The sequence below is a fragment of the Actinomyces timonensis DSM 23838 genome (assembly GCF_000295095.1).
GTDB lineage: Bacteria > Actinomycetota > Actinomycetes > Actinomycetales > Actinomycetaceae > Actinomyces > Actinomyces timonensis.
In genome coordinates this window covers 743,625-801,295 of sequence record NZ_JH806633.1, presented here as the reverse complement: position 1 = coordinate 801,295, position 57,671 = coordinate 743,625, and the positions used below count along the sequence as shown (strand labels likewise).

At 72.7% G+C, this 57,671-nt stretch carries 43 protein-coding genes, 2 tRNA genes and 1 pseudogene (1 of these 46 only partly in view); 36 read left to right on the top strand and 10 right to left on the bottom strand.

The genetic code is table 11. The features are described from left to right. Positions 1 to 279 carry the start of an alpha/beta hydrolase family protein gene (locus A1QA_RS0109770; RefSeq protein WP_017178726.1) on the bottom strand. It extends 1,734 nt beyond the left edge of the window, so the window shows 279 of its 2,013 coding nt (coding positions 1-279); the start codon lies at positions 277 to 279; its stop codon lies beyond the left edge, outside the window. Between the two features lie 274 nt (positions 280 to 553). Between A1QA_RS0109770 and dxs the strand changes: the two genes are divergently transcribed. The 5 genes from dxs (at position 554) to A1QA_RS14270 (ending at position 7,776) form a co-directional block, all read left to right on the top strand. Next, entirely contained in the window at positions 554 to 2,626 is a 2,073-nt protein-coding gene (gene dxs, locus A1QA_RS0109765; protein WP_017178725.1) for a 1-deoxy-D-xylulose-5-phosphate synthase, read from the top strand. Between the two features lie 392 nt (positions 2,627 to 3,018). Then, complete coding sequence (locus A1QA_RS0109760; RefSeq protein ID WP_017178724.1) at positions 3,019 to 5,136, top strand: pyruvate formate lyase family protein; 2,118 nt, start codon at positions 3,019 to 3,021, stop codon at positions 5,134 to 5,136. Positions 5,137 to 5,204: 68 nt separating this feature from the next. Further along, on the top strand, positions 5,205 to 5,450 hold the full coding sequence (grcA2, locus tag A1QA_RS0109755; protein WP_017178723.1) for an autonomous glycyl radical cofactor GrcA2: 246 nt from the start codon (positions 5,205 to 5,207) through the stop codon (positions 5,448 to 5,450). 22 nt (positions 5,451 to 5,472) lie between these two features. After that, the gene (gene pflA / locus A1QA_RS0109750) at positions 5,473 to 6,351 is read left to right on the top strand and encodes a pyruvate formate-lyase-activating protein (protein WP_026048844.1); all 879 of its coding nucleotides are present in this window, start codon (positions 5,473 to 5,475) and stop codon (positions 6,349 to 6,351) included. Positions 6,352 to 6,588: 237 nt separating this feature from the next. Next, a complete protein-coding gene (locus A1QA_RS14270) occupies positions 6,589 to 7,776 on the top strand; it encodes a lipid II:glycine glycyltransferase FemX (RefSeq protein WP_017178721.1) in 1,188 nt (395 codons plus the stop codon). A gap of 67 nt (positions 7,777 to 7,843) precedes the next feature. On the opposite strand, the gene A1QA_RS0109740 is transcribed toward A1QA_RS14270, so the two are convergent. From A1QA_RS0109740 to glgX, 5 genes are all read right to left on the bottom strand, one after another. Continuing rightward, positions 7,844 to 9,142: an HRDC domain-containing protein gene (locus A1QA_RS0109740; RefSeq protein WP_026048843.1), complete on the bottom strand. Its 1,299-nt coding sequence runs from the start codon at positions 9,140 to 9,142 to the stop codon at positions 7,844 to 7,846. Continuing rightward, entirely contained in the window at positions 9,130 to 9,726 is a 597-nt protein-coding gene (locus tag A1QA_RS0109735) for a DUF3000 domain-containing protein (RefSeq protein ID WP_017178719.1), read from the bottom strand. Before A1QA_RS0109735 ends, A1QA_RS0109740 begins: the two co-directional genes overlap by 13 nt. 77 nt (positions 9,727 to 9,803) lie before the next feature. Then, positions 9,804 to 11,597: a malto-oligosyltrehalose trehalohydrolase gene (treZ, locus tag A1QA_RS0109730; protein WP_017178718.1), complete on the bottom strand. Its 1,794-nt coding sequence runs from the start codon at positions 11,595 to 11,597 to the stop codon at positions 9,804 to 9,806. Then, positions 11,594 to 14,338 carry a malto-oligosyltrehalose synthase gene (treY, locus tag A1QA_RS0109725; protein ID WP_017178717.1) on the bottom strand — a complete coding sequence of 915 codons (2,745 nt, stop codon included), beginning with the start codon at positions 14,336 to 14,338 and terminating at the stop codon, positions 11,594 to 11,596. The genes treZ and treY overlap by 4 nt, the downstream gene beginning before the upstream one ends. 74 nt (positions 14,339 to 14,412) lie before the next feature. After that, positions 14,413 to 16,830 (bottom strand): glycogen debranching protein GlgX, encoded by a 2,418-nt coding sequence (gene glgX, locus A1QA_RS14265; RefSeq protein ID WP_154652347.1) that lies wholly within the window; start codon positions 16,828 to 16,830, stop codon positions 14,413 to 14,415. A gap of 165 nt (positions 16,831 to 16,995) precedes the next feature. Between glgX and A1QA_RS0109715 the strand changes: the two genes are divergently transcribed. From A1QA_RS0109715 to A1QA_RS0109610, 22 genes are all read left to right on the top strand, one after another. Next, positions 16,996 to 17,068: transfer RNA gene (locus tag A1QA_RS0109715), tRNA-Gly, on the top strand. A 1-nt stretch (position 17,069) separates the two neighbouring features. Next, positions 17,070 to 17,141: transfer RNA gene (locus tag A1QA_RS0109710), tRNA-Val, on the top strand. Positions 17,142 to 18,206: 1,065 nt separating this feature from the next. After that, on the top strand, positions 18,207 to 18,452 hold the full coding sequence (locus A1QA_RS0109705; protein ID WP_244266124.1) for a hypothetical protein: 246 nt from the start codon (positions 18,207 to 18,209) through the stop codon (positions 18,450 to 18,452). 324 nt (positions 18,453 to 18,776) lie between these two features. Further along, a complete protein-coding gene (locus A1QA_RS0109700) occupies positions 18,777 to 20,015 on the top strand; it encodes a carboxylate--amine ligase (RefSeq protein WP_017178714.1) in 1,239 nt (412 codons plus the stop codon). 103 nt (positions 20,016 to 20,118) lie between these two features. Beyond that, the gene (locus tag A1QA_RS0109695) at positions 20,119 to 21,183 is read left to right on the top strand and encodes a lipid II:glycine glycyltransferase FemX (protein ID WP_017178713.1); all 1,065 of its coding nucleotides are present in this window, start codon (positions 20,119 to 20,121) and stop codon (positions 21,181 to 21,183) included. Positions 21,184 to 21,363: 180 nt separating this feature from the next. After that, positions 21,364 to 23,421, top strand: coding sequence for a threonine--tRNA ligase (thrS, locus tag A1QA_RS0109690; protein WP_017178712.1), 2,058 nt, complete (start codon positions 21,364 to 21,366; stop codon positions 23,419 to 23,421). Further along, positions 23,414 to 24,067: an HIT family protein gene (locus A1QA_RS0109685; protein WP_017178711.1), complete on the top strand. Its 654-nt coding sequence runs from the start codon at positions 23,414 to 23,416 to the stop codon at positions 24,065 to 24,067. The genes thrS and A1QA_RS0109685 overlap by 8 nt, the downstream gene beginning before the upstream one ends. Before the next feature lie 52 nt (positions 24,068 to 24,119). Further along, on the top strand, positions 24,120 to 24,770 hold the full coding sequence (gene pgsA, locus A1QA_RS0109680) for a phosphatidylinositol phosphate synthase (RefSeq protein WP_017178710.1): 651 nt from the start codon (positions 24,120 to 24,122) through the stop codon (positions 24,768 to 24,770). After that, a complete protein-coding gene (locus tag A1QA_RS0109675; protein WP_017178709.1) occupies positions 24,767 to 25,825 on the top strand; it encodes a phosphatidylinositol mannoside acyltransferase in 1,059 nt (352 codons plus the stop codon). The genes pgsA and A1QA_RS0109675 overlap by 4 nt, the downstream gene beginning before the upstream one ends. Next, positions 25,822 to 27,003 (top strand): glycosyltransferase family 4 protein, encoded by a 1,182-nt coding sequence (locus A1QA_RS0109670; protein ID WP_017178708.1) that lies wholly within the window; start codon positions 25,822 to 25,824, stop codon positions 27,001 to 27,003. The genes A1QA_RS0109675 and A1QA_RS0109670 overlap by 4 nt, the downstream gene beginning before the upstream one ends. A 19-nt stretch (positions 27,004 to 27,022) precedes the next feature. Beyond that, positions 27,023 to 27,664: a hypothetical protein gene (locus A1QA_RS0109665; RefSeq protein ID WP_017178707.1), complete on the top strand. Its 642-nt coding sequence runs from the start codon at positions 27,023 to 27,025 to the stop codon at positions 27,662 to 27,664. After that, a complete protein-coding gene (locus tag A1QA_RS0109660; RefSeq protein WP_017178706.1) occupies positions 27,661 to 28,857 on the top strand; it encodes a PrsW family intramembrane metalloprotease in 1,197 nt (398 codons plus the stop codon). The genes A1QA_RS0109665 and A1QA_RS0109660 overlap by 4 nt, the downstream gene beginning before the upstream one ends. A gap of 19 nt (positions 28,858 to 28,876) precedes the next feature. Further along, positions 28,877 to 29,536, top strand: a complete 660-nt coding sequence (locus A1QA_RS0109655) for an NUDIX hydrolase (protein WP_026048841.1) — start codon at positions 28,877 to 28,879, stop codon at positions 29,534 to 29,536. Positions 29,537 to 29,725: 189 nt separating this feature from the next. Further along, a complete protein-coding gene (locus tag A1QA_RS0109650) occupies positions 29,726 to 30,490 on the top strand; it encodes a YebC/PmpR family DNA-binding transcriptional regulator (protein WP_017178704.1) in 765 nt (254 codons plus the stop codon). A gap of 80 nt (positions 30,491 to 30,570) precedes the next feature. Further along, positions 30,571 to 31,173 carry a crossover junction endodeoxyribonuclease RuvC gene (locus tag A1QA_RS0109645; protein WP_082181220.1) on the top strand — a complete coding sequence of 201 codons (603 nt, stop codon included), beginning with the start codon at positions 30,571 to 30,573 and terminating at the stop codon, positions 31,171 to 31,173. 67 nt (positions 31,174 to 31,240) lie between these two features. Then, the gene (ruvA, locus tag A1QA_RS0109640) at positions 31,241 to 31,876 is read left to right on the top strand and encodes a Holliday junction branch migration protein RuvA (RefSeq protein WP_017178702.1); all 636 of its coding nucleotides are present in this window, start codon (positions 31,241 to 31,243) and stop codon (positions 31,874 to 31,876) included. A gap of 19 nt (positions 31,877 to 31,895) precedes the next feature. Further along, entirely contained in the window at positions 31,896 to 32,900 is a 1,005-nt protein-coding gene (gene ruvB / locus A1QA_RS0109635; RefSeq protein WP_051000629.1) for a Holliday junction branch migration DNA helicase RuvB, read from the top strand. Between the two features lie 275 nt (positions 32,901 to 33,175). Then, positions 33,176 to 33,541: a preprotein translocase subunit YajC gene (locus tag A1QA_RS0109630; RefSeq protein ID WP_017178700.1), complete on the top strand. Its 366-nt coding sequence runs from the start codon at positions 33,176 to 33,178 to the stop codon at positions 33,539 to 33,541. A 106-nt stretch (positions 33,542 to 33,647) separates the two neighbouring features. Continuing rightward, positions 33,648 to 35,639 (top strand): protein translocase subunit SecD, encoded by a 1,992-nt coding sequence (gene secD, locus A1QA_RS0109625; protein ID WP_017178699.1) that lies wholly within the window; start codon positions 33,648 to 33,650, stop codon positions 35,637 to 35,639. Beyond that, entirely contained in the window at positions 35,636 to 36,739 is a 1,104-nt protein-coding gene (gene secF / locus A1QA_RS0109620; protein WP_017178698.1) for a protein translocase subunit SecF, read from the top strand. Before secD ends, secF begins: the two co-directional genes overlap by 4 nt. Next, positions 36,736 to 37,281 carry an adenine phosphoribosyltransferase gene (locus tag A1QA_RS0109615; RefSeq protein WP_017178697.1) on the top strand — a complete coding sequence of 182 codons (546 nt, stop codon included), beginning with the start codon at positions 36,736 to 36,738 and terminating at the stop codon, positions 37,279 to 37,281. Before secF ends, A1QA_RS0109615 begins: the two co-directional genes overlap by 4 nt. Positions 37,282 to 37,339: 58 nt before the next feature. Then, on the top strand, positions 37,340 to 39,667 hold the full coding sequence (locus tag A1QA_RS0109610; RefSeq protein ID WP_017178696.1) for a RelA/SpoT family protein: 2,328 nt from the start codon (positions 37,340 to 37,342) through the stop codon (positions 39,665 to 39,667). Here the strand turns inward: A1QA_RS0109610 and A1QA_RS14255 are convergent. Next, complete coding sequence (locus tag A1QA_RS14255; RefSeq protein ID WP_017178695.1) at positions 39,641 to 40,315, bottom strand: hypothetical protein; 675 nt, start codon at positions 40,313 to 40,315, stop codon at positions 39,641 to 39,643. The two genes, A1QA_RS0109610 and A1QA_RS14255, sit on opposite strands and share 27 nt — an antisense overlap. Before the next feature lie 181 nt (positions 40,316 to 40,496). After that, on the bottom strand, positions 40,497 to 42,125 hold the full coding sequence (locus A1QA_RS0109600; RefSeq protein WP_017178694.1) for a DUF349 domain-containing protein: 1,629 nt from the start codon (positions 42,123 to 42,125) through the stop codon (positions 40,497 to 40,499). Positions 42,126 to 42,380: 255 nt separating this feature from the next. Here A1QA_RS0109600 and A1QA_RS14250 point away from each other — a divergent pair, with 255 nt between their 5' ends. The 3 genes from A1QA_RS14250 (at position 42,381) to A1QA_RS14245 (ending at position 44,725) form a co-directional block, all read left to right on the top strand. Next, positions 42,381 to 43,322 carry a helix-turn-helix domain-containing protein gene (locus A1QA_RS14250; protein WP_017178693.1) on the top strand — a complete coding sequence of 314 codons (942 nt, stop codon included), beginning with the start codon at positions 42,381 to 42,383 and terminating at the stop codon, positions 43,320 to 43,322. A gap of 136 nt (positions 43,323 to 43,458) precedes the next feature. After that, complete coding sequence (locus tag A1QA_RS0109590; RefSeq protein ID WP_017178692.1) at positions 43,459 to 44,037, top strand: hypothetical protein; 579 nt, start codon at positions 43,459 to 43,461, stop codon at positions 44,035 to 44,037. Between the two features lie 22 nt (positions 44,038 to 44,059). Beyond that, positions 44,060 to 44,725, top strand: coding sequence for an RES family NAD+ phosphorylase (locus A1QA_RS14245; protein ID WP_043508537.1), 666 nt, complete (start codon positions 44,060 to 44,062; stop codon positions 44,723 to 44,725). A gap of 44 nt (positions 44,726 to 44,769) precedes the next feature. Here A1QA_RS14245 and A1QA_RS0109580 read toward each other — a convergent pair whose 3' ends face one another. Further along, positions 44,770 to 45,405, bottom strand: coding sequence for a class I SAM-dependent methyltransferase (locus A1QA_RS0109580; RefSeq protein WP_051000627.1), 636 nt, complete (start codon positions 45,403 to 45,405; stop codon positions 44,770 to 44,772). A gap of 149 nt (positions 45,406 to 45,554) precedes the next feature. On the opposite strand from A1QA_RS0109580, the gene A1QA_RS0109575 reads away from it, so the two are divergent. The 5 genes from A1QA_RS0109575 (at position 45,555) to A1QA_RS14240 (ending at position 52,629) form a co-directional block, all read left to right on the top strand. Beyond that, entirely contained in the window at positions 45,555 to 46,643 is a 1,089-nt protein-coding gene (locus tag A1QA_RS0109575) for an SLAC1 family transporter (protein WP_017178689.1), read from the top strand. Positions 46,644 to 46,846: 203 nt separating this feature from the next. After that, positions 46,847 to 47,674, top strand: coding sequence for an MBL fold metallo-hydrolase (locus A1QA_RS0109570; RefSeq protein ID WP_017178688.1), 828 nt, complete (start codon positions 46,847 to 46,849; stop codon positions 47,672 to 47,674). Between the two features lie 34 nt (positions 47,675 to 47,708). Continuing rightward, a complete protein-coding gene (gene hisS / locus A1QA_RS0109565; RefSeq protein WP_017178687.1) occupies positions 47,709 to 49,112 on the top strand; it encodes a histidine--tRNA ligase in 1,404 nt (467 codons plus the stop codon). 8 nt (positions 49,113 to 49,120) lie between these two features. Next, positions 49,121 to 50,950: a dynamin family protein gene (locus tag A1QA_RS0109560; protein ID WP_017178686.1), complete on the top strand. Its 1,830-nt coding sequence runs from the start codon at positions 49,121 to 49,123 to the stop codon at positions 50,948 to 50,950. Next, a complete protein-coding gene (locus A1QA_RS14240) occupies positions 50,947 to 52,629 on the top strand; it encodes a GTPase (protein WP_082181197.1) in 1,683 nt (560 codons plus the stop codon). Before A1QA_RS0109560 ends, A1QA_RS14240 begins: the two co-directional genes overlap by 4 nt. 146 nt (positions 52,630 to 52,775) lie before the next feature. Here the strand turns inward: A1QA_RS14240 and A1QA_RS0109550 are convergent, their stop codons facing one another. Then, positions 52,776 to 55,343 carry a DEAD/DEAH box helicase gene (locus tag A1QA_RS0109550; protein WP_017178684.1) on the bottom strand — a complete coding sequence of 856 codons (2,568 nt, stop codon included), beginning with the start codon at positions 55,341 to 55,343 and terminating at the stop codon, positions 52,776 to 52,778. 634 nt (positions 55,344 to 55,977) lie between these two features. Between A1QA_RS0109550 and A1QA_RS16205 the strand changes: the two are divergent. Continuing rightward, a pseudogene (locus A1QA_RS16205) lies at positions 55,978 to 57,671 on the top strand (hypothetical protein); the annotation flags it as partial.

Sequence of the window (57,671 nt, the reverse complement as noted above, 5' to 3'; positions counted from 1 at the left end):
GATCCCGGAGTCGACGGCGTAGGCGCGCCCCCCGTACTCGTGGACCCGGGTGCGCGCGTCGACCAGCTCATCGCCCGGCGTCAGGGGCAGGACCTCCCCGATGCGGCCGGCGCCGTCGCGGCGCAGGAGCACCTGGCGCCCGGAGTCGGTGGCGCGCCGCTCCACCCAGTAGGTGTCGGGGCCGTCGACGCGCACCTGCGAGAGGTTGATCGTGCGGCTGGTGATCGTTCCGGGCGAGATGGGCGAGGGCCAGCTGCCGTAGGGCGCGATCGTGGTCATGCTTCCTCCTTGAGGACGGCGATGGTCGGCGTGCGGGCGCGTGCCGGCGCGTGCCGGCGCGCTCCGGGCGCAGTATGGGGAACGCTGCGGGAGCGGGGCCCTGGGGGCCTGCGCCGGTCCCGGGGCAAGACTACGTGCTCGTCAGCACTGCGCGCGATGGCGCGCAGGCGCATCGACGGCGCCTATGCTTGCCACGCCACCGCGCCGGGCCTCGCCCGCCACCGGCCACTGACCCATCATCCATCCGCCGTCGAGTTCCTGGAGGCCCGCGACAATGACACCTCCGTCGTCCCCGCGCGATCAGGCGCGCGAGGCTGGCGGCGGCGACAAGGCCCGCATCCTCGCCCCGGCCCCGCTGCTCGCCTCCATCCACGGGCCCGAGGACCTGCGCAGGCTGACCTCCGACCAGCTCATCGAGCTCGCCGCCCAGATCCGCTCCTACCTCGTCGCCAGTGTCTCGCGGACAGGCGGTCACCTCGGCCCCAACCTCGGCGTCGTCGAGCTGACGATCGCCCTGCACCGCACCTTCCGCTCCCCGAATGACTCCCTCGTCTTCGACACCGGACACCAGGCCTATGTCCACAAGCTGCTCACGGGGCGCCAGGACTTCTCGGCCCTGCGCTCGCGCCAGGGCCTGTCGGGCTACCCGGACCGGGGCGAGTCCGCCCACGACGTCGTGGAGAACTCGCACGCCTCCACCGCGCTGTCCTGGGCCGACGGCATCGCCCGCGCCAACCGGCTGCGGGGCCGCGAGGACCGGCACGTCGTCGCCGTCATCGGCGACGGCGCGATGACCGGGGGCATGGCCTGGGAGGCCCTCGACAACATCGCCGACTCGGGGGACAAGCACCTCGTCATCGTCGTCAACGACAACGGCCGCTCCTACGCGCCGACCATCGGCGGCCTCGCCCACCACCTCGACGCCCTGCGCACCAACCCCGGCTACGAGCGCATGCTCTCCGGGATCAAGCGTGGCCTGCTGGCGCAGGGCGCGCCGGGCCGCGCCGCCTTCGACGCCCTCCACGGCCTCAAGACCGGCATCAAGGACGTCCTCGTCCCCTCGGCCTTCTTCGAGGACCTGGGCATCAAGTACACCGGGCCGGTGGACGGCCATGACATCACGGCCCTGGAGTTCGCGCTGACCCGCGCCCGGGAGTACTCCGAGCCAGTCATCGTCCACGTCATCACCGAGAAGGGCCGCGGCTACACGCCCGCCGAGGAGGACGTGGCCGACCGCTTCCACGCCGTGGGGCGCATCCACCCCGAGACCGGCCTGCCCGTGGTCCCCTCCGCCTTCGGCTGGACCGCCGTCTTCGCCGAGGAGATCCTTCAGCTGGCGCGCGCCAATGAGCGGATCGTGGGGATCACCGCGGCCATGCAGCAGCCCGTCGGCCTCCAGCCGATGGCCGACGCCATGCCCGACCGCGTCATGGACGTGGGCATCGCCGAGCAGCACGCGCTCACCGCGTCCGCCGGCATGGCCTTCGCGGGGCTGCACCCCGTCGTGGCGCTCTACGCGACCTTCCTCAACCGGGCCTTCGACCAGGTCCTCATGGACGTCGGCCTGCACCGCGCCGGGGTGACGATCATGCTCGACCGCGCGGGACTGACCGGCAACGACGGCGCCAGCCACAACGGCATGTGGGACATGGCGCTGCTGGGCCACGTGCCCGGGCTGCGCCTGGCCGCCCCCCGTGACGAGGCCTCCCTGCGCTCCTGCGTGCGCGAGGCGGTCGAAGTCGACGACGCCCCGACGGTCGTGCGCTACCCCAAGGGCGCGCTGCCCGAGCCCCTGCCCGCCGTCCGCGCCCTCGGCGGGGACGACGGCGTCTTCGGCGAGGTCGACCTGCTCCTGGAGCACCGTGCCGGGCCCGACCCGGCTGGCGATGATGAGAGCGATGGGGGCGCGGCGCCCGGCGCGCCGATCCTCATCGTCGGCATCGGCTCCATGGCGCCCGCCGCGCTCGTCGCCGGGCGGGCCCTCGCCGCCGACGGGCGCGACGTCATCGTCGCCTCACCCCGGTGGGTGATCCCCGTCCCACGTGCCCTCACCGACCTCGCCCTGGCGGCGGGCCGCGTCGTCGTGGTCGAGGACGGGCTGGTCGACGGCGGCATCGGCTCGCAGCTGCGCGACGCGATGGATGACGCGCTCGATGCCCGCGACGACAAGGCCGCCGGGGAAGGGGTGGGCGCCCGCCGCCCGCGGCGCGCCGCGCCCCCGACCACGCGGATCGGGGTGCCGAGGCGCTTCGTGCGGACCTGCGACCGGGCCACCCTCCTGGAGGAGTTCTCCATGACCGCCGAGGGCATCGCCGATGCCGCCCGCGGGAGCGCCCCGGCCCGCTGAGCCGGCGGGGCCCAGGAGCTCTCGGGCGCCGCGAGGCGCTCCTGGGCGATCTGGGGCCGGACCGCCTGATGGAGACCGCTGGCGCATGGGACAGGTGTCCTATTGCGCCCATGCGTCTGTGTTATCCGCACCTGTGGGGGCACGTGAAGACCACAGGCTATCCGATGTCTGACGGCTCGGGCCGGAGAAATCCGAACGTGGGACCAAAGGCCTAAATCTTGGTGACTCGGAACACTCTGTGAGTCATCGCACCGATGAGCCTCCGATCGGCATGGTCGCACTGGGGTCGAAGGGCCTAGGCTTGGGGGGACGGCGCAACGATGTACCGCCACGCCTCACAAGGGCGACGAAACAGCCGGGCGGGACCGCCGCCCACATACAGGAGGACACGGATGACAACTGAGGTCACTTCATCCACCACCGCGGAGGGCACCCCGACCGACGCGTGGGAGGGATTCGTCACCGGCCCGTGGACCGAGGACATCGACGTCCGCGACTTCATCCAGCGCAACTACACCCCCTACGACGGCGACTCCTCGTTCCTCGCCGGCGCCACGGACAAGACCCTTCGCCTGTGGGAGACCCTGGAGGAGAAGTACCTCAAGGAGGAGCGCAAGGTCCGCATCCTCGACGTCGACACCCACACCCCCTCTGACATCGACGCCTTCGCCCCCGGCTACATCAGCGAGGACGACGACGTCATCGTCGGCCTCCAGACGGACTCCCCGCTCAAGCGCGCCATGATGCCCAACGGCGGCTGGCGCATGGTCGCCCAGGCCATCAAGGAGGCGGGCAAGGAGGTCGACCCGGAGGTCGCCAAGATCTTCACCCGCTACCGCAAGACCCACAACGACGCGGTCTTCGACATCTACACCCCGCGCATCCGCGCCGCCCGCTCCAGCCACATCATCACCGGCCTGCCCGACGCCTACGGCCGCGGCCGCATCATCGGCGACTACCGCCGCGTGGCCCTCTACGGCGTGGACCGCCTCATCGAGCTCAAGCAGATCGCCAAGGACAAGGTCGCCGACCAGCCCTTCTCCGAGCACTGGGCCCGCTACCGCGAGGAGCACTCCGAGCAGATCAAGGCCCTCAAGAAGCTCAAGAAGATGGCGGCCGACTACGGCTTCGACATCTCCGGCCCGGCCAAGAACGCCCACGAGGCAGTGCAGTGGACCTACTTCGCCTACCTCGCCTCGGTGAAGTCCCAGGACGGTGCTGCCATGAGCATCGGCCGCCTGTCCGCCTTCCTCGACTGCTTCTTCGAGCGGGACCTCAAGGCCGGCATCATCGATGAGAGCCGCGCCCAGGAGCTCATCGACAACATCGTCATGAAGCTGCGCATCACGCGCTTCCTGCGGACCACCGACTACGACCAGATCTTCTCCGGCGACCCCTACTGGGCGACCTGGTCCGACGCCGGTTTCTCCGACGACAACCGCCACATGGTCACCAAGACCTCCTTCCGCCTCCTCCAGACGCTGGTGAACCTCGGCCCCGCCCCGGAGCCCAACATCACCATCTTCTGGGACGAGAAGCTGCCCAAGGGCTACAAGGACTTCTGCGCCTTCATCTCCATCACGACCTCCTCCATCCAGTACGAGGCCGATGAACAGATCCGGGAGCACTGGGGCGACGACGCCGCCATCGCCTGCTGCGTGTCCCCGATGCGCGTGGGCAAGCAGATGCAGTTCTTCGGTGCCCGCGTCAACTCCGCGAAGGCCCTCCTGTACGCCATCAACGGCGGCCGCGACGAGATGACCGGAAAGCAGGTCGTCACCGGCCTGCCCGGCGTCGAGGGCGACGGCCCCCTGGACTTCGACGAGGTCTGGGACAAGTACGAGAAGATGCTCGACTGGGTCGTCGCCACCTACGTGGAGGCCCTCAACATCATCCACATGTGCCACGACCGCTACGCCTACGAGGCCATCGAGATGGCGCTGCACGACTCCGACATCGTGCGGACCATGGGCTGCGGCATCGCGGGCCTGTCGATCGTCGCCGACTCCCTGAGCGCCATCAAGTACGCCAAGGTCACCCCGGTGCGCGATGAGACCGGCCTCGTCGTCGACTACGTCACCGAGGGCGACTTCCCGATCTACGGCAACGACGACGACCGCGCCGATGACATCGCTGCCACCGTCGTCCACACGATCATGTCGAAGATCAAGGCGCAGCCCATGTACCGCGACGCGATCCCGACCCAGTCCGTGCTGACGATCACCTCGAACGTCGTCTACGGCAAGGCCACGGGCTCCTTCCCGTCCGGCCACCAGAAGGGCACCCCCTTCTCCCCGGGCGCGAACCCGGAGAACGGCATGGACACGCACGGCATGGTCGCCTCCATGCTCTCCGTCGGCAAGCTCGACTACAACGACGCGCTCGACGGCATCTCACTGACCAACACCATCACCCCGCAGGGCCTGGGCCGCACGCTCGATGAGCGCGTCTCCAACCTCGTGGGAATCCTCGACGCGGGCTTCGTCCCGGACGATTGCGCCGAGGTCTGATCGCCCACGGGCGATCCCCTGGACCATCACGGCTCAGAACACAACTCACCACACAGAAAGGGGCAGACATGCCCACCTACGAAGAGCGCCTCGAGTCCATGAAGGCGCAGCGCCAGGACAATGGCGGCGTCAAGGGTCTCTACCACGCCAACATCAATGTCCTGGACCGCAACACCCTTGAGGACGCGATGGAGCACCCGGAGAACTACCCGAACCTCACGGTCCGCGTCTCCGGCTACGCCGTCAACTTCGTCAAGCTGACGCGCGAGCAGCAGCTGGACGTCCTCAACCGCACCTTCCACGCCGGCGCCTGATCCGGCACGGGGCAGGGCTCAGATGACTGAGACCATGACCCCCGCGACCCAGGGCGGTCGGGACCAGGATTTTCTGGCCCCGGCCGCCCGTCTGCGCGGGGCGGGCATTGGCGGGCTCGAGGAGCTCACCGACATCCAGCGCTCAGAGCGACTGGCGCGTATGCGCGAGGGCACGATGGGGTCCATCCACTCCTGGGAGCTCGTGACCGCTGTCGATGGACCTGGCACGCGCATGACGGTCTTCCTCAACGGCTGCCCACTGCGCTGCCTCTACTGCCACAACCCGGACACCTTCCTCATGAAGGACGGCGAGCCGGTCGAGGCCGACGAGCTCCTGCGGCGCATGAAGCGCTATCGGAATGTCTTCCGCGCCTCGGGCGGCGGAATCACCCTCTCCGGCGGCGAGGTCCTCATGCAGCCCGCGTTCGCGGCGCGCCTCCTCGCGGGTGCGAAGGCGATGGGGATCCATACCTGCATCGACACTTCCGGGTACCTCGGGCGCAATGCCACCGACGAGATGCTCGACAATGTCGACCTCGTGCTCCTCGACGTCAAGAGCGGGGATGAGGAGACCTACAAGAAGGTCACCGGCCGGGAGCTCGCCCCGACGATCGCCTTCGGCGACCGCCTGGCCGCCAAGGGCATCGAGATCTGGGCCCGCTTCGTCCTTGTTCCGGGACTCACGGACAGCCCTGAGAATGTGGAGAACGTCGCACGGATCATCGAGCGCTGGGGCTCCGTGGTCAGCCGTGTCGAGGTGCTCCCCTTCCACCAAATGGGCACCGACAAATGGGACGCCCTGAAGCTGGAGTACAAGCTGCGCGACACGCGCCCCCCTGAGCCCGAGCTCGTGGAATCCACGCGCGCGATCTTCCGCTCCCACGGTTTCACAGTGCACTGAGATTCCGCGCGGAGAAGCACCACTGAGGATGAGCCTCTCAGAGGTGGGGAGGGCGCTCACAGGATCGGCCAAGGTATGGCACAGGACGTCATCATGTGGTGCTCTTACCGTTCTTCCCGGCGGCCGGAGGCCGTCCACGCGCGTATCGCGTGAGGACGGCATATCCCTTCTCGGATCATCGGCTGCCCCGACTCGTTCCGATCCCGATCCCCTGCTGGGGTGAGAAGAGGCCTCGCCATGCTCCCATCGTCCGCGAATCCGCCCGCGCTTGCCGGATCACTGGAGCGGATCGACTGGGAGGCCTTCCGCCTTGCCGCCAGCGAGGCGGGGCAGACACTCCCCATCGAGCAGACCGAGGCCTGGGACCGCTTCGACCTCGCGCAGGAGGGCAGGCAGCCCTGGGGCCGGCTCGTCTACCGCGACGCCGATGGGAGGGACCGGGCGCTCATCTCCCTGACACGAACGCAGGTGCGCGGCTTCCCCTACCTCTGGGCCCGTCACGCGCCCGTCTGGCTGGGCGCCGCCCCCACCGCGGCCGAGGAGGCCGACCTGCGCGCGCGGCTCGTGGAGCATATCCACCACGCGGATCCCACCGCCGTGTTCGTGCGACTCCACGCCCGCGTCGCGGGCGAGGACTGCCACGAGCTCCTTCAGACCATGACCTATGACCGCACCGTCGTCCTCGACCTCGATCACCCGAGCGATGAGGGTCTGTTGGCCAGCTTCAAGCCGCGTGGGCGCAGGGATGTGCGCAAGGCGCTGCGCAACGAGTCGATGCGCTTCGACGATGAGACACCCCGCGCGCAGGAGGTCTTCGCCGAGCTCTACGCGGTCCTCCTCGAGACCGGGGATCGCGACGGCTTCCGCCCGGCGACCGAGCAGACCTACCGGACGATGCTCGCCGCGCTCGGCCCCGAGCACGCCCGGCTCTATGTGGGCCGCGACGAGGAGGGGAGAGTGCTCGCATGGTCGATCGTCACGGTCTACGGCGACGCCGCCATGCGGTACTACGCCGCCTCGTCCTCGCAGGGCCGCCGCTTGAGGGCCGCGGACGCGCTTCTCTACCACGAGGCCTGCTGGTTGCGAGCCGAGGGCGTCGCCCGCTACGACCTCATGGGCGTCGACTCCGAGCGCGTGCCCGAGCTCTCCGGCGTGCGGGAGTTCAAGAACAAGTTCACCCAGAGCGGCCCCATCGAGGTGCCGGGGGCGTGGGATGTGCCGGTCAAGCCCGGCGTCTACAAGACCCTCACGGTGGCGCTGGGCGCCAAGAGGGCCGTCCGGTCGGCCATGGCGCCCGTGCGCCGTCGGATCACATCGGCGTCCATGCGGGGACTCCGGCGGCCCTCAGCCCGGCCAGGGCAGAGCCCGGCCGGGCGCGCCCTCGGCACTCGGCCCGTCCCGGCGCTCACGCGCGGCCGCGGCTGACAGGAGCGGCGAGCGGTCCTCCGCAGGCCGGCGACAACCACATGCTCAGTGGCGCCGATCCGTGGGCCTAGACAGCCCGGCGCAGCGCGCGGGCCAGGGGAGCGGCGCACTGCTCGACCTGCCAGGGCCGGGCATCGAGATCCTCCAGCCGGGCGGCCACGGCCTCCGCGTCGATCGCCGGGCGCCGCCCACGGGCTATCTCGTGGCCGAGGTCCCAGGCGAGATGGCGCTGCGACTCTGGCGCGAGGAGGAGCTCCTGGGGCACGCGAATGCCCTCCCCATGCGCTCGCACGCACGCGCGGACGACGTCGAGCAGCTGCGCGGCCTCGGGGTGGCGGCGCGCCCAGGACCGGGGCTGGGGGAGCTCGCCCGGGGCGAGTGGGGCGCGCAACGGCGGGAGCTCGTCGTCGGGAAGGCTGAGGGCACGTTCCACCGCGCGCCACCAGACCTCGGAGTGCTGGCGCGCCTGGCGGGAGGAGAAGTCCTTGAGCGCGAAGAGCTTGCGGCGGGAGGTCGGGCAGGCGATCGCCGCGGCGACGACGGCGCGGTGGGGAAGGATCTTCGACGGCGTCCTGTCGAGCTCGGCGGCCAGATCCTCGCGGGCGGTCCAGAGCTCCCGCAGCACGGCCAGCGAGCGCTGCGAGCGGACGGCGGTGCCCGCGCGCGGCGTCTTGCGCCAGGGGTCGACCTTCGCCGGCCTCGGGCCGCGGGTGCGCACGGCCTCGAACTCCTGCAGGGCCCACTCGAGCTTCCCCGCATCGGTGAGCTCGGCGGACAGGGCGTCCCTCAGCTCGGCGAGGAACTCGACGTCGAGGGCGGCGTAGACGAGCCAGGAGTCCGGCAGGGGGCGGGTCGACCAGTCCGCGGCCGCGTGGTCCTTGGCCAGCCGCAGGCCCAGTGTCTCCTCGATGACAGCCCCGAGGCCCACATGCTCGCGGCCGAGCAGCCTGGCGGCGAGCTCGGTGTCGAAGACCTCCCGGGGGGCCAGGCCCACGTCCGCCAGGCAGGGCAGGTCCTGGTCGGCCGCGTGGAGGATCCACTCCGGTCCGTCGAGGGCCGCCGCGAGGGCGTCGAGGGGGCCGGCCGAGACAGGGTCGACCAGGAAGGTCCCGGCGCCGGCGCGCCGGAGCTGGATGAGGTAGGCGTCCTGGCCGTAGCGGAAGCCCGAGGCCCGCTCGGCGTCCACGGCGATGGGCCCGGTGCCCGCCGCGATCTCGGAGGCGGCCTGCGCGAGCGCCGCGGGGGAGTCGGTGAGCGGGGGGAGGCCATCGGCTGGCCGGGAGTAGCGGACGACCTCGTCAGCGGGCACTGGCTCCTCGGTCGTGCCGAATCGGCTGACCGGTACGGCCCGCCTCACCGTGCCCATCCCGCCAGGGCGAGCATGGGGAAGGCCATCTCCGGCTCATGCCCGGCAGCGGCGTGCAGCGCCTGGTACCAGGCTGCCAGGTGCGGGGCGAGATCCGGGGTCGAGGGCGACCACGAGGCGCGGATCTCCGCGTGCGCGCAGGAGTCGGTGAGCTCCAGCCCGCCGAAGGTCTCGGAGACCACCCTCGTGACGGTGCCCACGAGGGCGCGGTGGCCGGCGCCCGCCTCATCGAGGGCCTCGGACAGCCAGGTCCAGGCGGCATGGCCGAGAAGGGGATCGGAGCTCACCTCGTCGTCGATCCGGGAGCGCACCATGACGACGACGCGCAGGTCGCCGTCCCACGCGGGCTGTCCCGCGGGATCGTGCAGGACGATGAAGCGGCCGGAGGCCACGGGCGTGCCTGAGTCGGTCTCCTCCGTCTCAGCGGACAGGGCGGCGGCGTACGGGGCGAGGCGTCGGGGCGCGGGGACCTCCTCGAGGATGAGTCCGCGGGGCCGATCGGCCCCCCTCATCGACAGGAGCACCTCTTCGAATCGCTCAGGGATCTGGGCGGCCGCCTCCGGGGACGAGGCAGTGCCGTTCATAGCGTTCACAGCCTCAGGCTACCGGGACTGGGGCGCTGGGCCAGCACCCACGCCGCAGGCGGGCGCGGGTTGAGGGATCAGCGCCGGGCGATGAGCGTCTGGCCCGCCGCCAGGACGCCGGGGCGGGGCGCTGCGCCGCCCGGCTCGCCGGGCTCCCACTGGGCGAGCGGCTCGTCATGATCCGGCGCGGGGTGCTCCTTGCCGGACAGGTTGACCGCGATGACGACATCGTCGTAAAGCACCGTGATGAGGCCGTCGGAGTCCTCCACCCGGGGCCACTGGCGGCGCTGCGACCACCCCAGCTCGCGGCGCAGCGCGATGAGGCGCGCGAACCAGTCCAGCATCCGGGTGTGCTCCGCCTCGCCGGGCTCCTGCCAGTCGAGGCGCGAGGCATCCACCGTTGACGGCGCCTGCGGGTCCGGGATGTCGTCCGCCGACCAGCCGAAGTCGGCGAACTCCCGCTTGCGGCCCTGGCTGACGCCTGCCGCCAGGGCGGGGTCGTCGTGATCGGTGAAGAACTGGAAGGGGCGCCGCGTGCCCCACTCCTCGCCCATGAACAGCATCGGGGTGTACGGGCCGAGCAGGATGAGGGCCGCCTCGCCCGCCAGCGCGTCATCGCCCAGGGACGCGGCGGGCCGGTCCCCGACGGCCCGATTGCCGACCTGGTCATGGTTGGAGGAGAAGACCACGAAGCGCCGGGGGTCGGTGCCCTCCGGGACCGGGGCCCCCCACTCGCGCCCCCGGAAGCTCGACCACGACCCATCGTGGAGGAAGGCCCGGGAGTAGGCCTTCAGCCAGGCGCCCGGGGCGGCGAAGTCGGCGTAGTAGCCCTGGGACTCGCCGGTGAGGCGGGCGTGCAGGGCGTGGTGGACGTCATCGGCCCACTGGGCGGTCATGCCCAGCGAGGGCACGCGCGCGGGCGGCGCCTCATCGGTGGGCGTGATGACGCCGACGTCGTTGAGATCGGACTCGGCGATGAGGCCAAGGGGCCGGCCAAGCTCATGGGCCAGGGCGGCGACGGCGTCGGACAGCTCGGCCAGGACGTGGCGGGGGGAGTCGTCGACGATCGCGTGGATCGCGTCGAGGCGCAGGGCGTCGATATGGAAGTCCCTCAGCCAGCGCAGGGCCGCGTCGATGACGTAGGCCCGCACCTGCTCGCTGCCCTCCTGGTCGAAGTTGACCGCCTCGCCCCAGGGCGTGTGGTGCGCGCTGGTGAAATAGGGGCCGAAGGCGCTCAGGTAGTTCCCCGAGGGGCCCAGGTGGTTGTAGACGACGTCGAGGCAGACGGCGATCCCCTCGCGGTGCGCGGCGTCGACGAAGCGCGCCAGGGCCTCGGGGCCCCCATAGGGCTCGTGGACCGCCCACAGGCTCACGCCGTCGTAGCCCCACCCCGCCTCGCCGGGGAACGGCGCCAGCGGCATGAGCTCGACCATGTCGACCCCGAGCCGGGCCAGGTGCGCCAGGCGCTGCGCGGCCGCGTCGAGCGTCCCGTCGGGCGTGAAGGTGCCCACGTGCAGCTCGTAGATGACCGAGCCGCGCGCGTCCCTTCCGGCCCACTTATCGTCCGTCCACAGGCCCTCCCAGGCCGAGACGGGCGCGTAGCGGGACGGGCCGTGGACGCCGTGGGGCTGGCGGGCGCTGCGCGGGTCGGGGCGGTCGGGGGAGCCATCGACCCTGAAGGCGTAGTCCGTGCCGGGCTCGAGCGCGCGGGGGCTCACCCACCAGCCGTCGTCGGCGCGGTCCATGGCGAGTGCCTCGCCGGTGGCGGGCAGGCTCAGCTCGACGCGGGTGGCCCCTGGCGCCCACACGGGCACCCGCTCGCCGATGGGCGGGGCGGGACTCACCCAGGGGCGCGGCGCGGGGGCGGTCATGACCGGGCCCCCTGCCCCTCGTGGGCCGGCGCCCCCGGCGCGGGCCCGTCGGCCCCAGTCGCCTCGGCATCGCCGGGCCCGCCGGGCTCATCAGCCTCGTTCTGGGCGGCCGCGGGGGAGGCCTGGCGGGCGAGGACGACGACGGGCGCGTCCCCCATGAGATCGGCCAGGGGGAGCGTGCCCCCATCGGTCTCGGCGCCGGTGGTCACCGAGCGCCACGACCCCTCGGGCAGGACGATCGAGTGCTCGCGCCAGCCCCCGAGGGTCGCCAGCCGCCGGCCCAGGCGCCGCACAACGACGATGACGTCCTCCTCGCCGTCGAGCGTGCGGGCGAAGGCGAAGGCATGCGAGGTGGTCACGGGGATCGCCCGGTAGCCCGAGCGCGATCCGACGAAGGTCTCGGGGCGGCTCCTGCGCAGCCGCAGCAGCGCGGCGGTCAGGGCGAGTTTCTCCTCGTCGATGCCGCGCGCGGGAGCGCCGGAGCCCAGGTGGGCGAGCATCGGCTCCAGCCCGGCCTCGCCGTGGTAGTCCACCGGGCGGCGGTTGTCCGGGTCGACGAGACTCGTCCGGGTGGTCTCCGAGCCCTGGTAGACGTCGGCCACGCCGAGCCAGGTGAGGGCCAGGGCCTTATTCGCCAGGATGATCGCGTGGGTCTCGCGGGCGGTGAGCGCGGCGAAGGCCTCGATCTGCTCGGCGACGGCGGCATCGGTGAGCAGATGGGCGGCGTAGGCGGTCAGCGCCTCCTCGCGGGGCCCGTCCGGGCCGGTCCAACTCGTCCAGGTCTTCTGCTCCCGGGAGGCCTTGATGAGGTAGGCCGTCAGGCGCTCGGGGGTCATCGGGTCCGCGCTGCCGGGGGCCCAGGTGCCCCACAGCGCCTGCCACAGGAGGATCTCGCTGCGCCCATCGAGGTCCATGGGACGGGCCTGGGCGGTGAGGCCGCGCAGGCGGTGGACGAGATCGGTCCACTCATCGGCGTAAGAGGCAAGCACGTCGAGTCGCGCGCGCACGTCCTCGCCGCGCTTGGTGTCATGGGTGGTGGAGGTGACCATGGTGGCGGGCCAGGTGGCCTGGACGCGCTCGGCCCAGGCGTGCGCCTCGTCCGGGTCGAGGGCGAAGCCGGAGGGGTTCCCGCCGACCTCGGTGAGGCTGGTCAGGTGCATCCAGCGGTAGAAGGCCGTGTCCTCGACTCCCTTGGCGGTGACGGCCCCGCAGACCTGCTGGAAGCGGACGATCGCCTCGGAGCGCAGCGGGGAGTCGGACATGCCCTCGCTGCCCACGGGCTCGCCGAGCAGGAGCGCGACGACGAGGTCGAGGGTCTCGGCCTGGTCCTCCTCCAGTCGCTCGCGGGCGCGCTCGGCCGAGGCGCGCAGGACGGCCGCCTGCTCGGGGTCGGCCGGGTGCCCGGGGACGATGTAGGCGCGGTAGCGGTCGGCGGCCACGAGCAGCTCGACGAGGCAGGCGTGCAGGTCGCGCAGGGTGTGGTCGCGCAGGCGCACGTCCAGGGAGGTGAGGCGGTCGAGGATGCCGGCCAGCCGGTAGACCTCGGCGGCCAGGGAGCCGCCGATGACCTCCCGCTTGGCGGTCTCGACGACGCGCAAGTAGTCGATGGGGCCCTCCCCGGCGAGCTCGTGCATGAGCATGCCCAGGGGAGCTGAGCCCGCGGGGTCGACCTGCAGCTGGTCGATGCGCCAGGCGGCGTCGTAGCCCGTCGTGCCGGCCACTGGCCAGGACGCCGGGAGGGACTCGTCGGGCGCGAGAATCTTCTCCGCGGCGATCCAGGCCTGGCCGGTCGCCTCGCTCAGGCGCGCCAGGTATCCGCCCGGGTCGGCCAGCCCGTCAGGGTGGTCGACCCGCAGCGCGTCGATCGTGCCGGCCTCGATGAGCTCGGTGATGAGCGCGTGCGAGCCCTCGAAGACGGCGGGGTCCTCCACCCGGATGGCCGCGAGGGTCCCGACGTCGAAGAAGCGCCGGTAGTTCGTCTCCTCGTTGCCGACCTTCCAGTAGGCCAGGCGGTAGAACTGCTGCTCGACGAGGACGGCCATGGGCAGCGACTCGGTGCCCTCGGCGACGGGGAAGACGTGGTCGAAGTAGCGCAGGACCCACTGCTCGCCCCGCTCGGGCTCGGTGGGGACGACGATCCGCTCCAGGCTCAGCTCGTCGTCGGCCAGGACGCGCCCGATGCGCGCCCCCAGGATCGGCATGAGGATCGGCTCATCGACCGACACGTCGAACCAGTGCGCGTAGGGGGACTTGGGGCCGTCGCGCAGCACTGACCACAGCGGCAGGTTGGACCATCCCGGGGTGGGCACCGCCATGTGGTTGGGGACGATATCGACGACGACGCCGAGACCGGCCTCATGGGCGGCCCCCGCCAGGCGCTCCAGGCCCTCGCGCCCTCCCATGGGCTCGGAGACGCGGGTGTGGTCGACGACGTCGTAGCCGTGGGTGGAGCCGGGGGCCGCCTGGAGGATGGGGGAGAGGTAGAGATCCGTGACCCCGAGGTCGACCAGGTAGGGCAGGAGCGCCCGGGCGGCGTCGAAGTCGAGGTCTGCGCCCAGCTGGAGGCGGTAGGTGCTCACGGGCTGGCGCCGCCCCTGGCCCGGGAGGTGGCCGGACCAGGGGGCGTAGGCGGCCGGGGCCGCCTGGGCGGGGGAGGCGGCGCCGACCGGCGCGGTGCCCGCCGAGGGCTCGCGCGGCCCGGCGTGATCCGGGGAGGCGGTCGAGGTGCGGTGATCGGTCATGCTCTCGGGTCTCCTGGGGCAGGGCTGCGTCGTGGGGCTGTCAGGGCGTTTGCTCGGACCGTATCAGGAACGCCTCAGGGCCGCGCGGGCAGTACTGCCCCGGCTGCCCCGACGGCCCCTGTCTGACGGCTGGCCGATGGGCGCGAGTCCTGGGTGGACACGAGGAAGAGCATCGAGTGCGCCTCGACGACGACCTGCTGCCCGGCGCGCAGGGCGCTGAGGTGGACCTCGTCCGTGGCGGGCGCCGTGTCGAGGGCGATCCGCCAGGCGGGGGCGTGGTCGGAGTCGGGGATCGTGAAGGTGATGTCCTCCCCGGCGGCGTTGATGAGGATGAGGACCGAGTCGTCGATGATCCTCTGACCGCGCTCATCGGGCTCGGCGATGGCGTCGCCGTTGAGGAAGACGGCCATGGCCCGGGCGTACCAGGTCGCCCAGTCCTCGTCGGTCATGCGCGCCCCGGAGGGGCCGAGCCACTCGATCTCGCCCATGTCGGACTCGCCGCCGTGGCCCGCCGCCCCGGAGAAGAAGCGGCGGCGGCGCAGCACGGGGTGCTCCTTGCGCAGCCGGATCATGTCCGAGGTGAAGCGCAGGAGCTCTCGGGCCTCGCCGTCGAGGTCCCAGTGGACCCAGGCGAGCTCGTTGTCCTGGCAGTAGGCGTTGTTGTTGCCGTTCTGGGTGCGGCCCATCTCATCGCCGTGGCAGATCATCGGCACGCCCTGGCTGAAGAGGATCGTGGCCAGGAAGTTGCGGGCCTGCCGGCTGCGCAGCTCCAGGACCACCGGGTCATCCGTGGGGCCCTCGGCGCCGCAGTTCCAGGAGCGGTTGGCGTTGTCGCCGTCTGCGCCGCCCTCGCCGTTGGCCTCGTTGTGCTTCTCGTTGTAGGAGACGAGGTCGCGCAGGGTGAAGCCGTCATGCGCGGTGACGAAGTTGACGCTCGCCACGGGCGTGCGGCCCGAGTTCTGGTAGAGGTCGGAGGAGCCAGTGATCCGGGAGGCGAAGTTGCCCAGGGTCGAGGGCTCGCCCCGCCAGAAGTCGCGCACCGTGTCCCGGTAGCGGCCGTTCCACTCGGACCACAGCGCCGGGAAGCCGCCGACGTTGTAGCCGCCGTCGCCCACGTCCCAGGGCTCGGCGATGAGCTTGACCTGGGAGAGCACGGGGTCCTGGTGGATGATGTCGAAGAAGGCGCTGAGCTTGTCGACCTCGTGGAACTGGCGGGCCAGGGTGGAGGCCAGGTCGAAGCGGAAGCCGTCGACGTGCATCTCGGTGACCCAGTAGCGCAGGGAGTCCATGATCATCTGCAGGACCGCCGGGGAGCGCATGAGCAGGGAGTTGCCGGTGCCCGTGGTGTCGAAGTAGTGCTCCTGGTCGCCGTCGACGAGCCGGTAGTAGGCGGCGTTGTCGATGCCCTTGAAGGACAGGGTCGGGCCCATGTGGTTGCCCTCGGCCGTGTGGTTGTACACGACGTCGAGGATCACCTCGATATCGGCCTCGTGGAAGGCCTTGACCATGGACTTGAACTCCTGGACCTGCTGGCCGGCCTCGCCATAGGCGGCGTAGGCGTTGTGCGGGGCGAAGAAGCCGATGGTGTTGTACCCCCAGTAGTTCGACAGCCCCTTCTCCTGCAGGTGGGTGTCGTTGACGAACTGGTGGACGGGCATGAGCTCGATCGCGGTGATGCCCAGGGCCTTGAGGTGGTCGATGACGGGGCGCTGGGCGAGGCCGGCGTAGGTGCCGCGCAGCTCGGCGGGGATCTCCGGGTGCAGCGCGGTCATGCCCTTGACGTGGGCCTCGTAGATGATCGTCTCGTGGTAGGGGTGGGCAGGCGGGCGGTCGTGGCCCCAGTCGAAGAACGGGGAGATGACGATCGAGCGCATCGTGGCGCCAGCCGAGTCGGACTCGTTGCGGGTGCTGGGGTCATCGAAGTTGTAGGAGTACAGGCTGGGGGAGGGGGAGACCTGACCGGAGATCGCCTTCGCGTAGGGGTCCAGGAGGAGCTTGGAGGGGTCGCAGCGGTGCCCCGATCCGGGGTCGTAGGGGCCGTGGACGCGGTAGCCGTAGACCTGGCCGGGGTAGACCGAGGGCAGGTAGCCGTGCCAGACGCCCGCGTCCACCTCGGTGAGCGGGACGCGGGTCTCGGCGCCGGCGTCGTCGAAGAGGCACAGGTCGACGCCGGAGGCGACGGAGGAGAAGAGCGCGAAGTTGGTTCCCGAGCCGTCGAAGGTGGCGCCCAGGGGCGCGGGCCTGCCCGGCCAGACGACGGGCGTGTCGACTGCGGGCGCGGGTGCCGGCGCCGGGGACGCGGCGGGCTCCGCGGGCGCCCCGGGCTCCACGGGCGCGGTGACGGGCGAGGGAGGAGCGGGCTCCGCGGGAGCAGGGGGCGTTGAGGATTCTGGGGCGTCAGGGATCTCGGGGGACGACGGCTCGGCCGCCGTCGACGCCGCCGTCGACAACGGCGCGCGAGACGGTAGGGGGGTGCCCATGCTGGTGTCCATATCCGATACCTTGCCATGGCGGAGCGCCCAGGAGCGGGACCTTGTGGCTTGACCGCGCGCGTGACGCGGCGTGACGGAGGTCATGGGGCGGTGGGCGGGGCGGATTTGGCAAGGCCGCGCGGCCCCTGCTACGTTTCTGCCCGCGCCGCGATGCGGCGCGAGCATGCGGATGTGGCTCAGTTGGTAGAGCATCACCTTGCCAAGGTGAGGGTCGCGGGTTCGAGTCCCGTCATCCGCTCGGGCGATTGGCGCAGCGGTAGCGCGCTTCCCTGACACGGAAGAGGTCACTGGTTCGAACCCAGTATCGCCCACTCTCCCCACGAGGCCCGGGCCGCGATCATCGCTCCCCGGGCCTTCGTCGTGCCTGAGGCCGGGCCCCATCCTGTGCCCCGAGCCCCCGGCGTGGGCATATAGGACGCTTTGCGTTGGTTCGAGGCCTGGTGTTCGTTGGAATCGCGGGGTTTTCTCGGGGCTCGAGTCGGCTCGTCCCCAGTTCATCCCCGGACATTCCGTGTTGGTCGGACACTGGGTTTCCGTTGCAATGGCAGGCAAACCCGCGTCTTGACTCACTGATCGGGCAGTGGGGCCCTGGACATCTCGTGTTGGCCGGACGGCGGGTTTCCGTTGCGATAACGCCAGTATCGGCGTGATGAAGTCAGGGGCCATGAGCCCTGCCCACGCCTCCCGATCCCACCCGCGCCGCCCTCGGGGCGAGGCTCCCCGGCGTCGCGATCGTCGGCGCGCGGGACTGGCCTCGTTGTGGACGCGCCCCGGGGGCACGTCCACAACCCTGGCGCACGTCCGTAACCCCGCCGCGCATCCGCACGTGCGGGGGCGGGGTATCAACCGTGTGAGCCCATGAGTGAGCCCAGGTGAGGCCTCCTCCGATAGGTGGCCGTCGTGGCCCTCTGGACGGGGTCTTCCCCCACTGGACGGGGGTAGCGACCCCGTCCTGTGCCCCGAACCCCCGGCATGATCCCCGAACCCGCGTCGTGTCGCCCGAACCCGCGTACAGACAGCCCGCACGGAGCGCGGCGTGGGCGTCGTCGGCGACGCTGTGCCGTCGGCCAGCGCCTGGAGCCCGCCGCGGGGTGCCTCCTGCACCGGTGGTTGCCCCCAGCACCGTGGGGTGCGGTGGGAACGCAGCCGAAGGTGCTCGGCGCAACCACCGGGGCTCAGCGCAGCCGCCGGTGCTCCGCGCACCCGTCGAGACCGCAGACCGGGCCATCGACCCCAGCGCCAGCAGAAACCAGAACCAACAGAAAACGTCCTATAAGCCCCGGCATGACATCCGAACACCCGTCCAGCCAAGCGGGCGGAGCTCGCCCAGGGCGACGGCGCGCCGCCCGGGAGGGGCTCGGAGATAGACTGTTCTTATGTCAGCAGATCAGAAGACCTCGTCGTTGATGGTGGACGACGCGGGGCGCGCGTTCGCCTGGCTCATCGCCTGCCTCGGCCTCACCGCGGCGATCACTGTGTTGTCGGTCCCCTACGGGATCGGCCAGCACGGACTGGCGGGCCTGTGGATCCCCGCGGTGCTGTTCGCCCCGATGCTCCTGCTGGCGGCGGGACTGCGGGCGCTTCGGCGCTGCCTCGCCCTTCCTGGCGACCCACCGCGTTGAGGACGCGCCCTGGGGGTTGTGGACGTGCCCGGGGGTTGCCGACGTGCCCCGGGGGAACGTCCGCAACCCCAACGCACGTCCGCAACCCGGGGGCACGTCCACAACCCTGGCGCACGTCGGCAAGCGGGACGAGGAGTGCCCCGTCGGCTCGCGCTTCGCCTCCCGCAGCCCGCTCCTCGTGCCCGCGCGGCCCGGGTGCGGCTAGGCTGAGGGCTGGTGGGCCGCTGCCCGGCGCCTGCCAGTCAGCCCTGAACCACCGGCGCCAACCACGGGCGCGCCCGCCGTCACTTACCACAACCCACCACCATCCCAGGAGGACCCCGGATGACCGCACGGCACGAGCAGATCCTGCCCGTCGTCATCGGCGGCGACATCGGCGTCTACGCCATCGCCCGCCAGCTGCACGAGGCCACCGGCCAGCGGATCACCGTCCTGGCCAACGCGCCCATCGACGTCATCCGCCGCTCCACCTACATCGACACCGTGCCCCTTCCGGCGCACGCCACCCCGGATCAGATCCGCGACGCCCTCCTTGACCTCGCGGCTGGTCGCGAGCCGAGCAGCGCCGTCGTCATGGCCAACACCGACGCCATGGCCTCCATCCTCGCCTCCCTGCGCGGCGACCTCGAGCCCGTCTACGCCGTCCCCTTCCCGGACACCGACGTCATCGACCGGGTCTCCGACAAGGCCGCCTTCGGTCGCATCTGCGACGAGGCGGGCGTGCGCAGCCCCAGGCAGGTCGTCGTCGACTTCTCCGACGCTGACAGTCCCGACTGGGCCGCCCCCGCCATCGACATCCCCTTCCCGCTCGTGGCCAAGGCCGCCGTCGGCGCCGCCTACGACGCCGTCGAGTTCCCCGGCAAGCGCAAGATCTGGTTCATGGACAGCGCCGCCGAGCTCGACTCCCTGTGGGTGAGCCTCCGCGAGGCCGGCTTCCGATCCACTTTCGTCGTCCAGGAGCTCATCGCCGGCGACAACACCGCCATGCGCTCCATCACGGCCTACGTCGGCTCCGACGGCGCCGTGCGGCTCATCGGCTCGGCCCGCGTCCTCCTGGAGGACCACGCCCCCACGATGATCGGCAACCCCGTTGCCATGATCACCGAGCCCTTCCCCGAGCTGTGGGCCGGCGCCGAGCGCATCCTCACCGCCGCCGGGTACCGCGGCTTCGTCAACTTCGACGTCAAGATCGACCCCGCCACCGGCACGCCCGTCTTCTTCGAGATCAACCCGCGGATCGGGCGCAACTCCTTCTACATGACCGCCGCGGGCGCCAACCCCATGGTCCCCATGCTCGCCGACCTCATCGACGGCGCGCCCCTGCCCCGCAAGGAGGTCACCAGGGAGATCCTCTACTCCCTCGTGCCCACCCGCCTCCTCCTGCGCTACATCCGCGACGACGCCCTGGCCGCCCGCGTCCGCTCGCTCGCCCCCGGCGCCGACCCGCTGCGCGACCCCGCGGACCGCTCGCTCGTGCGCGCAGCGCTCGTCGAGGCCCAGCGCCTCAACCACTACCGCAAGTTCAAGCGCTACTACCCCAAGCCCACCGACCTGTCCTATTGACGCCCACCGCCAGCAGGGCCCGCGCCATCGCGCGCCCGGCCCGCTGCCACGACCACCGCAGACCCCACCCCGATCCCTGACAACCCGCGCGAGGAGCACGACGATGACCAGCAACGATCACCCCGCCACCGGCCGCCCCGAGACCCTCAAGCGCGTCGGCGGGCGCGAGATGCGCCTGGCCATCGGCAACACGCCAGTGGGCATCGAGCAGACCGAGGCCTGGGAGCGCTACGAGGCCTCCCAGGGCCACGCGCTGTGGGGCCGCTACCTCTACGTGGGCGAGGACTCCAAGCCCGTGGCCGCCATCGCCATCTACACCGACACCATCGGCGGGCGCCCCTTCCTGTGGGCCAAGCACGGGCCCACCTGGCTCAAGGAGCAGTCGCCGGAGCGCGAGGCCCACCTGCGCGAGCTCCTGCGCGCCGAGATCCGCCGCCGCGACCGCTCGATCCCCTTCCTGCGCATGCACGCCCGCTACAGCGCGCCGGACCTCCACGAGCTGCTCAACACCATCACCTACGACCGCACCTTCATCATCGACCTCACGCCGCGCACCCCCGACGCCATCGCCGCCGCCATGCCCAAGGACGGGCGCCGCGCCGTCAAGCGCGCCCAGCGCGTGGCCGACGAGGCCGGCTGCACCATCAGCGACGAGACCGGGCTGGACCGCGGCGAGTTCGCGGCCGTCTACGAGATCCTCGCCGAGACCGCCCGCCGCGACGGCTTCCGCCCCCACCCCGCCGATGTCTACTGGTCGATGCTCACCTCGCTCGGCCCCGAGCACGCCCGCCTCTTCGTGCTGCGCCGCGACGGCGTCCCGCACTGCTGGGACCTCATCACCACCTCCGGCAAGGACGCCACCGCCTACTACGGGGCCTCCTCCACCGAGTCCCGCGGCTTCCGTGGCGCCGAGGCCCTCGACTGGTGGGCCGCCCGGACCCTCGCCGAGGAGGGCTACCGCGGTCTGGACCTCATGGGCGCCGACTCGCCGCGCGTGCCCGAGCTCTACCAGGTCGGCATGTACAAGAAGCGCTACGCCAAGCACCCCACCGAGGTCGACGGCGCCTGGGACGTCCCCGTCAACCAGGCCATGTACGCCGCGCTGCGCGCCGCCAAGAGCGGCAAGGGCGCCTACAAGGCCCTGCGCGAGCGCCTCGGCCGCGGCTGATCGGCACCGATCAGCACTGATCAGCGCTGGTCAGCGCTGCGCGGCGCCGGGTAGCACCGGGCAGCCACTGATCAGTGTTGGGCCGCGCCGAGCTGGACTGAGCAACGCCTTGCGGGCTGAGTAGACTGCACCGCGTGCGCCCGCGGCGCGCCCCGCACTCACCAACCCAAGGAGACCGCAGTGCCCTCCCAGATCCCGCAGACCATCGACGTGACCATCGACGGCGCCACCCGCGCCATCGAGGCGGGGACGACGGGCACGGAGCTCTTCGCCGAGGAGGCCCGCCGCGGCGTCGTCGCCATGCGCGTGGACGGCGAGCCCTGGGACCTCGCGCGCGAGATCCCCGCGGGCGCCGCCGTCGAACCCATCACCCTCGATTCCGAGGACGGCCTGGCCATCCTGCGCCACAGCGCCACCCACGTCATGGCCCAGGCCGTCCAGGAGATCTTCCCCGATGTCAACCTCGGCATCGGCCCCTTCATCACCGACGGCTTCTACTACGACTTCGGGGGCATCGACGCCGTCACCCCCGAGCTCATGCGCGACATCGAGAAGCGCATGAAGCGCATCGTCAAGGAGGGCCAGCGCTTCGTGCGCCGCGACATCTCCGAGGAGCAGGGCCGAGTCGAGCTCGCCGACCAGCCCTACAAGCTCGAGCTCATCACCACCAAGGGCGCCGGCGCCGAGTCCGCCTCCGTCGAGGTCGGCGCCGGCGGTCTGACCATGTACGACAACGTCCGCCGAGACGGCACCGTCGCCTGGAAGGACCTGTGCCGCGGCCCCCACCTGCCCTCCACCAAGCTCATCGGCAACGGCTTCGCCCTGGCCAAGTCCTCCTCCGCCTACTGGAAGGGCGACCAGTCCGGCGACTCGCTCCAGCGCATCTACGGCACCGCCTGGGCCTCCAAGGAGGACCTGGTGGCCTACCAGGAGCGCATCAAGGAGGCCGAGCGCCGCGACCACCGCAAGCTCGGCGCCGAGCTCGACCTGTTCTCCTTCCCCGAGGAGATCGGCCCCGGCCTCGTCGTCTTCCACCCCAAGGGGGCGATGCTGCGCCACGAGATCGAGAGCCACGTCATCGAGCGGCACCGCCAGTACGGTTTCGACTTCGTCCACACCCCCGAGATCTCCAAGGGCGGGCTCTTCCACACCTCGGGCCACCTGCCCTACTACGCGGACACCATGTTCCCGCCCATGCTCGCCGATGAGGAGCGCGACGCCGAGGGCACCATCACCAAGGCCGGCCAGGAGTACTACCTCAAGGCCATGAACTGCCCCATGCACAACCTCGTCTTCCGCTCCCGCGGGCGCTCCTACCGCGAGCTCCCGCTGCGCTTCTTCGAGATGGGGCACGACTACCGCTACGAGAAGTCCGGCGTCGTCCACGGGCTGACCCGCATGCGCGGCTTCACCCAGGACGACTCCCACACCTACTGCACCACCGAGCAGGCCTCCGAGGAGATCAAGGCCCAGATCGCTTTCTTCATCTCCATCCTCAAGGACTTCGGGCTCACCGACTTCTACCTCGAGCTGTCCACCCGCGACGAGGACGGCGCCAAGAAGGACAAGTTCATCGGCTCCGACGAGGACTGGGCCACCGCCACCCGCGCCCTGGCCGAGGCCTGCGAGGCCTCCGGGCTGGAGGTCGTCCCCGACCCGGGCGGCGCCGCCTTCTACGGCCCCAAGGTCTCCGTGCAGGTCAAGGACGCCATCGGCCGCACCTGGCAGATGTCCACCGTCCAGTACGACTTCAACCAGCCCGAGCGCTTCGACCTGGAGTACACCGCCGCCGACGGCACCCACCAGCGCCCCATCATGCTGCACTCGGCCAAGCTCGGCTCCGTCGAGCGCTTCATCGGCGTGCTCACCGAGCACTACGCCGGCGCCTTCCCCGCCTGGCTGTCCCCGGTCCAGGCGCGCCTCATCCCGGTGGCCGAGGCCTTCGACGAGTACGTCGACGGCGTCGCCGCCACGCTGCGCGCCGCCGGGGTGCGCGTCGAGGTCGACCACTCCGACGACCGCTTCGGCAAGAAGATCCGCAACGCCGCCAAGGACAAGATCCCCTTCACGCTCATCGCGGGCGGCGAGGACGCCGAGGCCGGCGCGGTGTCCTTCCGCTTCCGGGGCGGCGACCAGGTCAACGGGGTCCCCGTCGACGACGCCGTCGCCCACATCCGCCGCGTCATCGCCGAGCGCCTCAACGACCCGGCCGACGAGAGGCTCATCGCCCATGAGTGACGACGCCGTGCCCGCCGCCGGGGAGTCGACCGTGCCCTCGGAGCCCACTGAACCCGCAGGCTCCGCCGCGCTCCCCGGGCGCGCCTCGATCGAGGACCCGCCCTACCACGAGGGGGCGCCGGAGGCCTTCCAGCGCCTGTGGACGCCCCACCGGATGGTGTACATCGGTGGGGCCGACAAGCCCAAGGACTCCACGCCCGGCCAGTGCCCCTTCTGCGCCGCCCCGGGGCGCGGCGACGAGGACGCGCTCATCGTCCACCGCGGCGAGCACGCCTACGTCATCATGAACCTCTACCCCTACAACACGGGGCACCTCCTCATCTGCCCCTACCGGCACATCTCGGAGCTGACAGAGGCCACGGACGCCGAGCGCGTGGAGATCATCCAGCTCTCCGCCCGCTCCATGGAGGTCCTGCGCGACGTGTGCCACCCGCAGGGGTTCAACCTCGGCATGAACGCCGGCGAGACCGGGGGAGCGGGCATCGCCGCGCACCTCCACCAGCACGTCGTGCCCCGCTGGACCGGCGACGCCAACTTCATGCCGATCATCGGGCGAACCAAGCCCGTCCCGCAGCTGCTGGGGGACCAGCGCGACATGATCGCGGCCGCCTGGGACACCGCGCCCGCCACGCCCCGCGAGCCCTGACCAGCGCGCGCCCCCGCCCCCTACCCGACAGACACGAGACACGAGGCAGCCCATGCTCGGAAACCACGGCCGCGGCCTGACCAAGGCCCTGTTCACCAACCCGGCCCTGCTCCTGGCCAAGGCCGGGGTCACCCCCAACATGCTCACCGTCGCCGGGACCGCCGCCTCCATCGCCGCGGCCGTCCTCACGATCCCCCAGGGCCACTTCATCCTCGCCCCCATCCTGCTCACCTGCCTCCTCGTGGCCGATTCCTTCGACGGGATCCTCGCCCGAGCCACGGGCAGCTCCTCGGCCTTCGGGGCCTTCCTCGACTCCACCATGGACCGCCTCGCCGACGGCGCCGTCTTCGCCTCGATCGCCATGTGGGCCGCCACCCACCTGGCCCCCGGCCCCCTGCGGACCTGGACGATCGCCCTGGCCCTGACGGCGGTCGTGCTGGGGGCGGCCGTCCCCTACGCGCGCGCCCGCGCCGAGTCCGTGGGCGCGAAGGCCTCCGTGGGCATCGCCGAGCGCACCGACCGCCTCGTCGCCATCGGCCTCGCCGCGCTCGCCGTGGGCCTCGGCGCCCCGACCTGGGTCATCACCGCCGGGCTCGCGCTCGTCGCCGCCGCCTCCCTCATCACCGTCATCCAGCGAGTCCTCACCGTGCGGACCCAGCTCGCCGGAGTGCCCGTGGGCGGCAGGGTGGGAGCCGCCGGGTGAGGCGGCCCCGCGTCGAGGACGCCTACCGCCTCGCCTGGCGGGGCGCCAGGCGCCTGCCCACCGGCCTCGGCTACGCGCTGGCCCACACCGCGGGCACCGCGCTGTGGGCCCGCCAGCGCCTGCTCCCGGCCAGAGGCGGCGTCGGCCAGCTCGAGCGCAACCTCGCCAGGATCGCGCCCGCCGGCACCCCGCGGCGCCGCATCCGCGCCCTGTCACGCGCCGGCATGCGCTCCTACATGCGCTACTTCTACGAGGCCTTCGCGCTCCCCGGGGCCAGCGCTGAGCAGATCCGCGCCCGCGTGAGGGCCGACCTGCCGCCGACGCTGCGCGAGGACCTCCAGCGTGGCAGCGTCGTCCTGGCCCTCGCCCATATGGGCAACTGGGACCTCGCCGGTGCGTGGGCCTCGGCCGAGCTCGCCAGCGTCCTCACCGTCGCCGAGCGCCTCGAGCCCGCCGACCTCTTCGACCAGTTCGTCGACTTCCGCACCTCGCTCGGCATGCGCGTCATCGGTCAGGGCCACGGCGAGAAGGTCTTCGAGCCCCTCGTCGCCGCGGCCGCCGAGCGCCGCCACCTCGTCGCCCTGCTGGCGGACAGGGACCTGTCATCGGCGGGCATCGAGGCCGATCTCCTCGGCCACACCATCCGCGCCGCCGCCGGGCCCGCCGCGCTGGCGCACCGCCTCGGCGCGCCCCTGTACGCCACCGCCATCCACTACGAGCGCCTCACCGGCGAGCGCCGCCGCCGGGCCGGGGCTCGGTGGGGGATCGTCCTCACCCTCGTCAAGGTGCCCGTCCCCGAGGCGACCCCGCCCGGCGAGGGCCGTGATAGCGGAGACAGGGGTGACGGCAGTAGCAGCGGCGACAACAGCGACCACAGTGATTCCGCCGCCCGCGCGCTCATCGCCGCCTGGACACGGGCCTGGGTGGCGGCCCTGGCCCCCAGCCTTGCCGAGCATCCGGAGGACTGGCATATGCTCCAACCCGTCTACGACGCCGACCTCGACCACGAGCGCCTGGCCAGGCGCCACGCCCGGGAGCAGGAGGAATCCGCATGAGGATCGGACTCGTCTGCCCCTACTCCATGGACGCCCACGGCGGGGTACAGGCCCACGTCATGGACCTTGCCACCGAGCTCATCAGCCGCGGCTACGACGTCGGCGCGCTCGCCCCCGCCTCGGAGGACGTCGAGCTGCCCGAATGGATGACCTCGGCCGGGGACTCCGTGGCGATCCCCTACAACGGCTCCGTGGCGCGCCTCAGCTTCGGGGCGCGCGTGGCCCGCAGGGTGCGGCGCTGGCTGGCCGACGGCCAGTACGACCTCCTCCACATCCACGAGCCGATCACCCCGAGCATCGGGATGCTCGCCCTCCAGTCGGCCACCTGCCCCGTCGTCGGCACTTTCCACGCCGCCATGGACCGCTCCCTCGCCCGGGGCCTCCTCTCGCCGATGGCCACCCCCCTCATGGAGCGCATCACCGCGCGCATCGCCGTGTCCGAGGAGGCCAGGCGCACCCTCATCCAGTACCACGGCGGTGACGCCGTCGTCATTCCCAACGGCGTCAACGTCGCCCCCTTCGCCTCCGCGCCCAAGGACGATCCCCGATTCGCTGGCACCCCCGAGGCCCCCACCATCTCCTTCCTCGGCAGGCTCGACGAGCCCCGCAAGGGACTGGCCGTCCTCGCCGGCGCCATCCCGACCGTCCTCGACGCCGTCCCCGGAGCGCGCTTCCTCATCGCCGGGCGGGGCCAGGCCGAGGACGAGCGGCGCGAGCTCGCCCGCTTCGGTGACGCCATCGCCTTCCTCGGCGGGGTGAGCGACGAGGACAAGGCCGCCATGCTCGCCTCCGCGACCTGCTACGTCGCCCCGCAGACCGGCGGGGAGTCCTTCGGCATCGTGCTCGTCGAGGCGATGGCGGCGGGCACGCGGGTCATCGCCTCCGACCTCACCGCCTTCTCCGACGTCCTCCAGGGAGGGCGGCTCGGCGCCCTGTTCACCACCGGCGACAGCGCCGACCTCGCCCGCGCCATCATCGACACCGTCACCCGCCACGAGGCCGCCGAGGCCCGCCGCCGCGCCGCCACCGAGGCCGTCGGCCACTACGACTGGGCGCGGGTGACCGACGCCGTCCTCGACGTCTACGACATGGCGCTGTCCACCGCCCACACCCGCGTCACCGTCGCCCCCGGCCAGCGCACCGCGCTCGGGCGCCTGCGGGGCGCCCTCGACGATTGAGAGAGGACCCCGGACCCCTATGAACGGACTCCAGTCCCTCTTCCTGCCGGTCATCGCCATCCTGCTCCTCCTGCTGATCCTCGGCTGGAGGCTCTACGCGATCGCCGTGAGGGTCGACCGCCTCCACAGGCAGGTCCTCGGCGCCCGCGCCACCCTTGAGAAGCACCTGGCCTACCGGGCCCAGGCCGCCATCGACCTCGGCTCGACGGGCCTGCTCGACGCCGCCTCGGCGATGATCCTCCAGCGCGCCGCCCACGAGGCGCTCCACTGCGAGCGGCCGATCGTCGCCGACGGCCTCGACCCGCTCGACACCGCGGGGCGGAGGGCCGCTCCCGCCGCCTCCCCGCGGGGCGCCGAGGCGCGCTCCCGGGGCACCATCGAGTCCGACCTCTCCCGGGTCATCCGCACCGCCGTCGACGCCGAGGCCAGGGACGAGCTGCGCGCCACCGAGCTGGGGACCGAGGCCCTCGACCGCCTCGAGCGCGCCAGCGCGCGCGTCGTCCTGGCCCGCCGCTTCCACAACACGCACGTCGCCGAGGCCCGCAGGCTGCGCTCCACCCCCGCGGTGCGGCTCCTGCGCCTGGCCGGGCACGCCCCGATGCCCAGCACCTTCGATATCGACGACGACGCCGAGCCGGCCCTGGACCAGGAGGCATCATGACCGCACCCGGAAGCTCGGGATGGGCGCCGCGCGCCGGCTACCGGCGCTCGGCCTGGGCGCCCCGCCCCACCCACAAGGACATCTTCTCCACTGCCTCCGCGCCGGAGTGGGCCGACCCCGTCGCCATGCGCCGCACGCGTCGGCGCCGCGTGGTCGTTGGCCTGCTCGTGGCCGCCGGCGTCATCGGCGCGGGCGTCATGCTCTACGTGCTGGCCTCCATCGCCTCCAACGGCTCCAGCCTTCTGCAGATGACCCTCCTGGCCCTCGTCCCGCTGACCATCGTCCTGACCACCGTGTGGTGGATCGACCGCTGGGAGCCTGAGCCCCTCGGGATGCTCCTGCTGGCCTTCCTCTGGGGCGTCGGTGTGTCCACGGCGGTCTCCCTGGTGGCCAACACCAGCGCCACCATCCTGCTCGCAGGCGCCACCAACGACTTCCAGTACGTGAGCGCCGTCATCACCGCGCCCCTCGTCGAGGAGAGCACGAAGGGCCTCGGGGTGCTCCTCATCTTCCTGCTCTCGCGGCGCTCCTTCAACGGGGCCGTCGACGGGATCGTCTACGCGGCCGTCGTGGCCGCCGGGTTCGCCTTCTCGGAGAACATCCTCTACTTCCTGCAGAACCAGGACAACCTCGCCCGCACCTTCGTGGTGCGGGGCATCATGTCCCCCTTCGCGCACATCATGTTCACCTCCTGCACCGGCGTGGCGATCGGCGCCTCGGCCCGGATGCGCTCGCGCCTGGCCTGGCTGTGGACCACCCCGATGGGCCTGGCCGGGGCGATCTGCCTGCACGCCTTCTGGAACGGGGCGCTGTCGGGCAACCTCATGCTCTACTTCATCGTCGAGGTGCCCCTGTTCATCGCCGCCATCGGCCTCGTGCTCGGACTGCGCTGGCGCGAGCGGCTCCGGATGCGCGCGCGGCTCGCCGAGTACGGGAAGGCCGGCTGGTACCACGAGGCCGAGGTCACGATGCTCACCACCTCCGCCGGGCGCAGGGCCGCCCGCCGCTGGGCCAGGAGGCGCGGCCCGGGCGTCAAGAGGGCAATGCGCGACTTCCAGGCCTCCTCCGTGCAACTGGCCAACCTCCGGCAGGGCGCCATGGAGGGGCACTCCACGGGGGACTTCGCCGCTACCGAGAAGGCGCTCCTCGACCGCGTCATGGACTCACGAGCCGTCTACATGGGCCAGCGCTGAGATGGTGGGCGAGGGGGCTGTGGCAGTCCCACGGGACCAGCGGAGGGCGCTCGCCCCGGACGGGCGCGACCCCGCCCGGGTGCCGGCCGACTGGCGGGACCTGCTCGACGCCGAGGAGTGGCGGCTAGGGGCCGAGGGTCTGCCCTTCCGGCGCGCCGCCCGCGTCATCGCCCTGCGCGAGGACCCCGAGCCGGGGATCCTGCTCGTCCTGGGTCACGACTTCGCCGACACCGCGCATTCCTGGGCCTTCACCCCCGGCGGCGGCATCGCCGACGGCGAGGAGCCGGGGGAGGCGGCCCTCAGGGAGCTGGAGGAGGAGACCGGTATCGCCCTGGCGCCCGGCCGTCTCATCGGGCCCGTCGCCGAGCGCTCGAGCCTCTTCCGCTTCAACCTCGTCACCTGCCGCCAGGACGAGGTGATCTTCCTCGCCCGACTGGAGCGGGCCGACACCGACCCCCTCGAAGGAGCCGGCGGCGAGCTCGACCGCGCCGGATGGACCGACCAGGAGCGCGAGGTCCTCGACTCCCTGCGCTGGTGGGGGCTCGACGAGCTCGACCGCGCCGTCGCGGGCGGCATGACGGTCTATCCGGAGTCCCTGCCCCACCTGGCCCGCGAGCTCATGGCCGGATGGGACGGCGCCGTCCGCGACCTCGGCGACGCCGGCGAGGGCCGCCGATAGCGGGGCAGGGGGAGGCCGTCCCGCTCCCGCCGCCCACCTTCCGTCCCACCCGCGGCGAGCGCGCCGAGGACGGCCCCGCGCCCGCGCTAGGATGTGCCCGGTTCGCCGCGCCCGCTCGCGGCGCGTCAGAGACATCGAGCGACATCGAGCCTGGACGTTGAGCCTGTCCGCTACTGCCGAGGAGAACACATGTCGGGTCACTCCAAGTGGGCCACCACCAAGCACAAGAAGGCCGCCATCGACGCCAAGCGCGGCAAGCTGTTCGCGCGCCTCATCAAGAACATCGAGGTCGCCGCCCGCACCGGCGGCGGTGACCCCGCCGGCAACCCCACCCTCTTCGACGCCATCCAGAAGGCCAAGAAGAACTCGGTCCCCGCCGACAACATCACTCGCGCCGTCAAGCGCGGCAGCGGCGAGGAGGCCGGCGGCGCCGACTGGCAGACGATCATGTACGAGGGCTACGGCCCCGCCGGCGTCGCCTTCCTCGTCGAGTGCCTCACCGACAACCGCAACCGCGCCGCCTCCGACGTGCGCGTCGCCTTCACCCGCACCGGCGGGTCGCTGGCGGACCCCGGCTCGGTGGCCTACAACTTCACCCGCAAGGGCGTCGTCGAGATCGCCAAGGCCGACGGCATCGACGAGGACACCATCCTCATGGCCGTCCTCGACGCCGGCGCCGAGGAGGTCGTCGAGGGGGCCGAGTCCTTCGAGGTCATCTCCGAGCCCCAGGACCTCATCGCCGTGCGCAACGCGGTCACCGAGGCCGGCATGGAGTACGACTCCGCCGAGTCCCAGTTCGTCGCCGGGACGAGGATCGAGGTCGACGCCGATGGCGCCCGCAAGGTCCTGCGCCTCGTCGACGCCCTCGAGGACCTCGACGACGTTCAGAACGTCTACACCTCCGTGGACATCTCCGCCGAGGTCGCCGCCGAGCTCGAGGCGGACGAGGACTGAGCGCCACGGCGGGCTTCGCTCCCGGCGCCCGGCCGCGCGCCTCCAGCCGCGCCGTCGTCGCCCAGCAGCGCGTCCTGGGCATCGACCCCGGGCTGACGCGCTGCGGGCTCGGCTGCGTGGACATCGACCCGCGCCGCCGCGCCAGGCTCGTCGAGGTCGGCGTCGTGCGCACCCCGCCCGCGCAGAGCCCCGAGCTGCGGATCCTCGCCATCGCGGAGGCCCTCGACGACTGGATCGCCCGGCTGGGGCCAACCGCGCTCAGCGTCGAGAGGGTCTTCGCCCAGGACAACCTGCGCTCCGTCATCGGCGTCGCCCAGGTCATGGGCGTCGTCATGCTCGCCGGCGCCCGCGCGGGCATCGAGGTCGCCCAGCACACGCCGAGCGAGGCCAAGGCCGCCGTCACCGGATCGGGGGTGGCGGACAAGGCCCAGGTCCAGGCCATGGTCGCCCGCATCCTCGGGCTGGACGAGCCGCCCAGGCCCGCTGACGCCGCCGACGCCCTCGCCCAGGCGATCTGCCACGGCTGGCGGGGCGGGGGCACCGGCGCGGACGGCGCGACCGAGATGGTCTCCGCCGGGGGAGCGGTGCGCGCCAGCGCCCGGACCCCCGCCCAGCGCCAGTGGGCGGCCGCCCAGGCGGCGGCCCGCCGCACCGGCGCCGTCGACCCGCGCCACGCCAGATGAGAGCGCGGACGCGGCGCCGCGCCGCCCTGCTACTATCCGAACAACTGTTCGAAGGGAGTCCCCGCCTATGATCGCCTCGCTGCGCGGCACCGTCACCGCGGTCTCGCTGACCTCGGCGGTCATCGAGACCGGGGGAGTGGGGATCTCGGTCCTCGCCACGCCCACGACCCTGTCCTCGCTGCGCGTGGGCGCGGAGGCGCTCCTGCACACCGAGCTCATCGTGCGGGAGGACTCCCTCACCCTCTACGGCTTCGCCGACGCCGACGAGCGCGACTGCTTCCGCGTCCTGCTCGGGGCCAAGGGCGTGGGCGCCAAGCTCGCCCTGGCCATGCTCGCCGTCCACACCCCCGACGCCCTGCGCCGCGCCATCGCCGCCGAGGACGTCGCCGCCCTCAAGCGCGTCCCCGGCCTGGGGCCCAAGGGCGCCCAGAGGGTCATCATCGACGTCGGGGACAAGCTCGGGCCCCCCCACGGCGAGTCCCCCTCCGCCAGCGGGGCCGCGGTCGAGGCCGCTGCTGGAGGGGACGGCGAGCCGAACCCCGACGTCGTCGCGGCCCTCGTCCAGCTCGGCTGGAACGAGGCGAGCGCCCGCGAGGCCGTGACCGCCGTCGAGCCGGGCCTGGCTTCCTCGGGCAAGGCTCCCGCCGTCCCCGAGATCCTGCGCGCGGCGCTGAGATGGCTGGGCGGTGGCCGCCGTGGCTGAGGACATCCCCGGCCGGTTCATGGACGGCCAGGCCGATGAGGCCGAGCGCGCCGCCGAGGCCGCCCTGCGCCCCAAGCGCCTGGAGGACTTCACCGGACAGGAGGTCGTGCGCGGCCAGCTCTCCGTGGTGCTGCGCGCGGCCCTCGCCCGCGGCGCCGCCCCGGACCATGTCCTGCTCTCCGGCCCTCCCGGGCTGGGCAAGACCACGCTCGCCATGATCATCGCCGCCGAGGTGGGCGGCTCGCTGCGCCTGACGAGCGGCCCGGCCATCCAGCACGCGGGGGACCTCGCGGCGATCCTGTCCTCCCTGGAGGAGGGCGATGTCCTCTTCATCGACGAGATCCACCGCCTGGCCCGAACCGCCGAGGAGATGCTCTACCTGGCGATGGAGGACTACCGGGTGGACGTCGTCGTCGGCAAGGGCCCGGGCGCCACCTCCATCCCCCTGGCGCTGCCGCCCTTCACGGTGGTCGGCGCGACCACCCGCGCGGGTCTCCTGCCCGCCCCCTTGCGCGACCGCTTCGGATTCACCGGCCACCTCGACTACTACGCCCCGGGGGACCTGGCCCGCATCCTCAACCGCTCCGCCGGCCTGCTCGGCGTGGGCCTGGAGCCCGAGGCCGCCTCCGAGCTGGCGAGCCGGTCCCGGGGCACGCCGCGCATCGCCAACCGGCTCCTGCGACGCGTCCAGGACTGGGCGCAGGTCCACGGCACCCCGGGGCGCCTCGACCTGGCCGCCGCCCGCGCCGCCCTGGAGGTCTTCGAGGTCGACGCCCTGGGCCTCGACCGGCTCGACAGGCAGGTCCTGGCGGCCCTGTGCTCCCGGTTCGGGGGAGGCCCGGTGGGCCTGACAACGCTCGCGGTGAGCGTGGGGGAGGAGCCGGAGACAGTGGAGACCGTGGCCGAGCCCTACCTCGTCCGCGAGGGCCTTGTCGTGCGCACGCCCCGCGGGCGCGCCGCCACGCCCGCCGCCTACGCGCATCTCGGCCTGGAGCCGCCCGCGGAGGGCGCCCTCTTCGTCTGAGCCGGGGGCTCGCCCCGCCGTGAGCGCTGCCGAGGGGGCCCCGCCCTCTCCTCCGGGGGCGCGCTCGGGGCGCAAGGACACAGGAGCGCCACGGAGCGGTCACACCCGCGTCTCGACTCCCGCCGCATGGGCCCGAACGGGGCATGTGTCACAGCCCGGTCCGGGTTTCGACCTCCCCGTCGGCCCTAGCAGTGCCCTAGACTCGGTGCGGTTTGCCCCACGCCGGGGCGTCGTCGCCGCAGGACCTGCGGACCACTCTCGGAACTGGAGTCCCTATGTCTCTCATGATCGTGTTCGCCGCGTTCCTCATCCTCATGTGGCTGTTCAGCGGCTTCGCGCGCCGCCAGCAGCAGAAGATGATCGCCGAGCAGGACCGGCGCCGCGAGGAGGCCCTCGTGGCCGGCACCTGGGTGCGCACCACTGGCGGCTTCTACGGCCAGGTCGTCGATATCGACGGCGACGTCGTCGTGCTCGCCACCCAGCTGGGCGACGAGTCCCTGTGGAACAAGAAGTCCATCGTCTGCGCCGAGGAGCCCCCCTTCGCCTCCGTCGGCGACAACGGTGACGCCAGCGACGCCGGTAGCACTGCGGACGCCCCTGCGGAGCAGGGCGCCGCCTCCTCGGAGACCACCGAGTCCTGAACCCGCCTCCGCCCGCCGCCGCCCGCTCCCCAGGGCCCGCCGGGCGCTCTCCCTCACGCCCACGCATCCTGCCGCCCCCGGGCGGCGACCTGATGAAAGGGACCCCGTGCCCACCAAGAAGACCAAGCGTCCCGGCAGCAGGATCCTCCTCCTGCTGCTCATCCTCGCCGTCGGCTTCGGCGCCCTCGCCTTCGGATCGGTGACGAACCGCACCGCCATGACACCGGGCCTCGCCCTCGACCTCGAGGGCGGCACCCAGATCATCCTCACGCCGACGACGACCGACGGCTCGGAGATCACCGACGAGGACGTCAACCAGGCCATCGAGGTCATCCGCCAGCGCGTCGACGCCTCCGGCGTGGCAGAGGCCCAGATCTCCCGCCAGGGCGGGCAGAACATCGTCGTGGCGCTCCCCGGCACGCCGAGCGAGGCGACCCTCGACCTCGTGCGCAAGGCCGCGGTCCTCTACTTCCGCCCCGTCATCCGCATCATCCAGGGCAGCGCCACGCAGATCGCCGAGCAGCAGAACCAGATGGCGGCCCAGCAGAACCAGGCCGCCGCCACCGCCGCGCCCACGGACGCGGCGGCCGACCCGAGCGCCGCATCCACTGACGCCGCGGCTCAGCCGAGCGCCGACCCGAGCGCCGCGGCCACCATCCCGACGACCACCCCCGAGCAGGTGGCCACCCGGGCCGCCGACGCGAACGGCGACGGCACCATCAGCGAGGAGCCGCTCGCCTCCACCAGTGACGACAACTCCTCGGACTCGTGGATCACCGAGAAGATGATCTACGACGCCTACATGCTCGACTGCACCGCGCCGGAGAACCTCACCGGCGAGGCCCAGGATCCGGCCAAGGCTGTCATCTCCTGCGACAAGAAGGGCAACGGCACCGCCTACATCCTCGGCCCGGCGGATATCGCCGGCACCGACATCGACAGCGCCGTCTCCGGCACCGAGACCACTGAGCAGGGCGGCTCCACCAACAACTGGGGCGTGTCCGTCGAGTTCAACTCCACGGGCACCGAGGAGTTCGCCGCCGTCTCCAAGCGCCTCCTCGCCTTCCGCGACGCCGCCAAGACCGCGCAGGCGGCCGGTGGCGCGAACGGCCAGGCGGCCCCGACGACCACCGACTCCCAGAAGGCGCAGTTCGCCATCGTCCTGGACGGCTTGACGATCATGTCCTCGGGCTTCCGCGACTCGGTGACCTCGCCGATCAGCGACGGCCGCGTGCGCATCGACATCGGCCAGGGAAGCGACTCGCGAGCCCAGTCCAACACCCTGGCGAACCAGCTCTCCTTCGGCGCGCTGCCGATCAACTTCACCGTCCAGTCCGAGCAGCAGATCTCCGCGACGCTGGGAACCGAGCAGCTGCGCAACGGCCTCATCGCCGGCCTCGTCGGCTTCCTGCTCATCATCGTCTACCTGGCCTGGCAGTACCGCGGCCTGTCGATCGTCGCCGTGGCCTCCCTCATCATCGCGGCGGTGGGCACCTACCTCGTCATCGCGCTGCTGAGCTGGTTCATGGGCTACCGCCTGTCGCTGGCCGGCGTGGCCGGGCTCATCATCGCCATCGGCATCACGATGGACTCCTTCATCATCTACTTCGAGAGGGTCCGCGACGAGGTCCGCAATGGCAGGACCCTCATCGCCGCCGTCGACGAGGGATGGAGGCACGCGCGCCAGACCATCGTCGTCTCCGACGCCGTCAACCTCGTCGCCTCGGTCGTCCTCTACGTGCTGGCGGTCGGCGGCGTGCAGGGATTCGCCTTCACCCTGGGCGTGACGACCGTCGTGGACCTCGTCATCATCTTCGGCTTCACGCACCCCCTCATGGTGTGGATCCTGCGCTTCCGCTTCTTCGGCGAGGGGCACCGGCTCTCCGGCCTCGACCCCGAGCACCTCGGCGCCCGCTCGCTCGCCGCCTACGGCAAGGCCCGCGACGCGCTCATCGAGGGCGCGGCCGGCTCCCTGGCCCGCCGCAAGGCCCGGGCCCGGCGCGGCGAGGCCGAGGACGCCGACGGCGCCACCACGACGGAGGGGGACGACGCCGTCGACTCCCAGGCCCACGATGGGAAGGACGGTGAGTCGAAGTGAAGAACCTCGCCACCCTCGGCAACGAGCTCTACTCCGGCACGACCTCCATCCCCTTCATCGCCAAGCGCCGCATCTGGTACACGATCGCCGCGATCATCGTCATCAGCTCGGCGGCGCTGCTCGGCACCGTCGGCCTCAACCCGGGCATCGACTTCAAGGGCGGCTCCGAGGTGACCATCACCGGCCTCGCCTCGCCCTCGGAGTCCCCGGCGAACACCGTCCTGTCCGATGAGGGCCGCGCCGCGGGCTCGTCGGTCACCAAGCTCGGCTCCTCCTCGGTGCGCGTCCAGACCACCGCGCTGGACAAGGCCGACCTCGACACCCTGTCGTCCGACCTGGCCAGCGCCTACGGGGTCGACGCCAGCAGCGTCTCCTCGACCACCATCGGCCCGACCTGGTCCTCCGATGTGACGAACAAGGCGATCCGGGGCCTGCTCCTGTTCTTCCTCCTCGTGGGCGGCCTCATCTGGATCTACTTCCGGACGTGGAAGATGGCGGCCGCGGCCCTGCTCGCCCTGGCCCACGACATCATCATCACCGTCGGCATCTACGCCCTCACCGGATTCGAGGTCACCCCGGCCACCATCATCGGAGTGCTCACCATCCTGGGCTACTCCCTCTACGACACGGTGGTCGTCTTCGACAAGATCCGCGAGAACACGGCCTCGTTCACAGCGCAGACCCGCTCCACCTACGCCGAGCTGGCCAACCTCGCGGTCAACCAGACCTTCATCCGCTCGGTCAACACCTCCATCGTCGGCGTGCTCCCCGTGGCCTCGCTGCTCTTCGTCGGCGCCTTCATCCTGGGCGCCGGCACGCTGCGCGATATCGCCCTCACCCTCTTCATCGGCATGATCGCCGGAACGCTGTCCTCGATCTTCCTGGCCACCCCCCTCCTGGTGGACCTGCGCAGCCGGGAGAAGAGTGTGCGCGAGCAGGCCGGGCGCGTCGAGAAGGCCCGCAGGGCCCGCATCGATGCCGCCGGCGACGACGAGGACGCCATCGAGGCGATCCTCGCGGCCCCCAAGGCCTCGCCCCTGACCCCCGGCCACCACCTCGGCCATGCCGCCCAGCCCAAGAGGAGGAAGAAGCGCTCATGAGCGTCCCCCCATCCCTGCCCGCCACGCTCACCCGGCTCGTGGAGGACAACCTCCGGGAGATCCCCGACTTCCCCGAGCCCGGGGTCCTCTTCCGGGACATCACCCCGCTCCTGGCCAACGGCCCGGCATTCGGCGAGCTCATCAACGGTCTCGCCGAGCACTACCGGGGCCGGATCGACGCCGTCGCCGGCCTGGAGTCGCGAGGCTTCATCCTCGCCGCGCCCCTGGCGGTGCGGCTGGGCATCGGGATGCTCACCGTCCGCAAGGGCGGCAAGCTCCCCGGACCCGTCATCGGCGTCGACTACGCCCTGGAGTACGGCACCGCCCGGATGGAGCTGCGCCCCGAGACCGTGCGCGCGGGGGACCGGGTCCTCATCATCGACGACGTCCTGGCCACCGGCGGGACTGCCGCGGCCTCCATCGAGCTCGTCGAGCGCGCCGGGGGCAGCGTGGAGGCGATCTGCATGCTCCTTGAGCTCGCCGACCTGGGCGGGCGAGCCCACCTGGGCGGCCGGGACGTCGACGCCGTCGTCGTGTACTGAGGGCCCCTGAGGCATCGGATGTCCGATGCGCGGGGGACCACGCGGCTATGATGCTGCAATGACCGAGACCAAGGGCGCCACGGAGACTGGGCATGACGCGATCGTGCCCGGATCGCGCGTCCGCAGCCGCCTCGCCTGGTTCGGCTCCCGGGGCCACTCGACGCCTCCCGCGATCGACCCGCTGCTGCGCGCCCTGCGGGCCAACCACCCCAAGGCCGACACCGGCCTCATCGTGCGCGCCTACGAGGTCGCCGAGAAGGCCCACGAGGGCCAGATGCGCAAGTCCGGGGAGCCCTACATCACCCACCCCGTGGCGGTGGCGACCATCCTCGCCGAGCTCGGGATGACGCCCCAGACGCTCGCCGCGGCCCTCCTCCATGACACGGTGGAGGACACCGACTACACCCTCGACAAGCTGCGCGCCGACTTCGGCGATGAGATCGCCCTGCTCGTCGACGGCGTCACCAAGCTCGACAAGCTCCAGTACGGGGAGGCCGCCCAGGCCGAGACCGTGCGCAAGATGATCATCGCGATGTCCCATGACATCCGCGTGCTCCTCATCAAGCTGGGGGACCGCCTCCACAACGCCCGGACCTGGAAGTACGTCCCCGCCGCCAGCGCCGCCCGCAAGGCCAAGGAGACGTTGGAGATCTACGCGCCCCTGGCCCACCGGCTCGGGATGAACACCATCAAATGGGAGCTCGAGGACCGCTCCTTCAAGGCCCTCTACCCCGGTGTCTACGACGAGATCGAGCGGATGGTCGGTGAGCGCGCGCCGGCCCGCGAGGAGTACCTGCGCCAGGTCCGCCTGCAGATCGAGGAGGACCTGCGGGTCAACAAGATCAAGGGGACCGTCACCGGCCGGCCGAAGCACTTCTACTCGATCTACCAGAAGATGATCGTGCGGGGGAAGGACTTCGACGACATCTACGACCTCGTGGCCGTTCGCGTCATCGTCGACTCGGTGCGGGACTGCTACGCCGTCCTCGGCGCCCTCCACTCGCGATGGACCCCGATGAGCGGGCGCTTCAAGGACTACATCGCCGTCCCCAAGTTCAACCTCTACCAGTCGCTGCACACCACGGTGCTCGGCCCCGGGGGCAAGCCCGTCGAGATCCAGATCCGTACCGCGGAGATGCACCGCATGGCGGAGTACGGCGTCGCCGCCCACTGGAAGTACAAGGAGGACCCCAACGCCTCCGGCCCCGCCCCCGGCGGCACCGGCGTCGATGACGGCGGGGAGATGGGCTGGCTGCGCCAGCTCGTCGACTGGCAGAAGGAGACCCAGGACCCCGCCGAGTTCCTCGACTCCCTGCGCTTCGAGATGGCCGGCTCCCAGGTCTACGTCTTCACCCCCAAGGGGGACGTCCTGTCCCTGCCCAGCGGCTCCACGGCGGTCGACTTCGCCTACGCCGTCCACACCGAGGTCGGCCACCGCACCGTCGGGGCCCGGGTCAACGGGCGCCTCGTGCCCCTGGACACCCGCCTGGACAACGGCGACACCGTCGAGGTCTTCACCTCCAAGGCGCAGGGCGCCGGCCCGTCGCGGGACTGGCTCAGTTTCGTGGGCTCCACGCGGGCCCGCAACAAGATCCGCGCCTGGTTCTCCAAGGAGCGCCGCGAGGAGGCCATCGAGGAGGGCAAGACCGCGATCGCGCGGGCCATGCGCAAGAAGGACCTCCCGATCCAGCGGCTCATGAGCCACGACTCCCTCACGGACGTCGCCAAGAGCCTCGACAAGGTCGATATCGATGGCCTCTACGCGGCCGTGGGCGAGGGGCATATCTCCGCCCAGCACGTCGTGGACACGCTTGTGACCGCCATGGGCGGTGAGGCGGGCACCGAGGAGACCCTTTCCGAGGGAGTCCTTCCCACTCGCGCTCAGCCCTCCTCCAGCCACCGCCGCGGCGGGGACTCCGGGGTCATCGTCGAGGGCATGGACGCCGACGACGTCTACGTCAAGCTCGCCCGCTGCTGCACTCCCATGCCGGGCGATCCGATCGTCGGCTTCATCACCCGGGGCTCGGGTCTGTCCGTGCACCGGGCGGACTGCCTCAACGTCGCCCAGCTGCAGAACCAGCCCGAGCGGATGCTTCCCGTCTCCTGGGCCGAGCACGCGCACTCGGTCTACCTCGTCCAGCTGGAGGTCGAAGCGCTCGACCGCGGCGGCCTCCTGGCCGACGTCACCCGCGTCCTGGCGGACAACCACGTCAACATGATCTCGGCGACCATCTCCACCTCCCGGGACCGCGTGGTCACGGGCCGATTCGTCGTCGAGCTCGCCGCGGCGAGCCACCTCGACCACACGCTCGCCTCCCTGCGCAAGATCGACGGCGTCTACGAGGCGCGCCGCACCACCTCAGGCGCCCGGAACCACACCGCCTGAACCGCGATACGCGGCCAGTGGGACGACCACCCGCTGGCGCAGCAGGCTCGCGCGCTCGGGGAACGCCCGCTCCACGGCCAGGATGATCCGCTGGGCCCGGGGGCGCCCGCGCGCCGCCCCGCCGCGGCAGTGCCCCAGCGCGAGGAGCAGCCCGCGGCGGGTCGCCCCGGCGTCGTAGGCGGTCAGGATGGCCTCGACCGCCAGAGCCGGTGGCGCGGTCCTGGCCACGTCGACGGCGGCCCGCTCCAGAGTGGAGCACTCCACCCCGGCCAGGACCACCCGGTCCTCGGAGGGAAGCGACATCCGGTGGGAGTCGAGGCCCCGCCATGTGGAGGGCCGCTCCAGGCCGGCGACGGACAGTACCTCGGGCGGCCTGCGCCCCGTGTGGACCCAGAGGGCGCTGGGCCCGCAGACGAGGTGCCCCCGCGGCACATGGGGCCCCAGGGCGCGGGCGCGCAGCGCGGGGGAGGTGAGCAGGTCGGTCGGGTAGTGCTCGCCGAGGAGCGGGGTGAGGAGTTCGTCGTCGAGCCCGTGGCAGCGCAGCACGCGCATGTCCTGCTCCGGGAGGGCGCCGAGCGCCGGCTCGATGGGGCGGGGGCGCAGCCATGCGAGCGCTGCTCGGGCGGGGACGCGGGGGTGTCTGGCCATAGGACCATGCTGGGCCGGGCGCGGGCGCCGCGGAAGGGGGCCCGGTGGATCTGTGGATAACCCGGGCGGTGGACGGCGCCAGAAGCCGTCTGCGCCATCGGTGGCACCCGGCGGGGACGGGTGATGCCCGGCACCAGTGGTGGTGCCGGGCATCAACCGGTGATGAGGCGTGGCGCGCGGATCAGGCCTGGGCGGAACGCAGGACCTGGTCGAGCCAGGCGCGGCGGGCGGTGAGCGCCGCCTCGGCCTCGGCGACCTTCTTGGCGTTGCCCGCGGCCTGGGCGGCGGCGAGCTCCTTCTCGAGCTCGGCGATGGAGTCCTGGAGCTGGCCGGCCAGGCCCTCGGCGCGGGCCTTGGTCTCCGGGTCGGTCCGGCGCCACTCGGCGTTCTCCGCCTCGCGGATCGCGTCCTCGACCGCGCGCATGCGGCCCTCGATCCGGCGCACTGCCGAGCGCGGCACGCGGCCCGCCTCCTCCCAGGCGTCCTGGATGGGGCGCAGGGCCTTCTTGGCGGCCTTGACGTCCTTGATCGGCAGGAGCGCCTCGGCCTTGGTCACGAGGGACTCCTTGACCTTGAGGTTCTCGGCGAACTCGGCGTCGACGGCCTCGTCCTTCGCCTTGCGGGCGTCGAAGAAGACCTGCTGGGCGGCGCGGAAGCGGGCCCACAGGGCGTCGTCCTCCTTGCGCGAGGCGCGCCCTGCCTTCTTCCACTCGTCCATGAGGCCGCGGTACTTGGCGGAGGTGCCCGCCCAGTCGGTGGAGCCCGAGAGCTCCTCGGCCCGCTTGATGAGGGCCTCCTTGGCGGCCTTGACCTGCGACTGCTTGGCGTCGAGCTCGGAGAAGAACTGGCGGCGGTGCCGGTCGAAGGCGGTGCGGGCGTGGCTGAAGCGCTTCCACAGGGCGTCCTCAGTGGGGCGGTCGAGGCGCGGCCCGCGGCGCTGGGCCTCCTTCCACTTCTCCAGCAGAGCGCGCAGCTCGGCGCCAGAGTTCTTCCACTGGGTGCGCGCCGGGTCCTGCGCGCTGATCTCCTCGGCGCGCTCGACGATGGCGGTGCGGTCCTTGAGGGCCTGCTCCTTGGCGGCGGCGCGCTCGGCGGCCACCGCCTCGCGGCGCTCCGTGGCGACCCCGCGCAGGGCGGAGAAGCGGGCGCGCAGCCCCTCGAGGTCGCCGACGGCGGCCGGCTCGACGAGCGAGGCCTCGATCGAGGAGATCGTCGTGTCGATGTCGTGGACGGAGAGCTGGGGCAGGCGCGTGGCGAAGAGGTCGATCGTGGCCTTGAGGTCGAGGTAGCGGCGCACGTAGAAGGCCATGGCCTCGGCGATCGGGGCGTCCGGGAACTGGCCGACCTCGCGCTCGACGCCGCCGTCCTGGACGTAGACCTTGCCCTCGCCGTCGACGCGGCCCCACTTGGCGGCGTCCATGGCCTCCTCGGGGTCGATCGGCGCCTCGTTCGCCATGGTGGGCGAGGGCTGGTCGGCCGGGGTGGGGGTGGCGTCCTGCGCGCCGTCGGCGGCGCTGGCGGGCTCGGCGCCCGAGGCGGGGGCCGTCTCCTCGGCGGCAGGCTCGGCGGTTTCCTGGGCGGCGGGCTGCTCGGCGGCCTCCTCAGGCGCTGCCTCCTCGGCGGGAACCGCCTCCGTGGGGGTCTCCTGCTCAGCGGCGGGCTCGGTGGGCTCTGCGGCCTGAGTGGCCTCCGCCGCCTTGGCCGCCTTAGCCGGCTCCGCGGGGGTGGTCTCGGTGGTGGCGGAGGCGGGCTCCGACTCTGACGTGGCGGTGGGCTCCAGCTCGGTGGCGGGCTGCGTCTGCTCAGTCACGTTGTGCTCCTTCGTGGTTGACGGGGCGAGGGAGGATCCTGATCCCTGTTCCGTTCGCGCCCGGCCTGGCCGGCCGGGTGGTGGTGCGCTGGTCCGGGAGGCACCAGCGCACCGAGCCTACCCGCAAGCCCCTTGAACTCCGAGCCCTTGCCGGGATCGATACGCCTCCCGGCCCCACTCAGTAGGCTGGTGGCGACGGCATCCGTTGAGCGCCCGCACCGGGCAGCCGAGAAGGCCACGACCGAAGGAGCGCATATGGCATCCCAGGACCGCCCTCTGCACGATCCCTACGACGACGATATCGAGGCCGAGATCCGCGCCCGCCGTCTCGAGCTGGGACTGAGCGTGGCCGAGGCCGCCAGCCGCTCGGGAGTCTCCGAGCAGACGTGGCGCAACTACGAGGCGGGTCGGACAACGGTGCGGGGCGACAAGCAGCCCGGCGTCTGGGACACCCTGGAATGGGAGATCCCCGAGTTCCCCGCCGGATACGGCCCCGACTTCCTCCGCCTCCTGCCCGGTCTGCTCGCGCAGGGGGACTTGGGGGACATGGGATTCGCCGACGACGGCGGCGGCGACGCGGGGCAGGACGACCTTCCGGCCTGGGATGAGATCCCCGAGGCCCTTGCCAGCCGGTACAGCCCGCTCGTATCCCGATTCCTGGGGGAGCCCGCCGCCCGCTGCCTCGCGCTCGGCTCCGACCTGCTCGTCGGGGCGCTGGGCGAGAACCTCGACGAGCTGTCCGCGATGCCCCGGGGCGCGCATGTGGGCGAGCTGTCCGACTCCGCCGTCATCGACTGCCTCCCACGGCTGTGGCTGACCCGCTACGACTACGAGTTCATCTTCCAGCTGCGCTCCCTGTGCGAGGTCCTCACGGCCCGCCTCGTGCTCGGGGACATCGGCCCAGGCGTCCCCCTCGCCCGCACCTGTGCCGAGACACTGGCGGTGCAGGCGATGCTCCAGATCGGCTGCATGGTGGCCGACGGCGAGGGGCCGGTGGCGATCAGCCCCGAGCAGTGCGGCGAGTGGGTCCGCGCCCTGTGCGACGGCGAGCTCGCCACGGCGCTGGTCCTCGCCCCAATCGCCTGCGGGAGGGAGGAGTTCGAGCACTTCGAGAACTGGTTCGTCCCGCTGCCCGAGCCCTTCGTCCCGGCGTGGCCCGACGCGGATGATCTGCCGCGCCCGGGCTCGCCGTCGTGACGGTGGCGCAGGCGCGCCGTCGGGACCTGACTCCAACGCGGGGAGGCCGTCGCCGGCGGGGGCTGGCGCATAATTGCGCAACTGAGTAAAATCAGTTGCGCAGCCATGGGAGCCACTGGGGAGAAGGAGGAGCCCGATGACCCTCACCGTCGCGGATGTCTACGCCGAGCAGGGCCTCGACTACGACGAAGAGGCCTACGCCCGCCAGCTCCAGGCCATGCTGCGCCGCTCGCCGCGCGGGATGGCCGTGGACCAGGCCATGGTCGCCGACCTCATGGAGCACGGCGGCCTGGCAGAGCCCGGCCGCCTGCGGTCCTGGACGGGCAAGGACGCCGCGCGGCTGGCCACCGGGCACGCCGAGATGGTCATCAACCGGTCCCTCGAGCTCACCCTGTCGGCGGCGCAGACCGCGCAGGAGCTCGGCATCAGCCCCTCCAGGCTCTCCCACCGCGCCGCCTCCACGCCACTGGCCTCCACGATGATCGGCGGGCGCAAGCGCTACTGGCGCTGGCAGTTCGCCTCCGGCCGGGCCCTGCCCCGCCTGGGCGAGATCACCCCCCGGATCCCCGGGGACCTGGCGGGGATCGACGTCGCCACGATCATGACCTCGCCGGACGAGTCGCTGGGGGGCCGCAGCCCCGTGGACCACCTCCTCCTCGGGGGAGGCGCCGAGCCCGTTGTCGCCCTGCTCGACGCCGCCGCCCGCGCCGCCTGACACCTGGCCCGCGCCGCTGACCATGCCCCTCGACGCGCCGAAGAACCCCAGCCGCCCAGAGCTCCCGCTCTCGATCGGGCCGGAGGACATCCACCACCACCCCGGTCCACTCTGGCGGATCCACCGCACGGCGGGGGAGTACCCGTCCGCCTGGAACGCCTTCCGGACCTACGGGCCGCTGCCCACCATGCGCTGGGACCCGCACCCCGGGCCCGTCGGCGAGCACCCCGGCAGCGGGGTCCTCTACACGGCAACCGACCTGCGCACGGCGGTGGCCGAGGTCTTCCAGACCCAGCGCCGGATCGACCCCATGGGCGCCGGGATCTCCGCGACCACCTTCGTACCCACCCGCCCACTGCGCCTCCTCGCCCTGCTCGCCGAGGACTCGCCGTGGCTCCTGCGCCACGGCGCCAGCCACTCCCTCATGGCGGCGCCCCGGGACACCTGCCGCGCCTGGGCGCGGGAGATCGCCCGGGCCGAGCCCAGCGACGGCCAAGGGCCGGTGGACGGGCTGTGGACGGAGTCGACGATGACGGGACGGCCCATGGTCGTGCTCTTCGAGAGGGCCGCCACCGTCCTGCCCGAGGCGCCACGGGCCAGCGCCCTCCTCGCCGCCCCCCTCATGATGGCGGCGCTGGCCGACATCTCCGCCTCGCTGGGCTGGGAGTTCGCCTGGCCCACGCCCTAAGTGGCCGGGGCAACGGGCTGCCTATGCTCGCGTGAGCCGCCGCCTCAGCGCTCTGACTGGCCGAGCGTGGCCACGCAGCGCAGCCAGCCGCGACGGGGGTGGATGTCGATCCTGACCTCGTCGAAACCGGCGCCCTCGGCCACGCGGGTGAGCTCGTCGCCGTCCGGCACCCGCATGCCGAGCCGGTCGGACCAGGAACCAGCGGCGCGGGCGTCGGCGAACCCGTTGATGATGAGCAGGCGCCCTCCTGGGCGCAGGACGCGGCGCGCCTCACCCAGCCCCGCCGCGAGGTCCGGCCAGAAGTACACGGTCTCCGAGGCTGTGACGACATCGAAGAACGCGTCGGGGAAGGGCAGCGCCTCCGCGCCCGCCTCGAGCACCCGCAGGCGGCCGGAGGCGACGGCGGCGCGGTTGAGCCGGCGGGTCGCCTCGATCGCTGCGGGCGCGTGGTCGACAGCGCCGACCTCCGCCCGGGTCAGGCGCAGGAGTCTGCGCACGAGTGCCCCTCCACCGCAGCCGATGTCGAGGACGCGGTCGCTCGCGCCGACTTCCGCGGCGCGCAGGCCCCAGGCATACACCTGGCGATGGCCGAGGTTCATCGAGCGCAGGAGGAGACGGCCAGCCAGCGTCCGCGTGGGGCGCTCGAAGACGGAGGGGGAGCGGGGCGTGTCGTTGCTCATGGCCTCATCGTCGTCGATGGCGTTGGACCTTGTCAGAGGTGTCAGCAAACAGTTCCTCCTGGCCGCACAGCCCGGGGCGCACCCGGCGTGAGCCGTCGCACGGCGCTCTCGTTGCCGCAGCGCGCCGCCCGCGTGCCACGATGCCCTCCGTGCGCGACTCCCGCCTTGGCCTCCTCGTCAACCCCGACCCCGCCGACGAGCCCCGGCCCCTCCCCGTCCCTCCCGCCGGGCCCATCTGGTACCCGGCCGTCATGGGGACGGGCATCCTGGCCAACACCCTCCACCAGTGCGCCGAGCGCCTGCCCGGCGCCGCCGCGCTCGCCGTCGTCGTCCTCCTCATCTCCTGGGCGCTGCTCATCGGGCTCACCGCCGGCTACGGCCTGCGCCTGGCGCGCGACCCCGGCCTGCTCGGACGCGACCTCCACTCGCCCTTCTGGGGGCCCGTCGCCATGGGCGCCATGAGCGCCGGCTCCGCGGCCGCCACGATCGTGCCCGCGCATCTGCCGGGTCTGAGCGCTGCGGCCTGGGCGGTCGACGGCGTCCTGTGGGTCCTGGCCACCGCCATCGGCCTCGCCGCGGAATGGCTCCACCTCCTGCGCCGCCGCCGCGGCACAGAGCCGGAGCCGAGCTTCGTCTCCTGCCTCGCCGTGCTCGCCCCCATGGTCTCCTCGACCGTCGGCGCCGGCGTCGCCGCCCACTGCCCGCACATCCTGGGCGGAATCGTCCTGGCGATCTCCGCCTTCTCCTGGATCGCCTCCCTCGTCCTCGGCTGGGCCATCTTCATCCCGGCCTACCGCTCCACCCTGCGCCGCGCGCCCCTTCCCCTCGCCGCCTCCGCCTCCGCGATCATCCCGCTCGGCATCGTCGGCCAGTCGGTCGCGGGCGCCGTCGCCATCGCCGCCCAGAGCCGCGCCTGGCTGGGCGACGGCGCGGCCAAAGTCCTCGACGCCGCCGCCAACGGATGGGGCTGGGCGATGCTCGTCCTCGGCGCGCCCATGATCGCCTGGGGCCTGCTCGTCTACGCGCGCGGCCTCGCCCGCAGCATGCCGTTCACCCCGGGCTGGTTCGGAGCCACCTTCCCCATCGGCACTCTCGCGCTCGGGGGCATTCTGCTCGGCGGCTCGACCGGCGTCGCCGCCGTCACCTGGATGGGGACCGCCGCCTGCGTCGTCCTGACGGCGACGGTGAGTATCGGCCTGGCCGGGGCGGCAACGGCACTCCTGCGCGAGCCAGCCTGAGCGGGGGAGAGGCGCGGTGCGCGGGGTCCCGCCGGGTGCCTCCTGCACTGACAGGTGCCTCCAGCACCGTGGGGTGCGGTGAGAACGCACCCCACGGTGCTGCGCGCACCCGTCGGTGTTGCTCGCATCCCTCGGTGCTGCGCGCACCTGTCGGTGCGAATGGCACCCCGCGCGCTCGACCACGTCCGCGCTAGCCTGGACCCATGATCCTTGAGCGCACGATCGCACCCGTCTTCGCCGCCAACTGCTACGTGCTCGCCCCCGCGCCCGGGGGACCGGCACTCGTCGTCGACCCCGGGGCCGGCTCCGTGCGCGGCGCCATGGCGCTGCTGCGCTCCAACAAGCTGAGCCTCGGCGCGATCCTCCTCACCCACGGGCACGCCGACCACGTCTGGGACACCGCCGCCCTCATCGAGGCCGCCCGCGCCGAGGACATGCTCGCCATCACCGACCCGCTCGCCCCCGAGGCCTCCGTCCCCGTCTACGTCCCCCAGCCCGACCTCTACCGCCTCGACGACCCCGACGCCGCCACCGCCATCAGCGCCAACGGCATGGGCTTCGCCGACATGGCCGGCACCCCCTGGCGGCGCCCCGCCGACGTCCGCGCCTTCCCCGCCGAGGGATTCGGCGCCGCCTTCGAGATCATCCCCGGCCTCGGCCTCCAGGCCATCCCCGCCCCCGGCCACACCGAGGGCTCCACTCTCTTCTTCTTCAACGCCCCCCTGGCCGACAACTACCTCCTCACCGAGGCCGAGGTCCTCGACGACGACCCCAGCCACGCCGATGAGGAGCACGACTACCTCATGGCCCTGGCGGGCGACGTCATCTTCAAGGGCTCCGTGGGGCGCACCGACCTGCCCGGCGGCGACCAGGTCCAGATGTGGGCCACCCTGCGCCTCCTGGCCAGTGCCGTTTCCCCGCAGACCGTCCTGCTGCCCGGGCACGGGGCCGTCACCACCATGGAGCACGAGCACCACGGCAACCCCTACCTCGCCGAGGCCAAGATCCGTGGTGGGGATCGCAACGCCTGATACGCCCTCCATCTGGCGAGCGCGCCGTGACACAATGCCCGCCATGGCATCGAGCGTTCAGGCGCGTCAGGCGCAATCATCCCTGTCCGGATTCCCCGAGTGGCTGCCCGCGGGCCGCATCGTCGAGCAGTCCTTCCTGGACGTCCTGCGCACCACCTTCGAGCTGCACGGCTTCTCCGGCATCGAGACCCGCGCCGTCGAGCCCCTGGCCGAGCTCGCCCGCAAGGGGGAGACCTCCAAGGAGGTCTACCTCCTCAGCCGCCTCCAGGCCGACCCCGCCGACTCCGAGGAGGCCGACCCCGCCAAGCGCCTCGCCCTCCACTTCGACCTCACCGTCCCCTTCGCCCGCTACGTCCTCGACAACGCCGGCACCCTCACTTTCCCCTTCAAGCGCTACCAGATCCAGAAGGTCTGGCGCGGCGAGCGCCCCCAGGACGGCCGCTTCCGCGAGTTCATCCAGGCCGATATCGACATCGTCGGCGACGGCGCCCTCCCGCTGCACAACGACGTCGAGATCCCGCTCATCATGCACGAGGCCCTCGCCGCCCTGCCCATCCCGCCAGTGACCATCCACGTGTCCAACCGGAAGGTCGCCCAGGGCTTCTACCAGTCCATCGGCGTGGGCGACGACGAGCTCATCGAGGTCCTGCGCATCGTCGACAAGCTCGACAAGATCGGCCGCGACGCCGTGGCCGCAGAGCTCACCAGCGCCGCGGGCCTCACCGCGGACCAGGCCGAGCGCGCCCTCGACCTCGCCACCATCACCGGCACCAGCCCCAGGGCCATCGACGCCGCCGTGCGCACCGCCCTGGGCGAGGCCGCCCCCTCCGAGATGCTCCTCGAGGGCCTGGCCGAGCTCGGGGGCCTCCTCGACACCGCCAACCTGCGGCGCCCCGGCGCGATCATCGCCGACCTCAAGATCGCCCGCGGCCTCGACTACTACACCGGCACCGTCTACGAGTCCTTCATGGCCGGCCACGAGGACCTCGGCTCGGTGTGCTCCGGCGGGCGCTACGACTCCCTCGCCTCCAACGGCAAGCGCACCTTCCCGGGCGTGGGCATCTCGATCGGCGTGTCCCGCCTCCTCGCCCGCGTCATCAGCGCTGGTCTCATCGAGGTCTCCCGCGCCGTGCCCACCGCCGTCCTCGTGGCAGTCACCGACGAGGCCCACCGCGCCGACTCCGACGCCATCGCCGACGCCCTGCGTAAGCGGGGGATCGCTGCCGACGTCGCGCCCAACGCCGCGAAGTTCGGCAAGCAGATCCGCTTCGCGGACAAGCGCGGCATCCCCTTCGTCTGGTTCCCCGGCGCCCCCGGGGAGGGCGACTCCGTCAAGGACATCCGCTCCGGTGAGCAGGTGCCCGCCGACGCCGCCACCTGGGAGTGCCCCGAGGAGGACCTCGCCCCCCGCCTCGTGGCCCCCGGGGCCGAGGCCTGAGCGCGGAGATGGCCCCGACTCCCACGCCGTCCACCGGCCCGGCCGCCCCCAGCGGCCCAGGAGCCCCTGGCGCGCCCGGCGCCACCGGCGTCGGTGCCGCCACGGCCGCCCTGGAAGGCCTGGAGGCGCGACTGGGCGCCATCGACCTGCCCTACGCGCTGCCCGGCGCCGAGCAGGCCGCCAAGCGCGCCGCCCTCGTAGCCGACCAGCTCGGCGACTACATCCTTCCCCGCCTGGCCAGCATCGACGCCCCGCTCCTCGCGGTCGTCGGAGGATCGACCGGGGCGGGCAAGTCCACGCTCGTGTCCTCCCTCATCCGCCGGCGCGTCGCCACCGCCTCCGCCATCCGCCCCACCACGCGGCGCCCCCTGCTCCTCCACGCCCCCGACGACGAGCCCTGGTTCGCCTCCGACCGCGTCCTGGGCTCCCTGGCCCGCGTGCGCGTGGCCGAGGACGCCCCGGCCAGTGCGCCGCTTCCCCCCGACGCCGAGAACCCCGCGGCCTGGAGGGAGCTGGAGGTCCGCTCCTGCCGCGAGCTACCCCCGGGGCTCGCCCTCCTGGACGCCCCCGACGTCGACTCCGTCGTCGATGAGAACCGCGAGCTCGCCGCCACGCTCCTCGCCTCCGCGGACCTCTGGGTCTTCGTCACCACCGCGGCCCGCTACGCCGACGCCGTCCCCTGGCAGCACCTGCGCGCGGCGGCCGAGCGGGACATCGTCGTCGCCGTCGTCCTCGACCGGGTCCCCGACGGCGCCGCCCCCGATGTCGAGGCGGACCTGCGCCGCCGCCTCGCCTCCGCCGGGCTCGCCGACGCCCCCGTCATCACCATCCCCGAGACGCCCCTGGACGCCGAGGGACTCCTTCCCGTCCCCCTCATCGCCCCGCTGCGGGACTGGCTCACCGCCCTGGCCGCCGACGCCGAGGCCCGCCGCGACGTCGCCCGCCGCACCCTCACCGGGGCGCTCGGCAGCGCCCTGGAGCGGATCGACCTGCTGGCCGCCGACCTCGACGCCCAGGCCCAGGAGCGCGACGAGCTCGCCGAGGCCGCCGAGGCCGCCCACACCGAGGCCGCGCGGAGGATCAGCGCCGCCTGTGGCGACGGGTCCATGCTGCGCGGCGAGGTCCTGGCCCGCTGGCAGGAGTACGTCGGCACCTCCGGGCTGCTCAAGGGCCTGGAGAGCCAGGTCGGGCGCCTCCGCGATCGGCTCGGCGCCGCCCTGCGCGGACGGCCCGCCCCGGCCCAGCGGGTCGAGGACGCCATCGAGTCCTCCCTGGCGACCCTCATCGTCGCCGAGGTCCAGCGCGCCTCCATCGCGACCGAGCGGGCCTGGCAGCGCGCCGCCACCGCGGCCGGCGCCCTCGATGCCGCCCGCGCGATCCTCCCCGACCAGGAGGCCCTCACCGAGCGGGCCACCGCCCTCGTCCACGACTGGCAGGGCGAGCTGCTCGGCCTCGTGCGGGCCGAGGGAGCCGACAAGCGCCTCACCGCCCGCCTCATCTCGCTGGGAGTCAACGGGGTCGGCGTCGCCCTCATGATCGTCGTCTTCGCCCACACCGGGGGCCTGACCGGGGGAGAGGTCGGCATCGCCGGGGGCACCGCCCTCGTCGCCCAGAGGCTCCTCGAGGCCGTCTTCGGCGACCAGGCCATGCGCTCCATGGCCGAGCGGGCGCGCACGGACCTCACCACCCGGGTCCAGGCGCTCGTCGACGAGCAATCCGCGCTCCTCGCCTCCGTCCTTCGCCAGCCCTCGCCCACGGGCGCCGAGTTGCGCCAGGCCGCGCGCGCCGCCGCCACCGCGCTGGAAGCCACCGGCGCCGCGGGCAAGGAGCGCTCATGAGCCGGGCAGTGACCGGGCGCCACGGCAGCGCCGCGCGCGAGACCCCCGCCGCCCAGGGCCTCGCGGAGGACCTCAGGGCGCTGGGCCGGATCGTCGAGCTCGGCCAGTCCCTCGGATTGGGGACGGAGCTCGACGAGGCCCAGGAGATCCTCACGCGGGCGGGCGCGCGGACCTCGCTCGCCCCGGGCCGCACCGTCATCGCCCTGGCCGGCGCGACCGGCTCGGGCAAGTCCTCGCTTCTCAATGCGCTCGCCGGTGCGCCCATCGCCCGCACCGCCGTCACCCGGCCCACCACCACGCGCCCCCTCGCCCTCCTCCCGGGCGGCCAGGCCGGCGGGGCGCCCGACGGCGAGGCAGCGGCGCTCCTGGACTGGCTCGGTGTCGACGAGCGGGTCGTCGCGCCAGGCGGCGGCGTTCCCACGGACGCGATCATCCTCGACCTGCCCGACGTCGATTCTGACGCCCCCGAGCACAGGCTCATCGCCGAGCGCATGGCCGCGCAGGTCGACGCCCTCGTGTGGGTCCTCGATCCCGAGAAGTACGCCGACGCCGTCGTCCACAAGGACTTCATCGTGCCCATGGCCGCGCACGCCGAGGTCACGCTCGTCGTCCTCAACCAGGCCGACCGGCTCGACGCCGCCTCGCGCGAGCAGGTTCTCGCCGACCTGCGCCGTCTCTTGGCCCGCGAGGGAGTGGGCGGCGCCGATCCACTCCTGGCCTCCGCCCGCACCGGCGAGGGGATCGATGCCCTGCGCGGCGCCCTGGAGCGCATCGCCCAGGCGCGCACCGCGTCGGCTCTCCGGCTGCGCGCCGACGCGCGCCGCGCCGCCAGCAGGCTGCGCGAGCGCGTCGGCGGGGGCAGCGCCGGGGCCCCGATCGACGGGCAGCGCCTCGCCGAGGCGGCCTTCCGCGCCTCGGGCGCCGAGGTCGTCGCCAGCGCCGTCCGAGAGGCCACGATCCACCGCGGGGCCCTGAGGGCCGGATGGCCGCCCGTGCGGTGGGTCCGCCGCTTCCGCTCCGACCCGCTCGCCGCGCTCCACCTGCGGGGCGCCCCGGCCTCCCGCGCTTCCGGGGCGGGGGAGGACCCGATGCTCGTCGACGCCGTCGCGCGCACCTCCCTGCCCGAGCCGAGCCCGGTGGCGGCGGGGGTCCTGCGCACCGAGGCGCACCGTCTCGCCGGGGCCGCGTCCGACCACCTGCCGGCTGCGGCCCAGGACGCCATGCTCCAGCGCATGGACGAGCGCGCGGGCGCGCTCAGCCGCGAGCTCGACGCCGCCATCGCCCGCGCCGACCTGGGGATACGCGCCCCGCGCTGGTGGTCGGCCGCCTCCACCATCCAGTGGCTCGCCCTCGTCATCGCCATCGCCGGGGGAGTCTGGCTGGCGGCGATCTGGGGCATGCGCGACCTTCTGCTCATCACCGTCGACCCGCCCCGCTGGGGCCTCGTCCCCTGGCCGGTCATCCTCCTCGCGTCAGGCCTGGCGCTCGGCGCCCTGCTCGGGATCATCGGCGTGGCCGCCGTGCGCGCGGGTGCCAGCCAGCGCGCGGCGCGGGCCAGGAGGAGGCTGCGCCAGGCGACGGACGCCGTCGTCGCCTCACGGCTCATCGAGCCCCTGCGCGCCGAGCGCGAGCGCTGGGACGAGCTGGGCGCGATGGCCGCGAGCCTCGCCCAGCGCTAGCCGCCACGGTTCGGACGGGCGCAGACGCGCTCTGACGGACGTTGTTGACGGGCGCGCTCCTCCCCGTGGCCCGCAAGACGTGGATCGCCCCCGGCCGGTTGTCCCGGCCGGGAGCGATCACGCGTCATCACTCAGCGCAGGGGCTCTCAGGAGTCGTCGCGCCGCGAGCCCCAGGAGCCGCGGTTGTCCCGGTTGCCGCGGTAGCCGCCGCCGCGGTTCCCGCCGAAGCGGTTGCCGCCGCGGTCATCGCGCCCCGAGTGGTAGCCGCGCTCGTCCCCGCGCCCGCCCCGGAAGCCCGAGTCGCGCCCGCCCCGGAAGCCCGAGTCGCGCCCTCCGCGGTCGCCCCGGTCCTCCCAGCGGCGCCCGCCACGATCGTCCCGGTACCCGCCGCGGCGGTCCTCGAAGCGCCCGCCGCGGTAGCCGCTGTCGCGGTCCCCGCGATCCTCCCAACGGCGTCCACCGCGACCGCCACGGTCTCCATGGTCACCGCGGTCGCCCCGGTCCTCCCAGCGGCGCCCGCCGCGGTCACCGCGGAAGCCGCGATCGTCCCGGTCACCGCGCCGGCCGCGGTCGTTCGGACCGGACCAGCCGTGGCCCGGGCCCTCGTCGGGGCGGATGCGCAGCTCGCGGCCGGAGAAGGTCGCGTGCCGCATGGCCTCAAGCTGGTCCTCGCTCAGCGGGGTGTGGATGGTGACGAGGGAGAAGGACTGCAGGATGTCGATCTTGCCGATGTCCGAGCCGGAGATCCCGCCCTCGTTGGCCAGGGCGCCCACGATCGCGCCGGGCATGACCCGGTCGCGGTGGCCCACCTCGACCCGGTAGACGGTGCCCGGGCCCTCGTGCTCCCGGCGGCCGCCGCGCGCGGCGCCCGGCTTGCCCTCGGGGCGCTCACGACGGCCCTTGTCACGGCCGCCCTCGAAGCTGGCAGAGACGAAGGCGCCCTCGTCGTCGACGCTCACCTCGCGGCGCTCACGGCCCCGGCGGGGGCGGTCGTCGTCCTGGCGGCGCTGCGGGCCCTCATCGCCCACGGCGAGGGCGAGCAGCGTGGCGGCGAGCTCCTCGGCGTCGATCTCGAGATCGGCGGCGGCGTCGGTGATGAGCGGGGTGTACATGCCCAGGCGACCGCGCTCGTGACGGGCCGCGGCCTTGGCCAGCAGCTTGCGGGCGCGGTGCGCGGAGACATCGGCGGGAGAGGGAAGGGTGATCTCCTCCAGGCGCGTGCCGGTGAGGCGCTCGATCTGGCGGAGCTTGCTCTTCTCCTTGGGGGTGAGGAAGGTGACGGCCTCGCCGTGGCGGCCGGCGCGGCCGGTGCGCCCGATGCGGTGGACGTAGGCCTCGGCCTCACGGGGGACGTCGAAGTTGACGACGAGCCCGATGCGGTCGACGTCCAGGCCGCGGGCAGCGACGTCGGTGGCCACGAGGACGTCGAGGGTGCCGGCGCGCAGGCGCTCGACGAGCCGCTCGCGCTCGCGCTGGGGCACGTCGCCGGAGATCGCGGCGGCCTGGATGCCCCGGCCGGCCAGCTCGATGGCGACGTCCTCGGCCGTGGACTTGGTGCGCACGAAGACGATGGCGGCCTCGGCCTCGGTGACGGCCAGGACGCGGGAGACCGCGCCGATCTTGTGGCGGAAGGGGACCACCGCGTAGGTCTGGTGGACGGTGTCGACCGTGGAGGACTGGCGGGATACCTCGATGCGCGCGGGGTCGACGAGGTGCTCGGCGGCCACCCGCTCGATGGCGGGCGGCATGGTCGCGGAGAAGAGGGCGGTGCGGCGCTCGGAGGGAAGGGAGGCGGCGATGGTCTCCACGTCCTCGGCGAAGCCCATGCGCAGCATCTCGTCGGCCTCGTCCAGGACGAAGTACTTCACCGCGTCAAGGACGAGCGCGCCCTTGTCGATGAGGTCGATGATGCGGCCGGGCGTGCCGACGACGACCTGCGCGCCGGACTTGAGCGCGCCGATCTGGGGGCCGTAGGGGGCGCCGCCGTAGACGGCGACGACGTCGAGGCCGCGCGACCGGGACGCCATGTCCGTGATCGCGTCGGCGGACTGGAGGGCGAGCTCGCGGGTGGGGGCGAGGACGAGGGCCTGCACCTGGCCATCGCGGGCGTCGACGGCGTCGAGGAGGGGCAGGCCGAAGGCGGCGGTCTTGCCGGTGCCGGTCTGGGCCACGCCGACGACGTCGCGCCCGTCCAGGAGGACCGGGATGGCCTCGCGCTGGATGGGGGTGGGGACCTCGTAGCCCATGTCGGTGACGGCCTTGAGCAGGTCGGCGGGCAGGCCGAGGTCGGAGAAGGCCGGCTCGGCGGGAGCGCCCCCGCCCGCGGGCGAGGCGCCGTCGTGCTCGTCGTCGTCATCGTCCGAGGGCTCGAACGGGGCGTGGCCGTCGACCTCCTCCTCGTCGATGTCGGCGCCGTCATCGGCCTGATTGGCCTCCTCGGGGGCGTCGTCCTCGGGGTCGGACTCGGGCAGGGCGCGGTCGACGTCGTCCTCCTCGTCCTCGTGCTCGACGTCCTCGGGGTCCTCGGGGGTGTCGGAGGAGGCCGGGGTGTCGAAGGAGGGCGCGGAGGCGGACGAGCCGGCGGAGACGGCCGAGCCGCTGGCACTGGCCCTGGCCGCGGCGGGGGAGGCGATGCCCTCCTCGGAGGCGCTGAAGAGGGCGTCGAGGCTGAGCGGCCCGTGCTCGTCGGAGGCGGACGGGTTCTGAGTGGTCATTGAGTTCTTCCCAGGTTCTGGCCGTGAGGCCTTCGCGGAGTGTGGGGGAGTGCCGATCGGCCTCCGCTCTTGCCGCACCTGGCCCACCACACTCGCCCGCCAGCGCTCGCCGCGCGGATGGCACGGATGCGCTGGGGGCTTGACGCACAGACTCACGGGATCACTCATCCGCGCTGATCGCCACGCGCTGCCAGCCGTGGATAGCGCAAAGGCCATCTGTGCCGGGCCCCGGGACAGCCGGGAAGCGTGGGGATAGGCGCGCGAGTCCCGAACGGGGTTCTCAGGACGCGGATCGCTCCTGGGCACAGCCTAGATGAGGCAGAAGAACGCCTGAGACTCGCCGCAATAGGTCACAAGTGATATAGGTCTCAGAGCGGTGCTGTCGATCCGATCGCGCCAAGCCTCACCAGCGACTATCTGCGGAGCGCCTGGCCGGAGAAGTGCCTGGCCGATGACGATTCGCTGACGATTCGTCCTCGTTTGGGACTCGATCTGCCGCAGGATCATGCGCCTGGTACGGCGCGGACGATAGTATGTGGCCGTATCCACATGACCGCAGCCCCGAGCGGTCTTGACGTTCCCGGGCCCGTCGGAGACGGCGGTCCCGCCTAAGACAGGAAGCGCACCCGCCGAGATGTCCCGATCCCTGTGCCGTCCGGGCCTTGAGCCCCCCCGCGCCGCGATGGTCCTACCCGCGGCGCTGGGCATCGTCCTCACCGCGGGCCTTGGCCTCGGCTCCATCGCCGTGCCCCCCACCGCCGGTGCCGATGAGCTCAACCCGAGTACAACTCAGACCAGCGAGGCGGTCCCTGCCGCCCCGAATGAGGCTGAGGCTTCTCACCCCCAGGCCGACCGCGTCATCGACAAGATCGTCGGGGGGTCCGAGCGGGGCGATGAGAAGGGGCTCCCCGGAGTCTCTGACGCCCCCGGAGCCGACGCGGCCGCCGACGACGCCTCCGACGCTCAGCGCCGCGATGGGGATGTGGCCGATCGGCGTGTGGAGGAGAAGCCCGAGCCCGCCCAGCCGGAGGCGCCTGCCTCCGCCGCCCCCGCGGTGACGCAGGAGGCTCCCACCCCCGCGGTGACGGAGGAGCCCGCGCTCTCCGGCGCGACCACTGCGCCCGAGCCGCCCGCCGCGCAGCCCTCGGCCTCGCCCGAGGCCCCCGCTGCCACTCCCACGCCGGTAGAGCCCAGCGCGTCGCCGATCGTTCCCGTGCCCACTGCGGCTCCTTCGGCCGATCCGAGCCCGGTTCCCACTCCGAGCGCCACAGCCTCGGCCGCGCCATCCGCGCCTGCGACTCCGACCGCCTCCCCGTCCGGCACCGCTCCGACGGCCACCGCCTCGGCCTCGCCCACTGCCTCTCCGTCCGCCACGCCCACGGCCTCCCCGTCGGCCACGGCTGGGGGCCCCGAGGCCTCGCCCACTGCCTCTCCGTCCGCCACGGCCGGTAGCCCCGAGGCCTCGCCGTCGGCGGCCCCGAGCGCGTCCCCCTCCGCCTCGGCCACCGCGCCGACGAGCGCTGCCGCCGCCCCGACGTCCAGCCCGAGCGAGACGACGTCGCCCGCGCCGATCACCGGTCGTCCCCAGGTCGAGCTCGCCGGCAAGGACACGTCGCCCAGCACAACGGCGATGACCTTCAAGAGCGCGAACTGGACGGATGCCAAGGGCAATGCCCTCAACGGCACCGTTGAGATGACCCTGACCCTCTACCGCATCGGCGGTGGGGATGAGCGCAAGGCGACGATCCCGGTCAAGATGGAGAACGGCTCGTTCTCCACCATGGTCGACGCCGAGTCGCTCTTCGGCCTCACGACGACGGAGCTCGCCGGCAGCGGCAAGCTGTACATCCTGAGGGTCTCCTCGCCCGACGGCGGCGAGGCCAAGACCAGCTTCTTCACCTTCGTCGCGGGGACAAAGCCCACCCCGGCCCCGACGACCGAGCCGACCACGCCCGCGCCCACGACGAAGCCGAGCACCGAACCGACCACGCCCGCGCCGTCGACCAAGCCGAGCGCCGAGCCGACGAGCAAGCCGACCACGCCCGCGCCGTCGACCAAGCCGAGCGCCGAGCCGACCACGCCCGCGCCGTCGACCAAGCCGAGCGCCAAGCCGACGAGCAAGCCGACCACGCCCTCTCCGAGTGCCGACCCCAGCCCGGCACCCACGACCCAGCCGGCTCCCCAGCCCGCGCCCCCGGCCCCGGCTCCGAGCGCCGACCCCAACCCGGCGCCAACCACCCAGCCGGCTCCCCAGCCCGCGCCCCCGGCCCCGGCTCCGAGCGCCGACCCCAACCCGGCGCCAACCACCCAGCCGGCTCCCCAGCCCGC

What these genes read in the sequence shown, in the direction of transcription:
- A1QA_RS0109590 (WP_017178692.1), top strand. Translation starts at nt 43,459, where the DNA reads ATGACCCTCACCGTCGCGGATGTCTACGCCGAGCAGGGCCTCGACTAC.
- ruvA (WP_017178702.1), top strand. Translation starts at nt 31,241, where the DNA reads ATGATCGCCTCGCTGCGCGGCACCGTCACCGCGGTCTCGCTGACCTCG.
- A1QA_RS0109610 (WP_017178696.1), top strand. Translation starts at nt 37,340, where the DNA reads ATGACCGAGACCAAGGGCGCCACGGAGACTGGGCATGACGCGATCGTG.
- A1QA_RS0109660 (WP_017178706.1), top strand. Translation starts at nt 27,661, where the DNA reads ATGACCGCACCCGGAAGCTCGGGATGGGCGCCGCGCGCCGGCTACCGG.
- treY (WP_017178717.1), bottom strand. Translation starts at nt 14,338, where the DNA reads ATGACCGATCACCGCACCTCGACCGCCTCCCCGGATCACGCCGGGCCG.
- A1QA_RS0109705 (WP_244266124.1), top strand. Translation starts at nt 18,207, where the DNA reads ATGTCAGCAGATCAGAAGACCTCGTCGTTGATGGTGGACGACGCGGGG.
- A1QA_RS0109560 (WP_017178686.1), top strand. Translation starts at nt 49,121, where the DNA reads ATGGCCCCGACTCCCACGCCGTCCACCGGCCCGGCCGCCCCCAGCGGC.
- hisS (WP_017178687.1), top strand. Translation starts at nt 47,709, where the DNA reads ATGCCCGCCATGGCATCGAGCGTTCAGGCGCGTCAGGCGCAATCATCC.
- A1QA_RS14270 (WP_017178721.1), top strand. Translation starts at nt 6,589, where the DNA reads ATGCTCCCATCGTCCGCGAATCCGCCCGCGCTTGCCGGATCACTGGAG.
- A1QA_RS14255 (WP_017178695.1), bottom strand. Translation starts at nt 40,315, where the DNA reads ATGGCCAGACACCCCCGCGTCCCCGCCCGAGCAGCGCTCGCATGGCTG.
- A1QA_RS0109670 (WP_017178708.1), top strand. Translation starts at nt 25,822, where the DNA reads ATGAGGATCGGACTCGTCTGCCCCTACTCCATGGACGCCCACGGCGGG.
- A1QA_RS0109570 (WP_017178688.1), top strand. Translation starts at nt 46,847, where the DNA reads ATGATCCTTGAGCGCACGATCGCACCCGTCTTCGCCGCCAACTGCTAC.
- treZ (WP_017178718.1), bottom strand. Translation starts at nt 11,597, where the DNA reads ATGACCGCCCCCGCGCCGCGCCCCTGGGTGAGTCCCGCCCCGCCCATC.
- A1QA_RS0109665 (WP_017178707.1), top strand. Translation starts at nt 27,023, where the DNA reads ATGAACGGACTCCAGTCCCTCTTCCTGCCGGTCATCGCCATCCTGCTC.
- A1QA_RS0109695 (WP_017178713.1), top strand. Translation starts at nt 20,119, where the DNA reads ATGACCAGCAACGATCACCCCGCCACCGGCCGCCCCGAGACCCTCAAG.
- A1QA_RS14245 (WP_043508537.1), top strand. Translation starts at nt 44,060, where the DNA reads ATGCCCCTCGACGCGCCGAAGAACCCCAGCCGCCCAGAGCTCCCGCTC.
- A1QA_RS0109685 (WP_017178711.1), top strand. Translation starts at nt 23,414, where the DNA reads ATGAGTGACGACGCCGTGCCCGCCGCCGGGGAGTCGACCGTGCCCTCG.
- A1QA_RS14250 (WP_017178693.1), top strand. Translation starts at nt 42,381, where the DNA reads ATGGCATCCCAGGACCGCCCTCTGCACGATCCCTACGACGACGATATC.
- A1QA_RS0109735 (WP_017178719.1), bottom strand. Translation starts at nt 9,726, where the DNA reads ATGAACGGCACTGCCTCGTCCCCGGAGGCGGCCGCCCAGATCCCTGAG.
- A1QA_RS14240 (WP_082181197.1), top strand. Translation starts at nt 50,947, where the DNA reads ATGAGCCGGGCAGTGACCGGGCGCCACGGCAGCGCCGCGCGCGAGACC.
- glgX (WP_154652347.1), bottom strand. Translation starts at nt 16,830, where the DNA reads ATGGACACCAGCATGGGCACCCCCCTACCGTCTCGCGCGCCGTTGTCG.
- A1QA_RS0109740 (WP_026048843.1), bottom strand. Translation starts at nt 9,142, where the DNA reads ATGGGCACGGTGAGGCGGGCCGTACCGGTCAGCCGATTCGGCACGACC.
- pgsA (WP_017178710.1), top strand. Translation starts at nt 24,120, where the DNA reads ATGCTCGGAAACCACGGCCGCGGCCTGACCAAGGCCCTGTTCACCAAC.
- dxs (WP_017178725.1), top strand. Translation starts at nt 554, where the DNA reads ATGACACCTCCGTCGTCCCCGCGCGATCAGGCGCGCGAGGCTGGCGGC.
- A1QA_RS0109700 (WP_017178714.1), top strand. Translation starts at nt 18,777, where the DNA reads ATGACCGCACGGCACGAGCAGATCCTGCCCGTCGTCATCGGCGGCGAC.
- pflA (WP_026048844.1), top strand. Translation starts at nt 5,473, where the DNA reads ATGACTGAGACCATGACCCCCGCGACCCAGGGCGGTCGGGACCAGGAT.
- A1QA_RS0109550 (WP_017178684.1), bottom strand. Translation starts at nt 55,343, where the DNA reads ATGACCACTCAGAACCCGTCCGCCTCCGACGAGCACGGGCCGCTCAGC.
- A1QA_RS0109630 (WP_017178700.1), top strand. Translation starts at nt 33,176, where the DNA reads ATGTCTCTCATGATCGTGTTCGCCGCGTTCCTCATCCTCATGTGGCTG.
- A1QA_RS0109615 (WP_017178697.1), top strand. Translation starts at nt 36,736, where the DNA reads ATGAGCGTCCCCCCATCCCTGCCCGCCACGCTCACCCGGCTCGTGGAG.
- grcA2 (WP_017178723.1), top strand. Translation starts at nt 5,205, where the DNA reads ATGCCCACCTACGAAGAGCGCCTCGAGTCCATGAAGGCGCAGCGCCAG.
- A1QA_RS0109650 (WP_017178704.1), top strand. Translation starts at nt 29,726, where the DNA reads ATGTCGGGTCACTCCAAGTGGGCCACCACCAAGCACAAGAAGGCCGCC.
- ruvB (WP_051000629.1), top strand. Translation starts at nt 31,896, where the DNA reads ATGGACGGCCAGGCCGATGAGGCCGAGCGCGCCGCCGAGGCCGCCCTG.
- A1QA_RS0109580 (WP_051000627.1), bottom strand. Translation starts at nt 45,405, where the DNA reads ATGAGCAACGACACGCCCCGCTCCCCCTCCGTCTTCGAGCGCCCCACG.
- A1QA_RS0109760 (WP_017178724.1), top strand. Translation starts at nt 3,019, where the DNA reads ATGACAACTGAGGTCACTTCATCCACCACCGCGGAGGGCACCCCGACC.